This window comes from Plantactinospora sp. WMMB334 (assembly GCF_049179095.1).
Classification (GTDB): Bacteria; Actinomycetota; Actinomycetes; order Mycobacteriales; family Micromonosporaceae; genus Plantactinospora.
Map to the genome: position 1 here is coordinate 4,252,882 of NZ_JBMHME010000002.1, position 57,671 is coordinate 4,310,552.

43 protein-coding genes (2 of these 43 only partly in view) are annotated in these 57,671 nt (G+C 72.5%); 19 read left to right on the top strand and 24 right to left on the bottom strand.

Annotated features, from left to right (window positions below; genetic code table 11):
* Positions 1-236, bottom strand: partial view of a peptidase M23 gene (locus ACN27G_RS18245; RefSeq protein WP_421494003.1) — the 5' end (the start) only. 973 nt of this gene lie to the left of the window's left edge; only the first 236 of its 1,209 coding nucleotides appear in the window; the start codon lies at positions 234-236; the stop codon falls past the left edge of the window.
* A 278-nt stretch (positions 237-514) separates the two neighbouring features.
* Here ACN27G_RS18245 and add point away from each other — a divergent pair, with 278 nt between their 5' ends.
* The 5 genes from add to ACN27G_RS18270 are packed head-to-tail and all read left to right on the top strand — an operon-like array spanning position 515 to position 5,091.
* Positions 515-1,609, top strand: a complete 1,095-nt coding sequence (add, locus tag ACN27G_RS18250; protein ID WP_421494004.1) for an adenosine deaminase — start codon at positions 515-517, stop codon at positions 1,607-1,609.
* A gap of 3 nt (positions 1,610-1,612) precedes the next feature.
* Positions 1,613-2,533 (top strand): proteasome assembly chaperone family protein, encoded by a 921-nt coding sequence (locus tag ACN27G_RS18255; protein ID WP_421494005.1) that lies wholly within the window; start codon positions 1,613-1,615, stop codon positions 2,531-2,533.
* A 17-nt stretch (positions 2,534-2,550) separates the two neighbouring features.
* Positions 2,551-3,342, top strand: a complete 792-nt coding sequence (locus ACN27G_RS18260) for an exodeoxyribonuclease III (RefSeq protein WP_421497365.1) — start codon at positions 2,551-2,553, stop codon at positions 3,340-3,342.
* 9 nt (positions 3,343-3,351) lie between these two features.
* Positions 3,352-4,746 carry a PQQ-binding-like beta-propeller repeat protein gene (locus ACN27G_RS18265; RefSeq protein ID WP_421494006.1) on the top strand — a complete coding sequence of 465 codons (1,395 nt, stop codon included), beginning with the start codon at positions 3,352-3,354 and terminating at the stop codon, positions 4,744-4,746.
* A gap of 9 nt (positions 4,747-4,755) precedes the next feature.
* Positions 4,756-5,091: an antibiotic biosynthesis monooxygenase family protein gene (locus ACN27G_RS18270; protein WP_421494007.1), complete on the top strand. Its 336-nt coding sequence runs from the start codon at positions 4,756-4,758 to the stop codon at positions 5,089-5,091.
* Between the two features lie 54 nt (positions 5,092-5,145).
* Here ACN27G_RS18270 and ACN27G_RS18275 read toward each other — a convergent pair whose 3' ends face one another.
* Positions 5,146-5,796 (bottom strand): class F sortase, encoded by a 651-nt coding sequence (locus ACN27G_RS18275; RefSeq protein WP_421497366.1) that lies wholly within the window; start codon positions 5,794-5,796, stop codon positions 5,146-5,148.
* 75 nt (positions 5,797-5,871) lie between these two features.
* Positions 5,872-6,381 carry a hypothetical protein gene (locus tag ACN27G_RS18280; RefSeq protein ID WP_421494008.1) on the bottom strand — a complete coding sequence of 170 codons (510 nt, stop codon included), beginning with the start codon at positions 6,379-6,381 and terminating at the stop codon, positions 5,872-5,874.
* Between the two features lie 278 nt (positions 6,382-6,659).
* Here ACN27G_RS18280 and trmB point away from each other — a divergent pair, with 278 nt between their 5' ends.
* From trmB to ACN27G_RS18310, 6 genes are all read left to right on the top strand, one after another.
* A complete protein-coding gene (trmB, locus tag ACN27G_RS18285) occupies positions 6,660-7,376 on the top strand; it encodes a tRNA (guanosine(46)-N7)-methyltransferase TrmB (RefSeq protein WP_421497367.1) in 717 nt (238 codons plus the stop codon).
* A 73-nt stretch (positions 7,377-7,449) separates the two neighbouring features.
* The gene (locus ACN27G_RS18290) at positions 7,450-9,960 is read left to right on the top strand and encodes a DEAD/DEAH box helicase (RefSeq protein WP_421494009.1); all 2,511 of its coding nucleotides are present in this window, start codon (positions 7,450-7,452) and stop codon (positions 9,958-9,960) included.
* Between the two features lie 304 nt (positions 9,961-10,264).
* Entirely contained in the window at positions 10,265-11,680 is a 1,416-nt protein-coding gene (locus ACN27G_RS18295; protein ID WP_421494010.1) for a xylulokinase, read from the top strand.
* A gap of 271 nt (positions 11,681-11,951) precedes the next feature.
* A complete protein-coding gene (locus tag ACN27G_RS18300) occupies positions 11,952-12,602 on the top strand; it encodes a hypothetical protein (RefSeq protein WP_421494011.1) in 651 nt (216 codons plus the stop codon).
* Between the two features lie 61 nt (positions 12,603-12,663).
* Complete coding sequence (locus ACN27G_RS18305) at positions 12,664-13,371, top strand: hypothetical protein (RefSeq protein WP_421494012.1); 708 nt, start codon at positions 12,664-12,666, stop codon at positions 13,369-13,371.
* Positions 13,372-13,517: 146 nt separating this feature from the next.
* Positions 13,518-14,321 carry an alpha/beta fold hydrolase gene (locus ACN27G_RS18310; protein ID WP_421494013.1) on the top strand — a complete coding sequence of 268 codons (804 nt, stop codon included), beginning with the start codon at positions 13,518-13,520 and terminating at the stop codon, positions 14,319-14,321.
* Between the two features lie 90 nt (positions 14,322-14,411).
* Here the strand turns inward: ACN27G_RS18310 and ACN27G_RS18315 are convergent, their stop codons facing one another.
* Positions 14,412-16,733 (bottom strand): proprotein convertase P-domain-containing protein, encoded by a 2,322-nt coding sequence (locus ACN27G_RS18315; protein ID WP_421494014.1) that lies wholly within the window; start codon positions 16,731-16,733, stop codon positions 14,412-14,414.
* A 219-nt stretch (positions 16,734-16,952) separates the two neighbouring features.
* Positions 16,953-19,820, bottom strand: a complete 2,868-nt coding sequence (locus tag ACN27G_RS18320) for an MGH1-like glycoside hydrolase domain-containing protein (RefSeq protein ID WP_421494015.1) — start codon at positions 19,818-19,820, stop codon at positions 16,953-16,955.
* Positions 19,821-20,101: 281 nt separating this feature from the next.
* Between ACN27G_RS18320 and ACN27G_RS18325 the strand changes: the two genes are divergently transcribed.
* The 3 genes from ACN27G_RS18325 (at position 20,102) to ACN27G_RS18335 (ending at position 24,684) form a co-directional block, all read left to right on the top strand.
* Positions 20,102-22,036, top strand: a complete 1,935-nt coding sequence (locus ACN27G_RS18325) for an amylo-alpha-1,6-glucosidase (RefSeq protein ID WP_421494016.1) — start codon at positions 20,102-20,104, stop codon at positions 22,034-22,036.
* Positions 22,037-22,183: 147 nt separating this feature from the next.
* On the top strand, positions 22,184-23,500 hold the full coding sequence (locus ACN27G_RS18330; protein ID WP_421494017.1) for a glycosyltransferase family 4 protein: 1,317 nt from the start codon (positions 22,184-22,186) through the stop codon (positions 23,498-23,500).
* A gap of 374 nt (positions 23,501-23,874) precedes the next feature.
* Entirely contained in the window at positions 23,875-24,684 is an 810-nt protein-coding gene (locus ACN27G_RS18335; RefSeq protein ID WP_421494018.1) for a metal-dependent hydrolase, read from the top strand.
* Positions 24,685-24,766: 82 nt separating this feature from the next.
* On the opposite strand, the gene ACN27G_RS18340 is transcribed toward ACN27G_RS18335, so the two are convergent.
* Together ACN27G_RS18340 and ACN27G_RS18345 are read right to left on the bottom strand one after the other, a co-directional pair.
* Positions 24,767-25,363 carry a nucleotidyltransferase family protein gene (locus ACN27G_RS18340; RefSeq protein ID WP_421494019.1) on the bottom strand — a complete coding sequence of 199 codons (597 nt, stop codon included), beginning with the start codon at positions 25,361-25,363 and terminating at the stop codon, positions 24,767-24,769.
* Between the two features lie 119 nt (positions 25,364-25,482).
* Positions 25,483-27,246, bottom strand: a complete 1,764-nt coding sequence (locus tag ACN27G_RS18345; protein WP_421497368.1) for a bifunctional 3'-5' exonuclease/DNA polymerase — start codon at positions 27,244-27,246, stop codon at positions 25,483-25,485.
* Positions 27,247-27,433: 187 nt separating this feature from the next.
* On the opposite strand from ACN27G_RS18345, the gene ACN27G_RS18350 reads away from it, so the two are divergent.
* Positions 27,434-28,360 carry an alpha/beta fold hydrolase gene (locus ACN27G_RS18350; protein ID WP_421494020.1) on the top strand — a complete coding sequence of 309 codons (927 nt, stop codon included), beginning with the start codon at positions 27,434-27,436 and terminating at the stop codon, positions 28,358-28,360.
* Positions 28,361-28,381: 21 nt separating this feature from the next.
* On the opposite strand, the gene fxsT is transcribed toward ACN27G_RS18350, so the two are convergent.
* The 7 genes from fxsT to ACN27G_RS18385 all read right to left on the bottom strand — a co-directional run bounded on the left by fxsT (position 28,382) and on the right by ACN27G_RS18385 (position 38,463).
* Positions 28,382-32,272: an FxSxx-COOH system tetratricopeptide repeat protein gene (fxsT, locus tag ACN27G_RS18355; RefSeq protein WP_421494021.1), complete on the bottom strand. Its 3,891-nt coding sequence runs from the start codon at positions 32,270-32,272 to the stop codon at positions 28,382-28,384.
* Complete coding sequence (locus tag ACN27G_RS18360) at positions 32,269-33,567, bottom strand: TIR-like protein FxsC (RefSeq protein WP_421494022.1); 1,299 nt, start codon at positions 33,565-33,567, stop codon at positions 32,269-32,271. Before ACN27G_RS18360 ends, fxsT begins: the two co-directional genes overlap by 4 nt.
* On the bottom strand, positions 33,564-34,220 hold the full coding sequence (locus ACN27G_RS18365) for a TIR-like protein FxsC (RefSeq protein ID WP_421494023.1): 657 nt from the start codon (positions 34,218-34,220) through the stop codon (positions 33,564-33,566). The genes ACN27G_RS18360 and ACN27G_RS18365 overlap by 4 nt, the downstream gene beginning before the upstream one ends.
* An 85-nt stretch (positions 34,221-34,305) precedes the next feature.
* On the bottom strand, positions 34,306-35,145 hold the full coding sequence (locus ACN27G_RS18370; protein ID WP_421494024.1) for an aminoglycoside N(3)-acetyltransferase: 840 nt from the start codon (positions 35,143-35,145) through the stop codon (positions 34,306-34,308).
* Positions 35,142-37,580, bottom strand: a complete 2,439-nt coding sequence (locus ACN27G_RS18375) for an FxsB family cyclophane-forming radical SAM/SPASM peptide maturase (protein ID WP_421494025.1) — start codon at positions 37,578-37,580, stop codon at positions 35,142-35,144. The genes ACN27G_RS18370 and ACN27G_RS18375 overlap by 4 nt, the downstream gene beginning before the upstream one ends.
* A gap of 4 nt (positions 37,581-37,584) precedes the next feature.
* Positions 37,585-37,761, bottom strand: a complete 177-nt coding sequence (locus tag ACN27G_RS18380) for a hypothetical protein (RefSeq protein WP_421494026.1) — start codon at positions 37,759-37,761, stop codon at positions 37,585-37,587.
* A gap of 96 nt (positions 37,762-37,857) precedes the next feature.
* The gene (locus tag ACN27G_RS18385) at positions 37,858-38,463 is read right to left on the bottom strand and encodes a GNAT family N-acetyltransferase (protein ID WP_421494027.1); all 606 of its coding nucleotides are present in this window, start codon (positions 38,461-38,463) and stop codon (positions 37,858-37,860) included.
* Positions 38,464-38,671: 208 nt separating this feature from the next.
* On the opposite strand from ACN27G_RS18385, the gene ACN27G_RS18390 reads away from it, so the two are divergent.
* Positions 38,672-39,913, top strand: a complete 1,242-nt coding sequence (locus tag ACN27G_RS18390) for an RCC1 domain-containing protein (RefSeq protein WP_421494028.1) — start codon at positions 38,672-38,674, stop codon at positions 39,911-39,913.
* A gap of 130 nt (positions 39,914-40,043) precedes the next feature.
* Here the strand turns inward: ACN27G_RS18390 and ACN27G_RS18395 are convergent, their stop codons facing one another.
* The 4 genes from ACN27G_RS18395 to ACN27G_RS18410 all read right to left on the bottom strand — a co-directional run bounded on the left by ACN27G_RS18395 (position 40,044) and on the right by ACN27G_RS18410 (position 44,522).
* Entirely contained in the window at positions 40,044-40,964 is a 921-nt protein-coding gene (locus ACN27G_RS18395; protein WP_421494029.1) for a carbohydrate ABC transporter permease, read from the bottom strand.
* A gap of 12 nt (positions 40,965-40,976) precedes the next feature.
* A complete protein-coding gene (locus tag ACN27G_RS18400) occupies positions 40,977-41,885 on the bottom strand; it encodes a carbohydrate ABC transporter permease (protein ID WP_421494030.1) in 909 nt (302 codons plus the stop codon).
* An 18-nt stretch (positions 41,886-41,903) separates the two neighbouring features.
* Entirely contained in the window at positions 41,904-43,403 is a 1,500-nt protein-coding gene (ngcE, locus tag ACN27G_RS18405) for an N-acetylglucosamine/diacetylchitobiose ABC transporter substrate-binding protein (protein WP_421494031.1), read from the bottom strand.
* Positions 43,404-43,559: 156 nt separating this feature from the next.
* The gene (locus tag ACN27G_RS18410; protein WP_421494032.1) at positions 43,560-44,522 is read right to left on the bottom strand and encodes a MurR/RpiR family transcriptional regulator; all 963 of its coding nucleotides are present in this window, start codon (positions 44,520-44,522) and stop codon (positions 43,560-43,562) included.
* Between the two features lie 205 nt (positions 44,523-44,727).
* Here ACN27G_RS18410 and ACN27G_RS18415 point away from each other — a divergent pair, with 205 nt between their 5' ends.
* Together ACN27G_RS18415 and ACN27G_RS18420 are read left to right on the top strand one after the other, a co-directional pair.
* Positions 44,728-45,720 (top strand): N-acetylglucosamine kinase, encoded by a 993-nt coding sequence (locus ACN27G_RS18415; RefSeq protein ID WP_421494033.1) that lies wholly within the window; start codon positions 44,728-44,730, stop codon positions 45,718-45,720.
* Positions 45,721-46,129: 409 nt separating this feature from the next.
* Positions 46,130-48,007, top strand: coding sequence for a glycine-rich protein (locus ACN27G_RS18420; protein ID WP_421494034.1), 1,878 nt, complete (start codon positions 46,130-46,132; stop codon positions 48,005-48,007).
* Positions 48,008-48,125: 118 nt separating this feature from the next.
* On the opposite strand, the gene ACN27G_RS18425 is transcribed toward ACN27G_RS18420, so the two are convergent.
* From ACN27G_RS18425 to ngcE (ACN27G_RS18445), 5 genes are all read right to left on the bottom strand, one after another.
* Positions 48,126-50,852 carry a LuxR C-terminal-related transcriptional regulator gene (locus ACN27G_RS18425; RefSeq protein ID WP_421494035.1) on the bottom strand — a complete coding sequence of 909 codons (2,727 nt, stop codon included), beginning with the start codon at positions 50,850-50,852 and terminating at the stop codon, positions 48,126-48,128.
* A gap of 287 nt (positions 50,853-51,139) precedes the next feature.
* Positions 51,140-51,529, bottom strand: a complete 390-nt coding sequence (locus tag ACN27G_RS18430) for a hypothetical protein (protein WP_421494036.1) — start codon at positions 51,527-51,529, stop codon at positions 51,140-51,142.
* A gap of 263 nt (positions 51,530-51,792) precedes the next feature.
* Positions 51,793-52,707, bottom strand: a complete 915-nt coding sequence (locus ACN27G_RS18435; RefSeq protein ID WP_421494037.1) for a carbohydrate ABC transporter permease — start codon at positions 52,705-52,707, stop codon at positions 51,793-51,795.
* On the bottom strand, positions 52,704-53,612 hold the full coding sequence (locus ACN27G_RS18440) for a carbohydrate ABC transporter permease (RefSeq protein ID WP_421494038.1): 909 nt from the start codon (positions 53,610-53,612) through the stop codon (positions 52,704-52,706). Before ACN27G_RS18440 ends, ACN27G_RS18435 begins: the two co-directional genes overlap by 4 nt.
* A 120-nt stretch (positions 53,613-53,732) precedes the next feature.
* Positions 53,733-55,142: an N-acetylglucosamine/diacetylchitobiose ABC transporter substrate-binding protein gene (ngcE, locus tag ACN27G_RS18445; RefSeq protein WP_421494039.1), complete on the bottom strand. Its 1,410-nt coding sequence runs from the start codon at positions 55,140-55,142 to the stop codon at positions 53,733-53,735.
* A 210-nt stretch (positions 55,143-55,352) separates the two neighbouring features.
* Between ngcE (ACN27G_RS18445) and ACN27G_RS18450 the strand changes: the two genes are divergently transcribed.
* Entirely contained in the window at positions 55,353-56,705 is a 1,353-nt protein-coding gene (locus ACN27G_RS18450; protein WP_421494040.1) for an acyltransferase family protein, read from the top strand.
* Positions 56,706-56,751: 46 nt separating this feature from the next.
* On the opposite strand, the gene ACN27G_RS18455 is transcribed toward ACN27G_RS18450, so the two are convergent.
* A protein-coding gene (locus tag ACN27G_RS18455; RefSeq protein ID WP_421494041.1) for an aspartate aminotransferase family protein crosses the window boundary here: on the bottom strand, positions 56,752-57,671 show its 3' portion. 367 nt of this gene lie beyond the right edge of the window; 920 of the gene's 1,287 nt are visible here — the last part of the coding sequence; its start codon lies off the right edge, out of view; the stop codon is at positions 56,752-56,754.

Consider the following 57,671-nt stretch of genomic DNA (forward strand, 5'->3'; position numbering starts at 1 on the left):
CGGGCGGCCACGGCAGGGACGAGCGGCACCGCCCAGCCGAACAGGACGGCCCGGATCAGGGCGAGCCGGCGGGCGCGTACCAGCCCGCGCCGCCGGGCCGCCGGGTCCGGTCCGGCCGGCGGCCCCGGCCACGGCCCGGAACGGTCGGATGCCGAGTCGGCGGAGGAGGCATCATCCGATCGGACAGTGCCCGGCACGGCGGGGTACGCGGTCGCAGAACGGTCGTCGTCAGGCATCCGACGAGGCTAGGCAGGCGATACGCCAACTACGCGGAGTCACCGGGTGCGCTGCGCCACATCTTTCGGCCAGGCAACCGGTCGACGACGCACAGGCGCGGACGACAACGGTCAACCCCGGCAAGCCTGGCATCCAGGGGAGACCGGACTATCGTCGCGAGGCAGGCAGATACCTTCGAATCAGTCTTCACTCCGCGCGCTGGCGGCGCACCTCCCCCGATCGGCCCAGCCGGTCCGGCCGCCCGGACACGGTCCCGCTCCCCGGATCGGCCCGTGCCGTGAGACCGTGGACTATGGCACCGGTCACCGATCCGCTTCCGCGCCGCGGCCTCCGCCGGCTACCCAAGGCCAATCTGCACCTGCACCTCACCGGTTCCATGCGCCCGCAGACCCTGGCCGAGCTCGCCGATCGGGACGGCCTGCCGCTGCCCGAGCCGCTGCCCGCCGGCACCCTCTCCGGCTGGTCGGCGTTCCAGGAGCGCTACGAACTGGCCCGGGCCGCGCTGCGTACCGCCGACGACCTGAGCCGGGTGGTCGCGGAGGCCACCGCCGACAACGTCGCCGACGGCGCCGGCTGGCTGGAGATCCAGGTCGACCCGACGACGTACGCCGACCGGCTGGGCGGGCTGGAGCCGGTGGTCGAGGCGGTGCTCGCCGGAGCCACCGGTGGCCGTACCGGAGTGGTCCTGGCGGCAAGCTGGGCCGGACCGCCGGACCGGGCGGAACGGATCGCCCGGCTCGCCGCCCGGTACGCGGGCGCGGGCGTGGTCGGCTTCGGCCTCTCCAACGACGAGCGCCGGGGCCGGATCGCCGACTTCGTCCCGGCGATGCGCACGGCGACCGGGGCGGGCCTGCTGGCCGTGCCGCACAGCGGCTTCTACGAGGCCGCCTGGCACGTGCGGGACTGCGTCACCCGGCTCGGCGCGCACCGGATCGGGCACGGGCTCACCGCCGTGGCCGACCCGGCCGTCCTCGACCTGCTCGCCGAGCGGGCGGTGGCGATGGAGGTGTGTCCCAGTTCATACCCGCCGTTCGGCGTCACCACCGGCCTGGCGGCCACCCCGCTGCGGGCCCTGCTGACCGCCGGGGTGCCGGTGGCGCTCGGTACGGACGACCCGCTGCTGTTCGGCACGGGCCTGCTCGACCAGTACGTGCTGGCCCGGGACGTGCTCGGCTGCACCGACGCCGAACTGGCCGCGCTGGCCCGCTCCTCAGTCGGGGCCTCCGCCGCCCCGCCGGAGGTGAAGACGGCGATGCTGGCGGGCGTCGCCGGATGGCTCGGTGGAATGCACCAAGATAGCGGCAGCGTTTGCTACATCGGGGCGCCGTCCGTCGCGGCCGCGTCCCGGCGTATCCCGTTGAGGAGGTCCTGACCGGTGCTCGACCCGAACGAGCTCTACCAGCTCACCGACGATCTGCCCGAGCTGGGTCAGCCGGTGCTGATCCAGGCGCTTTCCGGTTTCGTCGACGCCGGAAACGCGACCCGGCTCGCCCGGGAACACCTCGTGTCGACCCTCGAGTCCCGGACGATCGCCACCTTTGACGTCGACCAGTTGCTCGACTACCGGTCCCGGCGACCCACGATGATCTTCGTCGAGGACCACTGGGAGCACTACGAGCAGCCGAAGCTCGAGCTGCACCTGCTCCGCGACGACGAGGGCACCGCGTTCCTGATGCTCTCCGGCCCGGAGCCGGACTTCCAGTGGGAACGGTTCATCGCCGCACTGACCAGCCTGATCCGCCGGCTCGGCGTACGGCTGACGATCGGGCTGAACGCCATCCCGATGGCGGTGCCGCACACCCGCCCGATCGGGGTGACCGCGCACGCCACCCGGCGCGACCTGATCACCGGCTACGAGTCCTGGCTGCAGCGCATCCAGGTCCCCGGCAGTGCCGGCAACCTGCTCGAGTTCCGCCTCGGCGAGCAGGGCCGGGACGCGGTGGGCTTCGCGGTGCACGTGCCGCACTACGTGGCCCAGACCGAATATCCCGGCGCGGCCGAGCTCCTGCTGACCTCGGTCTCCCGGGCCACCGGCCTGCTGCTGCCGACCGAGCCGCTGCGCAGCGCCGCCGAGGCCGTACGCGAGGACATCGACCGGCAGGTCGCCCAGACCGACGAGGCGACCTCGCTGGTGCACGCGCTGGAGGAGCAGTACGACGCCTTCACCCGGGGCCGGGGCGGGCCGAACCTGCTCGCCGACCAGACCGGACCGCTGCCCACCGCCGACGAACTCGGCGCGGAACTCGAGCGTTTCCTCGCCGAACAGGGTCGGCCCGGGGAAAACCCGGGTACGTGATCGGGCGGGCTGACCAGATGCGCCTGGCGACCTGGAACGTCAACTCGGTGAAGGCCCGCCTGCCCCGGCTGCTGGACTGGCTCGCCGCCACCGGGCCGGACGTCGTCTGCCTACAGGAGACGAAGTGCCCGGACGGCATGTTCCCGGCGGCGGAGGTCGGCGAGCTGGGCTACGAGGTGGCCAGCCACAGCGACGGCCGGTGGAACGGGGTGGCGATCCTCTCCCGGGTCGGTCTGGCCGACGTGGCGGTCGGGTTCGCCGACGAACCCGGGTTCCCGGAGCCGGAGGCGCGGGCGATCTCGGCGACCTGTGCCGGGCTGCGGATCTGGTCGATCTACGTACCGAACGGGCGCGTCCCCGACTCGCCGCACTACGAGTACAAGCTCGCCTGGCTGGCGGTGCTCCGGGACGCCCTCGCCGCCGAGTTGCGGGCCGGGCCCGACCCTCCGCTGGTGGTCTGCGGCGACTACAACGTCGCGCCGACCGACGCCGACGTCTGGGACCCGGCGCTCTTCGTCGGCTCCACCCACGTGACGCCGCCGGAGCGCCAGGCCCTGGCCGAGCTGCGCGCCCTCGGCCTGACCGACGTGGTGCCGACGCCGATGAAGGGGCCACACCCCTTCACGTACTGGGACTACCGGGCCGGGATGTTCCACCAGAACAAGGGCATGCGGATCGACCTGGTGTACGCGACGACACCGTTCGCCGAGAGCGTCACCTCGGCGTACGTGGACCGGGAGGCACGCAAGGGCAAGGGCCCCTCCGACCACGCCCCGATCGTGGTGCAGACCGGGCCCGAGGCCGGCTGAGCCGACGACATGGTGATCGACCTCGGCACCGAGCGGTACGAGCCGCCCGTCGACACCGCCGGGCCACCCCGCGCGGTGGTCGTACGCCAGTGGCGGATCGCGGCCGTGGCGCTCGCCGGAATCCTGGTGCTCAACACCGGCGGCGCAGCCCCGGCACCGGCGCCCCCGCTGCGGCAGGTCTACGCCGCGCCGATCGGCCCGGTCGACACCTTCACCATGGCCGGCGGCCTGCTCGTCACCGCCTCGGTGCTGGCCGGTGCCGACCGACCGGGACGCCGGATCACCTGCTACGACCTCACCGACGGGCACCGGCTCTGGTCCGGCGACTTCATTGTCGACCGGGACGGCGACGGGCCGATCTTCTCCGACGGGGTGCTGCTGATCTCCGAACGGCTGGCCGACGGCGCGCCGACCCGGACGACGGCGCTGGACCCGCGGACCGGGCGGCGGCGCTGGTCGGCGCCGTACCGGCCGCTGCCACTCCCGGACGGGCCGATCGCGCTGGTCTTCGACAACGTCTTCCGGCCGGAGGCACGGATCCGGCCGGGCCGGCGGACGGTCGGCGGCAAGGTCTACGTCGCGTCGGACGGGCACGCCTACACGGAGCCGCCGACCGGGATGACCGTCCGGGGGCTCGACCTCGACACCGGTCGGCTGCGGTGGGACCTGCCCCGGCTCGCCGGCGCCCGCGTGCTCGAGGCGGCCGGCGGGCATCCGACGATCCTGCTGACTCCTTCCGAGGACGGTGGCGTCGAGGCGCGCGACGTGCTCTCCGGCGCGGTCACGCACCGGCTCGACTGGACCGGCGGCGAGCTGGTCCAGGCGCAACGGATCGGGGACATCGTGGTGGCGACGGCGCACTCCGGGGCCGACCTGGTCGTGACGGCGTACTCGGCGGACCTGCGGCGGCGGCGGTGGAGCCGCTCCCTGCCCGGCCCGGATCAGTCCGTCGAACGCTGCGGTCCGCTGCTCTGCCAGTGGGCGGCCTTCCGGACCAGCGCGCTCGACCCGGCCACCGGCGAGGCCCGGTGGGAGCGTCCGGGGCCGCGGAACCTGCTCTCGATCGGTCTGTGGCTGGTCGAGCTCGACAACGGCCCGCTTCGGCGGGTCCTCGACGCCCGGACCGGCCGACCCGTCACCGACCTCGGAGGCTGGTGGCTGGCCGGCGAGCCCGGCTGGTCCGGTGCGGGCACGCTTCCCGCGGACCCGCCACCACTGGTGCTCCAGCCGAACCTCGTCAAGCAGCACACCTGGTTCGGCGTCTTCGATCCGGCCGGGCCGTCGGTCCGCCTGCTCGAGGTGCTGCCGCACAGCCTGCACGGGTGCGTGGCGGCCGACCGGTTCATGGCGTGCCGGTCCGGCGACGGGCAGCTCCGGGTCTGGCGCCACGAACCCTTCGCCTAGGCTGGGACCATGGCAGTGGTGAAGATCAACGCGATCGAGGTCCCGGCGGGTTCCGGGGCGGAACTGGAGCGCCGGTTCGCCGCCCGGCAGGGCGCCGTCGAGAACTCCCCCGGCTTCCTCGGCTTCGAACTGCTCCGCCCGGTGGCCGGCGAGAACCGCTACTTCGTCTACACCAGGTGGGAGAGCGAGGAGGCGTACCAGGCGTGGGCCACCGGACCCGCCCGGGAGGCACACGCGCGCGGCCCCGCCGCCGGGTCGGGCGGCGAGCAGCCCCGACCGGTCGCCAGCGGCGCCACGCTGCTGGAGTTCGAGGTCGTCCAGCAGGCCGCCCCCACCGCCCCGTAACCCATCCGCCCGCCCGGCCGGCGGCCGCAGCAGGGTGGCGCTGTCCGGGCCCGGTCAGGACTTCCGGGATTCGACCAGGGACGCGAAGGCGACGATGTTGTCGGAGTAGCCGGTGCCGCCGCCGACCCACCGCCCGCCGCAGGTGATCAGGCGGAGCCAGGGGCGGCGGAAGTCCCCGTACACCCGCTCGGCGGGAAGCTTGTCCTTGTCGAAGTGCTCGACCGAGTTGACCTCGAAGACCGCCACCGACCGGTCCTGCCGGGTCACCTCGATCCGGTCCCCCGCCCGCAGCTTCACCAGATCGTGGAAGACCGACGGGCCGGTCCGGGTGTCGGCGTGCCCGACGATGATCGCCGGACCGAACTGGCCGGGGCTGGGCCCGTCCTCGTACCAGCCGACCTCGTGGTGCCTCTCCAGCTCGGGTACGGCGATCGACCCGTCGTCGGCGAGCCCGACCCGGTGCACCGGGGCGCGTACCCCGATCGACGGGACCGCCAGCTTCGTCGGCCGGCTCGGCGCCAGCACCGGAAACTCCCGGGACGGCTCCTTGCTGCCGCCGCCCAGCCAGCGCCACGGCCCGCCCGCCGACTGGCCGAGCCCGGCACCGGTGGCGAAGACGCCGACCAGCACCAGGACGACCGCCAGCGGTCCGGCCACACTCCGACGGGGGCGGCCGGCACTCGACCGGGCCGCCGGATGCCGCAGGTGCGGCGCCGGCTGCCGACTGCCGATCCAGGGCCGCCGGCCGGTGGGAGTACGGGCCACCGGATGCCTCCCGGGTCAGGTCCGACGCGGCGCGGCCGGTCGGTTCCGGCGGCGGAGCGCGACCAGTCCCAGCACGGCGCCGAGCGCGGTGCTGACCACCCCGCCGGCCACCAGTAGCCCGCCCGGGTCGTCCCCGGCACTGCCCCCGAAGCCGGTCGCCGGGCCCCGGTGCGGCCGGGTGGCGCCGACCACCATCAGCCGGGTGGAGCCGCTCGCACCGTCGGGACAGCTCAGTCGGACCCGGTAGGTGTCCGCCCGGGTGCTCTCCGGCACCTGGGCGACCGCGGTGAGGAAGCCCGCCTGCGGCTGCACCGTCACGCTGCCGAACGCCTCCGACTCGACGGTGGCCGGCTGGGTGTTGGTGCGGCAACTGGCCTTGATGCCGACCATGTAGCCGGCCTCGACGGTGCTCGGATTGACCTGCACGAAGATGTCGGCGGCCTGCGCCGGGCCGGCGGGGAGCAGGATCGTGGCCAGGGCGAGCGGAACACCGCAGAGAACCGCGGTGCGTCGACGCGTGGCCACTGCTCCCCCTTCCGGCGCCTCGGGCAGGGCCGGGCACGTGGGGCCCGGGGCCTGCCGTACGCAGAAATCCTCTCATCTGTCGAGGCCGAGCACACGCGGTCGGGCGTACCCGGATAGCTTCTCGCCCGGTCGAGCCAGTCGCGTAGGCTGATATTTCTGTGACCCTCACCAGCCAGAACCAGACCGCCGCGCCCCCGCCGCCGCCCGGACCCGCCGGGGCGGTCCAGCCGGCGCCCGCCGGGGCCCCCCGCCCGGCGCCGTCTGGACGGCCGGCCCAGATCCGCACCTTCCATCCACGCCGGGGCCGGCTCGGCGCGCGGCACCTGGCGGCGCTGGACCGGCTCTGGCCCCGCTACGGGCTGTCCCTCCCGCCCGACCTTCCCGGCGGCGGGCGGCTCGACCTGGCCGAGCTGTTCGGGCGCGAGGCGCCGGTGGTGCTGGAGATCGGTTCCGGGATGGGTGACGCCACCGTGGCGATGGCCGCCGCCGACCCGGGTCGGGACTATCTGGCGGTCGAGGTGCACACGCCCGGCATCGCCAACCTGCTGGCGCTCACCGAGCGGCACGGCCTGACCAACGTCCGGATCGTCCGGGGCGACGCACTCGACCTCGTCCGTCACCTGCTGCCGCCGGATCGTCTCGACGCCGTGCACGCCTTCTTTCCCGACCCGTGGCCGAAGCCCCGCCATCACAAGCGGCGGCTGATCCAGCCGGCCCACGTCGCGCTGCTCCGCTCCCGCCTGGTCGCCGGTGGCACCCTGCACTGCGCCACGGACTGGCCCGAGTACGCCGAGCGCATGCTCGACACCCTCACCGCCGACCCGGAGCTGCTGAACGCCTTCCCCGGCTACGCCCCCCGCCCGGCGCACCGGCCGGTGACGAAGTTCGAGCGACGAGGGACCGCCGCCGGCCGCCCGATCGCCGACCTCATCTTTGTAAGGAAGGGCCCCCGCTTATCGTTTTCTGTTGTAGAAGGGCCCCCGCCTAACACCTGAAACCTGACCCCGCGCGCCGCTAAGCGAAGCCGATTGGCGTTGTCGGGGCTGGGCGGGGCACGATGGAGCGGCTATGACGCTCACCGACCAGCTGCCGGGCAGCGCCGATCCGGACACCCTCTTCGACGCGTTCGCCGGTTGGGCGCAGGAGCGTGGTCTCAGCCTCTATCCGCACCAGGAGGAGGCGCTGATCGAGATCGTCTCCGGGGCCAACCTGATCCTGAGCACGCCGACCGGCTCCGGCAAGAGCCTGGTCGCCACCGGTGCCCACTTCGCCGCGCTCGCCGAGAACCGGGTCAGCTTCTACACCGCGCCGATCAAGGCCCTCGTGTCGGAGAAGTTCTTCGCGCTCTGTGAGATCTTCGGCGCCGAGAACGTCGGGATGCTGACCGGCGACGCGAGCGTCAACGAGGACGCGCCGATCATCTGCTGCACGGCGGAGATCCTGGCCAACATCGCGCTGCGCGAGGGCGAGCGGGCCGACGTCGGCATGGTGATCATGGACGAGTTCCACTTCTACGCCGAGCCGGACCGGGGCTGGGCCTGGCAGGTGCCGCTGATCGAGCTGCCACAGGCGCAGTTCGTGCTGATGTCCGCCACGCTGGGCGACGTCACCCGGTTCCAGGCGGACCTGACCCGGCGTACCGGGCGGTCGACCGGGCTGGTCCGCAACGCCGAGCGGCCGGTGCCGCTGATGTTCTCGTACGCGATGACCCCGCTGCACGAGACCCTGGAGGAGCTGCTCTCCACCCGGCAGGCGCCGATCTACGTGGTGCACTTCACCCAGGCCGCCGCGCTGGAACGCGCCCAGGCGCTGATGAGCGTCAACGTCGCCACCCGGGCCGAGAAGGACATGATCGCCGAGGCGATCGGCAACTTCCGGTTCACCGCCGGCTTCGGGCGTACGCTCTCCCGGCTGGTGCGGCACGGCATCGGGGTGCACCACGCGGGAATGCTGCCGAAGTACCGGCGACTGGTGGAGACCCTCGCGCAGGCCGGACTCCTCAAGGTCATCTGTGGCACCGACACCCTCGGGGTCGGGATCAACGTGCCGATCCGCACCGTGCTCTTCACCGGCCTGTCGAAGTACGACGGGGTGAAGACCCGGCTGCTCAAGGCGCGGGAGTTCCACCAGATCGCCGGCCGGGCCGGCCGGGCCGGCTTCGACACCATCGGCACGGTGGTGGTGCAGGCGCCCGAGCACGTGATCGAGAACGAGAAGGCCCTGGCGAAGGCGGGCGACGACCCGAAGAAGCGCCGCAAGGTGGTCCGGAAGAAGCCGCCGGAGGGTTCGATCGGCTGGGGGCGGCCCACCTTCGAGCGGCTGGTCGAGGCCGAGCCGGAGCCGCTGACCTCGAGCTTCCAGGTCAGCCACGCGATGCTGCTCAACGTGATCAGCCGGCCCGGCGACGCGTTCGCCGCGATGCGGCACCTGCTGACCGACAACCACGAGGAGCCGGCCGCGCAGCGCCGGCACATCCGCCGGGCAATCGCGATCTACCGCGCGCTGCTCGCCGGTGGCGTCGTCGAGCAGCTCGCCGAGCCGGACGAGACCGGCCGACGGGTACGGCTCACCGTCGACCTCCAGCTCGACTTCGCGCTCAACCAGCCGCTGTCGCCGTTCGCGCTGGCCGCGATCGAGCTGCTGGACACCGCGTCGCCGACGTATGCCCTCGACGTGCTCTCGGTGATCGAGTCCACCCTGGACAATCCGCGCCAGATCCTCTCGGCGCAGCAGTTCAAGGCGCGCGGCGAGGCGGTCGCCGCGATGAAGGCCGACGGGATCGAGTACGAGGCCCGCCTCGAACTGCTCGACGAGGTGACCCACCCGAAGCCGCTCGCCGAGTTGCTGGACGCCGCCTACGAGATGTACCGGCGCGGGCACCCCTGGGTCGCCGACTACGAGCTGCGGCCGAAGTCCGTGGTCCGGGACGTGTACGAGCGGGCGATGACCTTCGTCGAGTACGTCGGCTTCTACGGGCTCTCCCGGTCGGAAGGGCTGGTGCTGCGCTACCTCGCGGACGCGTACAAGGCGCTGCGGCAGAGCGTGCCCGAGGACGCCAAGACCGAGGAGCTGATCGACCTCATCGAGTGGCTCGGCGAGCTGGTCCGGCAGGTCGACTCCAGCCTCATCGACGAGTGGGAGCGGCTGCGCAACCCCGCCGAGGAGGCGACGGTGGTCGTCGACGAGAAGCCGCCGGCGGTCACCGGCAACGTGCGGGCGTTCCGGGTGCTGGTCCGCAACGCGCTGTTCCGCCGGGTCGAGCTGGCGGCGCTGCGCCGCTTCGACGAGCTGGGCACCCTCGACGCCGAGGAGGGCTGGGACGCCGACGCCTGGGCGGATGCGCTGGAGCCGTACTTCGAGGCGTACGACGAGATCGGCACCGGGCCGGCGGCCCGCGGCCCCGCGCTGCTGATGATCGAGCAGGGCCGCGACCGCTGGACGGTCCGGCAGATCTTCGACGACCCGGACGGCGACCACGACTGGGGGATCAGCGCCGAGGTCGACCTCGCCGCCTCGGACGCGGCCGGCTCGGCGGTACTCCGGGTCACCGAGGTCGGGCAGCTCGCGCCCACCGCTTAGCCGCACCCCGCGCCGGTCGGCGGCGCGTGGGTGCTGTCGGACCTCGGCGCCGGCGGGCCCCGGCCTGCCGGGCGGTTCGTCACGGGGTTCGCCGGCCGCTTCGTCACGGCCTTGACAATGCCTTGCCACGGTCAAATAATTCAGCCATTGAACAAATTGCCGCCGCGGTCGGGGTTCCACCCCGACACGGTCGGCACCGAGGGGCTTCGGAGGCGTCCGGCTCAACTGGCTCGCCGTCGACCACGTGGTCCGCCCTGTCCAACCGCGCCGCCTGCCCCGTAGACCCCACAGCCTGGGAGGACCGGTGCCACTCGTCGCCGGGGTCGACTCGTCGACCCAGTCGTGCAAGGTCGTCATCCGCGACGCCGAGACCGGGAAGCTGGTGCGCGAGGGTCGGGCGCCGCATCCCGTCGGCACCGCCGTGCCGCCGTCGGCGTGGGAGGCCGCGCTCTCCGACGCGGTCGCGCAGGCTGGTGGGCTGGACGACGTGGCCGCCGCCTCGATCGCCGGGCAGCAGCAGGGCATGGTGTGCCTGGACGCCGACGGTGTGGTGGTCCGGGACGCCGTGCTGTGGAACGACACCCGCTCGGCCGGCGCCGCCACCGACCTGATCTCGGATCTCGGCGGCGGCGAGGCCGGGCGGCGGGCCTGGGCGGAGGCGGTCGGACTGGTACCGGTGGCCAGCTTCACCGTCACCAAGCTGCGCTGGCTTGCCTCGGCGGAGCCGGAGAACGCCGCCCGTACCGCTGCGGTGTGTCTGCCGCACGACTGGTTGACCTGGCGACTGGCCGGCGCGCCGGGGCTGGACGCGCTGCGCACCGACCGCAGCGACGCCAGCGGGACCGGTTACTGGTCGGCGGCAACCGGTGAATACCGTCTGGACCTGATCCGGTTGGCATTCGGTCGGGACGACGTGCTGCTGCCGCAGGTGCTCGGGCCGACCGGTCGGGCCGGGCACCTGCACACCGGCGCGCCGCTGGGCCCCGGTGCCGGCGACAGCGCCGGGGCGGCGCTTGGCGTCGGCGCCGAGCCGGGCGACGTGATCGTGTCGATCGGCACCTCCGGCACGGTCTTCACCGTGGCCGACGTGCCGGCCGCCGATCCGAGTGGGATCGTGGCCGGGTTCGCCGACACCACCGGCCGCTTCCTGCCGCTGGTGTGCACGCTCAACGCCGCCCGGGTGCTGGACGCGGCCGCGACCATGCTGCGGGTGGACCACGCGGAACTGTCCGCGCTGGCGCTGTCCGCCCCGGCGGGTGCCGACGGACTGGTCCTGGTGCCCTACCTGGAGGGCGAGCGCACGCCGAACCGCCCGCATGCCACCGGAGCCGTACACGGCCTGACCCTGCGGGCCTCGACCCCCGCGCACCTGGCCCGCGCGGCGGTGGAGGGCATGCTCTGCGCCCTCGCCGACGCACTGGACGCGTTGGTCGCGCAGGGCGCGACGGCCGACCGGGTCATCCTGGTCGGCGGCGGCACGCGCTCGGCGGCGGTACGCCGGATCGCCCCCACGGTCTTCGGCCGCCCCGTGCTCGTCCCCTCGCCGGGGGAGTACGTCGCCGACGGCGCCGCCCGGCAGGCGGCCTGGGTGTTGTCGGGCGGGCATCGGCCGCCGTCGTGGCCGGTCGGCCAGGTCGAGACGTACGAGGCCGACGCCGTCCCGGCGATCCGTGAACGGTACGCCATGGCCCGCACGAACGTCGTCGACCGCGCCGGCTGACGGCCTCCTCGCCACGATCCGTCCAGGGCAGCTCCGACTCCACCGGACCATCTGCAGACCCGGGCTGCCGATCTCCACAGGATCCCGGCGGACGACACCCGATGTCGCGTCCGGTTGAACGTTGCAGATGGTCAAGTGCCGACCAGCGACTCGTAGGGGTAGGTCCTGACCATCGGCACGCGGGACGGAAAGACCGCTTCGGGCTGGGCGGAGCGGCGGAAATCGATTAGAATGTGTGTACTAAAACGGCTCTTGAACTGGGAGGACAGCCGTGCCAGAGCCCACCGCGCCCGCTCCCACCCCACTGCCCTACGCCACGCTGCTCGCCTTCGCCCGCTACGTCGACCGCACCGGCCCGGCCAAGGCAAATTTCGTCGGCGGCCTCCGCAAGCAGCGTGCCAGCCGCTCTGGCTTCAACCCGCACGGCCAACTCGTCAAGGCACTCAAGGCCGACATCGCCTTCCGGACCGGCGGCCGCCACCTGGCGGAGATCGCCGGTCTGGTCAAGCCCCGCTGGCGCCCGCTCTACGAGGCGCTGGTCCCGGGCACGGTGAGCTACCTGCACTCGCTCGGTGACCTCTCGGCGGTCGATCTCGCCCAGACCCGGGACGCCGTCGGGATGCTCGGCGACCTGCCGGTGAAGATCAATCCGCATCTCGGTCTGCGTTACGACGACGGCCGGCGGGAGGCCGTCCGGCTGCACTTCGACGAGCAGCCGCCCAGCCCCGAGGCGCTGCTGGCGACCCTGCACCTGATGGGCCGGCAGATGGAGCAGGTGCTGCCGGGCGCCGAGCCGGTGCTGGTCGACGTGCGTCGGGGCGTGCCGCACCACCGCGATCCCGCCGCCCGGCCCGACCAGGTGGAGCGCTGGCTGGCCGGCGAGGCGGCCGCCTTCACCGCCATCTGGTCGACGGCCGCCTGATCCACGACCGCCCGACCCGGCGCCGGCCGACGCCACGGCGGCACTCGCCCACAGCCGGCAGGTGCCGGTGTTCCGGGCCTCCGGCCTCTCCGCCGACTCCGGTCTGCTGGTCCGGAACCAGTGCCGGGAAATCGCCGAACGACCCGGCCTGGACGGTCTGCTCGGCACGCTCGTCCGGACGGCCGATGACCGGCGATCCGGGCGTGTCGGCAACCGGCTGCACCCGAAGCGTGACGGCAACCGGCAGCACCCCGAGCCCGCCGGCAACCGGCAACCGGAGCGCGACGGCGACCCGCCGGGCGGGGACCGGGACGGCGGCGAGTGGCGGCTGAGCCGGGACGGCGGCGAGTGGCGGCTCGACGCGGAGAGCGAAACGGTCCGGCTACCCGACGTCCGAGGGGTACGGTATCTGCGTACTCTCCTCGCCGCACCTGGCCAGGAGATCCCGGCGTTGGATTTCGTCGCGGGCGGTGCCGGGCTGCGGGTGCCGGCGGGTGCCCCGATGCTGGACGAGACCGCCCGGCCGGCGTACCGGCAGCGGTTGGCCGCCCTCGACGCGGCGGACCGGGCGGGCGACGTCGAGCGGGCGGCGGCCACCGAGGCGGAGCGGGTCGCCCTGGTGGCCGAGTTGCGCCGGGCCACCGGGCTGGGTGGCCGGCCGCGCACGCAGTCCGGCGAGTCCGAGCGTGCCCGGGTCAACGCCACCCGGGCGCTCTGGGGCACCGTCGGGCGGGTGGAGTCGGCGGCCCCGCTGGCCGGCGCCACCTGAGGGCATCCCTGCGCACCGGTCGGCTCTTCCGCTACCAGCCGGCGCCGGGCGGCCCGAACCGGTGGCGGCTGTGACCGCCCCCGCATACAGGCTGTGCACCCCGAAGTTACGCCCTTCCGGGTGGAACTCGACGACGGGAGACGACGATGCACGACGCCGTACGACAGCACCTCGGCGGCCTGGTCGCGGAGAGCTACGGCACGGCCGACGACCGGCCACCGCTGGTGTTGGTGCACGGCCTGACCTACGACCGGCGCCAGTGGGAGCCGCTGCTGCGGGAGCTGGCGATCATCGACCCGGGCCGTCAGGTGTTGGCGCTCGACCTGCCCGGGCACGGTGAGTCGGCCCGGCAGGACTCCTACTACGTGCACGACGTCGTCGGGCTTCTGCACGAGGCCGTCGTCGAGGCCGGCCTCGACACACCGGTGATGGTCGGCCATTCGCTCGGCGGCATGCTGGCAACGGCCTATGCCGGGATCCATCCGGCCCGTGCCGTCGTCAACCTCGACCAGCCGCTGCTGGTGGGAGACTTCGCCCAGGTGCTCCGACAGGTCGAGCCGGTGCTGCGCAGCAGCGAGCACGGACAGGTCTGGGCGAGCATGCTCGCCCGGATGGAGATCCACCAGTTGCCACCGGCCGCGCGGGAGTTGGTCCGGACCGCCACCACGCCCCGGCAGGACCTGCTGCTCGGCTACTGGGACGAGGTCCTGCGCGTTCCGCTGGAGGAGCTGGGCGAACAGCGGGCGCGAGAGCTGGCGAAGATCCGCTCCGAGGGGATCTCGTACCGCTACGTCACCCAGCGGGAGCCGGACCCGGCGTACCGGCGGTGGCTGGAGTCGGTGCTGCCCGAGATCACGATCACGGTCCTGCCCGGCACCGGGCACTTTCCGCACCTGGTCCAGCCCGCCGAGGTGGCGGGGATCCTGGCCACCGCGGGGCGGGAGCGCTGAGCGGGCGGCGGGTGCCCGGTACGCACCTCCCGGTGCGAGCGGAACACCGGGAGGGGCGGCCGGCCGGGGGCGCCCCGGCCGGCCGCACCGTCAGAGCAACAGCGACCAGATGTCGAGCCGGCCGACGTCCGCGCCGGCCGCGTCCTGCACCCGCAGCCGCCAGGTGCCGTTGCGCAGTTCCCGGGAGAGGTTCACCCGGTAGACCTCGTCGATCACGTCGCCGCTGCCGCCGAGCCGGTCCCGGAGCAGGTAGGAGCTACCGTCCGGAGCGATCAGCCGGAGCACCAGGTCGCCGACGTAGGTGTGCGCGATGACCACCTCGACCTCGCTGGTCGCCGACGCGGCACCCGAGCAGCCGGCCAGGGTGATCGGGCTCTGCACCGCGCCGAGATCGGGAATGGCCAGGTCCGTCCCGTTGCTGCCGAAGCAGACGTGGCCGGGAGCCAGGTTCAACGTCCAGGAATCGAGGTGGCCGACGTCCCCGGCCGCCGCGTCCTGCACCCGCAGCCGCCACCGGCCGTTCGCCGCCTCGCCCGACAGGTTCACCCGGAACGTCCGGTCGATGTCGTCCCCGGCGCCGCCGGTCCGGTTGTGCAGCAGGTACGAGCTGCCGTCCGGCGCCACCAGCCGGACCACCAGGTCGCCCCGGAAGGGATGCACGATCCGTACCCGGACCAGGCTCGTCGCCGACGCCCGGCCGGCGCAACCGGAGATCGTCACCGCACTCTCCACCGTCGAGGAGTCCGGGATGGCGAGGTCGCTGCCGTTCGTCGCCACGCAGCCCGGCGGGTTCGCCACGGTCAGCGTGTACCGGGCGGTGCGGGTGGCGTACCGGCTGGTGCCGACGACCGTCACCGGGTAGCTGCCCGGCGGGGTGGCCGCGGTGGTCCGGACCGTCAGTGTCGACGGCCGGCCCGCCGGCACGGAGGCCGGGCTGAACACGGCGGCGGCGCCGGCCGGCAGGCCGGTGGCGGTCAGCGCGACGGTCTGTGCGGTACCGGCGGTGACCCGGGTCCGTACCGTCGCCGTCACCGAGCCGCCCGGCACCACCGAGCCGGCGGCCGGCGAGACCGCGACCGCGAAGTCGTGCGCCGGCGGCGCCGCCGGAGCCACGTAAAGCAGCACGTTCGGCGAGCCCGGCCCCGGGTTGGTGACCACTCCGGTGGTGCCGGTGCCGACCAGGTGGTCGCGGACCTGCTGCGGCGAGTACGACGGGTTCTGCGCCAGCACGAGCGCCGCGGCTCCGGCCACGTGCGGGGAGGCCATCGAGGTGCCGTCCGACGGACCGCTCGACGTGTCGCCGCCGATCGTGGCGGAGACGATCGCGACCCCGGGTGCGAAGATGTCGACGCAGGCGCCGTAGTTGGAGAAGCTGGCCCGGGCGTCGCTGCGGCCGGCACCGCCCGCCAGCCCACCGGTGGCCGCCACGGTGATCGCGGCGGGCACGCTCGCCGGTGAACTGGCGCAGGCGTCGGTGCTCGAGTTGCCGGCCGCGACGGCGTAGCCGACCCCGTCGGCGATCGAGTTCGCCACCGCCGTGTTGGCGGCGCTGTTCGCCGGGCCGCCGAGGCTCATGTTCGCCACCGCCCGCTCGCCCGGGTCGTGGTCGCCGGTGACCCAGTCGACTCCGGCGATCACCTGGGCGTAGGTGCCGCTGCCGGTGCAGTCCAGCACCCGTACGGCCACCAGCGTCACGCCCTTGGCGACGCCGTACTCGGCACCGCCGACCGTGCCGGCGACGTGCGTGCCGTGGCCCTGGCAGTCGGTGGCGGGCCCGCCGTCGATCGCGTCGAAACCGGAGACCGCCCGGCCGCCGAAGGTGCGGTGGGTGAGGCGGATGCCGGTGTCGATGACGTAGACCCGGACTCCGCTGCCGGCGCTCGGGTAGGTGTAGCTGTCGTCCAGTGCCAGCGGGCGCTGGTCGATCCGGTCCAGGCCCCAGGAGGGGGTCGGGGTCTGGGTGTCGACGAGCCGGACCCGGTGGTTCTGTTCGACGTACGCCACCGACGGGTCGGCCGCGAGCCGCCGGGCCGCCGCGGCGGTGCCGGTGAACTCGAAGCCGCGCAGCGCGTGCCGGTAGCTGCGGGCCACGGTGCCGCCGGCCCGGCCGGCGAGCAGCCCCGCCCGGCCGGCCACCGAGGCCGCCGCCACCGAGGCGTCCTTGAAGACCACCAGGTAGCTCCGGTCGACCGCGGTGGCCCCGCCCTCGTGCCGAATGGCACCTCCGGCAGGCACCGCCAACCCGGCAGGCACCGCCGACACGGCAGGCACCGCCGACACGGCAGGCACCGCCGACACAGCGGGCGCCGGCGTGGCGGTCAGCACGACCGCCAGAGCGAGCAGGGCTGCCGCAGACACGAGTACGAGTGGTCTGTGCGTCCGGGCGTGCCGGGACGTACCGGGAATCCTCATCCCCATCCTTCTCCCCTCCGGCCGGTCCCCGGGCCGCGCGCGACGGTGCCGCGACGTCGACCCGGGGACCGGCACACGGGAGACTACGAGCAGTAACTAGCTGCATGCGCAAGGTAACCGACAGCGGCACAGTCGGCATCCGGTCCATATCCCGCCTGAAGTGCAAGGAAGGGCCCCCGCTACAACAGAAAACGATATGCGGGGGCCCTTCCTTACACCTCAGCGGCGGAGGGTGAGGATGAGGTCGACGACCAGGGCGGTCCAGCCGGTCTGGTGCCAGGCGCCGAGCCCGGCGCCGTTGTCGCCGTGGAAGTACTCGGGGAACGCGATCAGGTCCTTCCAGTCGGGATGGGTCTGGAAGAGCTCGGCGACACCGTAGATCGGGCGGCGGCCCCAGGCGTCCGGCACGAAGAGCGCGATGAGCCGGGCGGAGAGGTCGTCGGCGATCTCGGTGAGCGTGTGCTTGCTGCCGGAGCGGGTCGGATATTCCACCAGCAGGTCGTCGCCGAAGAACGCGGCGTGGTCCCGGAGCGCCGAGATCAGCATGAAGTTGGTCGGCATCCAGATCGGGCCGCGCCAGTTGGAGTTGCCACCGAAGAGCCCGGACGCCGACTCCGCCGGCTCGTAGCCGACGGTGAACTCCTGCCCGCCCAACTCCACCGTGAACGGCCGCTCCAGATGCCGCCGGGAGAGCGTACGCAGCCCGTACGGGGAGAGGAACTCGTCCTCGTCGAGCATCTGGGCGAGCAGCCGGACGAACTGGTCCGGTCCGACCATCGAGAGCAGCCGCTGCTGCCGCCCGTCCCCGCCGAGCCGGCGGGCGCCGATCACCCCGGAGTACTCCGGCTTGTTGGCGAGGAACCAGCGCAGCCGCGCGGTCAGCTCGGGCAGCCGGTTGAGCGTGACCGTGGTCAGCCGGGTGATCGCGGCCAGCGGCAGCAGCCCCACCACCGAACGCACCTTGAGCGGCCGGCTCGTCCCGTCCGGCAGCCGGAGCACGTCGTAGAAGAAGCAGTCCTCGTCGTCCCAGAGCCCCTGGTCGTAGGCTGCCGCGGCGATGTAGGCGAAGTGCTCGAAGAACTTCGTCGCGATGTCGGAGTAGGTCGGGTCGTGCACCGCCAGGATCAGCGCCATGTCGAGCAGGTTGAGCGCGTACATGGCCATCCAGCCGGTGCCGTCGGACTGCTCCAGCACGCCGGCCACCGGCAGCGCGGCGGAACGGTCGAAGGGGCCGACGTTGTCCAGCCCGAGGAAGCCGCCCTCGAAGACGTTGTTGCCGCCGGTGTCCTTCCGGTTGACCCACCAGGTGAAGTTGAGCAGCAGCTTGTGCATCATCCGGGCCAGGAAGTCGAAGTCCCGGCCGCCGTCGATCTCGAAGACCTTCAGCGCCGCCCAGGCGTGCACGGGCGGGTTCACGTCGCCGAAGGCCCACTCGTACGCCGGGATCTGCCCGTTCGGGTGCAGGTACCACTCCCGGAGCAGCAACAGCAGCTGCGCCTTGGCGAACCCGGGATCCACCCGGGCGATGGTCACGCAGTGGAAGGCGAGGTCCCAGGCGGCGTACCAGGGATATTCCCAGGGGTCCGGCATCGAGATGACGTCGAAGCTGTTCATGTGCCGCCAGGAACTGTTGCGGCCGTACCGGTGGCCGTCCGGCGGCGGTGTGGAGGCCGGGTCGCCGGTCAGCCACTGCTCCACGTCGAAGTGGTAGAACTGCTTGCCCCACATCAGCCCGGCGATCGCCTGCCGGGCCACCTCCGCCTCGTGCCGGGTGGCGCCGGCCGGGATCAGCTCGGCGAAGAACTCGTCCGCCTCCGCGGAGCGGGTCGCCAGCACGGTGTCGAAGTCCGCCCCGAGGTCGAGCCGGGGTGCCGGGTCGCCCGCCGGCGGCGGCGAGGTCAGGGTGAGCCGCAGCCTGATCCGCGCCTCGCCCCGGGCCGGTACGTCCAGCACGTAGTGCAGCGCACCCTTGGTCCCCTCACCCGCCGGGTTGACCGTGTCGGCGCCGTCGACCACGTGGTCGTTGATCCCGTCCTTCGGGTACGCGCTGCGCCCCGGCAGCCCCCAGAGCCGCTCGGTGTTGGTCTCGTTGTCGCAGACCAGGGCGGTCGGCTCGCCCTCGCCCTCCAGCACGATCTGGCCGAGCACCCAGTGCTCCCCCACCAGCCGGCCGGGGGTGCCGACCAGCTTCGGCACCTGGTCGCGGCCGGGCAGCCCCCAGGACCAGGTGTTGCGGAACCAGAGCGTGGGCAGCACGTGCAGCCGCGCCGCCTCGTCGCCCCGGTTGGCGACGGTGATCGAGATGCACATGTCGGTCGGGGACGCCTTGGCGTAGTCCACGACGACAGCCCAGTACCGGTCGTCGTCGAAGATGCCGGTGTCGACGAGCTCGTACTCGACCTCGTCCCGGCCCCGGCCGCCGTTGACCGCGACCAGCTCGTCGTAGGGGAAGGCGGCCTGCGGGTAGTGGTAGCGCCAGCGCATCCAGGAGTGCGTCGGGGTGGAGTCCAGGTACCACCAGTAGTCCTTGGCGTCCTCGCCGTGGTTGCCACCGTCGCCACCGAGGCCGAACATCCGCTCCTTGAGGATCGGGTCGGCGCCGTTCCAGAGCGCCAGCCCGAAGCAGAAGGTCTGCCGATCGTCGCAGACCCCGGCCATCCCGTCCTCGTTCCACCGGTAGGTCCGGGAGCGGGCGTGGTCGTGCGGGAAGTAGTCCCAGGCGGTGCCGTGCTCGCTGTAGTCCTCCCGCACCGTCCCCCAGGCCCGCTCGGCGACGTAGGGGCCCCAGCCCCGCCACGACTCCTCCCCGGCGTCGGCCTGGGCCAGCCGGCGCCGCTCGGGATCGGGCCCGCCGTGCGCGGCCGCCCCGCTCCCGCCCGCGCCGCCGCCCCCCGGTGGACGGTCCGGGCGGCCCTGCGCCGGATCGTCGGGCACCGCGCGCGGCGCGTCGTCGGGCACCGCACGCGCCGGCTCGTCCGGGGCCGCCTGCGCCGCAGCGCGCCGTCGCCCGGTCGACCAGGTACGCACCGTCTCCCGCCAGCTACGCTGCGCGTCCCGCCCGTCGCCCATCCGACCTCCGCCCGTCATCCGTCCGATCCCCTGCGGTCATCCTTCCGATCATTGTGATCGGTCCCGGCCCGACCGGCCAAGGAAGGGGGGCCGACCGGCACGGCGGAGGAAGGGGGGCCGCCGACACGGCGGAGGAAGGGGGGCCGGCCGGCACGGCGGAGGAAGGGGGCCGCCGACACGGCGGAGGAAGGCACCGGCCAGCGCGCGGGCGGGAGGGGCCGCCGGCACGGCCGAGCGGGGTAGTGACGCTCGCCATCACCCGTGTGCGCTCCGTCACCGGAGAGGGCATCATGGGCGCCATGCTGCCGATCGAGTTCGGGCCGCGGGTCTGCGGCCACCTGGAGGCCGGCGTCGACCGGGAATGGCTGGTCCCGGACGGCCTCGGCGGGTACGCGATGGGCACGGTGAGCGGGCTGCGTACCCGGCGCTACCACGGGTTGCTGATGGTCGCCGGTGAGACTCCGGCGGCCCGCCGGCTCGGGCTGGTCAGCCTGGACCCGGAGCTGATCCTTCCCTCCGGCGCGGCGGTCCGGCTCGGTGCGCACGAGTGGCGCTCCGGCGACGTCGACCCGCGCGGCTACGAGCTGCTGGAGCGCTTCGAGCTGGTCGACGGGCTGCCCCGGTGGCGGTGGCGGATCGGCGACCTGGTGCTGGAGCGGGAGCTGGCCATGGCGTACGGCCGGTCCTGTCTGGCGGTCCGGCACCGGCTGGTGGCCGGCGGCCCGGCCCGGCTCGGCCTCGCCGCCGTGGTGACCTGGCGGGACGGGCACGGCGAGCGGCGGGCCGACGGCCCGGCGCCGAAGATCGAGCCGGTGGCCGGCGGCGCGGTCGTCGAGGAGGCGTTCCGGCTCGCCGGGCCGGAGTGGGTGGCCGAGGGCCAGTGGTGGCACGGGGTGCACCACCGGGAGGAGGCGGCCCGGGGACTCGCCCCGGAGGAGGACCTCTGGTATGCCGGCCGCTTCACCGGCGCGCTGGACCGCCCCGGCGACAGCGTCTCGGTCCTGGCCTGGGCCGGCGACCTGGCCGAGGAGCCACCACCGGCCGACGAGGTGATCGAGGCGGCCCGGCGGCGCAACCGCCGGGTGGTGGCGGCCGGGAAGCCGGCCGACGCGGCGGCGGCGACGCTGACCCTGGCCGCCGACGCGTTCGTGGTCCGCACCGGCACCGGGCCGGACGTGGTGGCCGGCTATCCGTGGTTCGGCGCCTGGTCCCGGGACACGATGATCGCGTACGAGGGGTTGTTCCTCGCCACCGGTCGGCCCGACGAGGGGCGGGAGCTGCTCCGGGCGTACGCGGCAACGCTCTCGGAGGGGATGCTGGCGAACACCGCCGACACCGGGCGGGTGGAGTTCAACACGGTCGACGGCACGCTCTGGTTCGTGCACGCGGTGGCCCGGCACGTGGCGGTCACCGGCGACACCGACCTCGGCGCCGAACTGCTGCCGGCGCTGCGGACGGTGGTCGAGCACCACCTGCGGGGCACCCGGTACGGCATCGTCGCCGACCCGGCCGACGGGCTGCTCACCCAGGGCGCCCGCGGCGAGGCGCTGACCTGGATGGACGCCCGGGTCGACGGCGAGCCGGTGACCCAGCGGGCCGGCAAGCCGGTCGAGGTGAACGCGCTCTGGATCAACGGGCTGGCCGCGGTCACCGAACTGGCCCGGCTGCTCGGGCAGGAGCCCGGCCCGGCACCGGCCGCGCACCAGCGGGCCCGGGCGGCGTTCCGGCGCCGCTTCCCGGCGCCGGCCGGCTGGCTCCACGACGTGGTCGACGCCCCGCCGCCGGCCTATCCGCGCGGAGCCGGCGACGGCCACGACGACGACCTGCTCCGGCCGAACCAGCTGCTCGCCTGGTCGCTGCCGTACCCGCCGCTGGACCCGGATCCGACGGTGCTGCGCCGGATCGGCGAGGCCCTGCTGACCCCGCTCGGCCCGCGCAGCCTCGCCCCGGAGAGCCCCGGCTACGTCGAGCGGCACCGGGGCGGCCCGGCGGACCGCGACTCCGGCTACCACCAGGGCACCGTCTGGCCCTGGCTGATCGGCCCGTACGCGGACGCCTGCCGCCGCGCCGGCCTCCCCGTCGACGACCTCTTCGCCGGACTGGTCGCGCACCTGTCCGAGTACGGACTCGGCTCGGTCAGCGAGACCGCGGACGGCCTGCCGCCGCACGGCGCCACCGGGGCGCCGTTCCAGGCCTGGTCGGTGGCGGAACTTCTACGCGTACGCCGAAGCTGACCGAGCGCCGTTACATCCCCGCAACGGCCGCGTCTTCACCAATTTTCCCGCCGCCGGCAGTATTGGCGCCAACCCAATGACGCGTAGGCACCCGTAACAGGTGTCAATACGCGTGTGCGTGGGAATCAACTCAAAGGGGGCTGGGCCATGTCACCGACTGCCGACGTCATCACCTTCCCGGTAGCCCGCCCGCTGAAGATACTCATCCTCTCCTGGGAGTACCCGCCGGTGCTCGTCGGCGGGCTCGGCCGGCACGTGCACGCCCTGGCCACCGCGCTGGCCGCCGCCGGGCACCAGGTCACCGTGGTCACCCGGCACGGCGAGGGCGCCCCGGTGGAGGCGTACGCCGACGGGGTGCACGTGGTGCGCGCCCCCGAGGACCCGGTCGGGTTCCCGCTGGCCACCCCGAGCCTGCTCGCCTGGACCATGGCGTTCAACCACACTCTGACCCGGACCGCCCTGCGGGCCGCCAGGACGGGCGACTACGACGTGATCCACGCCCACGACTGGCTCGTCGCGCACACCGCGATCACCCTCGCCGACCACCTGGACATCCCGCTGGTCACGACGATCCACGCCACCGAGGCGGGCCGGCACCAGGGCTGGCTGCCGGACGAGATGAACCGGACCATCCACTCGGTCGAGCACTGGCTCAGCGCCGAGTCACACCGGGTCATCACCTGCTCCGGCTACATGCGGGACCAGGTGAAGGGGCTCTTCGGGCTCCCGGACGGGCACGTCGAGGTGGTGCCGAACGGTGTCGACGACCGGGCCTGGTCGGCCCAGCCCCGGGCCGTCGCCGCCGCGCGGAAGCGGTACGCCGGCGCCGGCCCGCTGGTCGGGTTCGCCGGCCGGCTCGTCTACGAGAAGGGCGTGCAGCACCTGGTGCACGCGGTGCCGAGGCTGCGGGAGCGGCACCCGGAACTCCGGGTGGTGATCGCCGGCGACGGTCCGTACCGGCAGGAGTTGCAGGAGCAGGCGCAGCGGCTCGGGCTGGCGGAGAGCGTACGCTTCGCCGGGTTCATGACCGAGCGGCAGTTGCCGGCGGTGCTCGCCGCCACCGACGCGACGGTGGTGCCGAGCCTCTACGAGCCGTTCGGGATGGTCGCCCTGGAGGCGGCCGCCGCCGGGGCGCCGCTGGCGGTCGCCGCCACCGGCGGGCTCGCCGAGATCGTGGAGCCCGGGGTCACCGGGGTCACCTTCCCGCACAGCGACCCGGACGCGCTGGCCGGTGCCGTCGACTCGCTCCTCGGCGACGAGGTCTTCGCCCGCCGGGTCGCCCGCCGGGCCCGCACCATGGTCACCGAGCGGTACGGCTGGGCGAGCATCGCCGCCCGCACGGCCGCGGTCTACGCCAGCGCGGCGAACGCCGGCCCCGCCCCGCGCGTCCGGGCCGGCAGCGGGGCGGCGCGGATCGTCGTACCCGAGGGGAACCTGCTGGCCCTCGACGGCGCCGCCTGCTGACCCGGCACCGAACCGGCACTGCCGACCCCGCCGGGTCCGGTTCGACCGACCCCGCCGGGTCCGGGTTCGACCGGCAGCTTATACCGACAGCGCGGGCCGGATTCGACCGGCGCCGCCGGGCCGTGGGGCCGGCGGCGCCGTGGGGCCGGCGGCGCCGTGGGGCCGGCGGCGCCGTGGGGCCGGCGGCGCCGTGGGGCCGGCGGCGCCGGTGCGCCGTGGGGCCGGCGGCGCCGGTGGGCCGGCTCCCGGCGCGGCCGGTCCGGTCCGCGACACGCCGGCAACCCACAGTGGATCACTTGGTGATTGCCTCGGGATCGGCGGTTTGGCACAGTGTCGCCAGCCGTACGGGATGTTCCTGGGGAGGATGCAGAACGATGATGGGGCCATCCCATGCGCTGTCCGGTGCCGCGGTCTGGCTGGCCGGGTCCTGGGGTCTGGACTACTTCGCCGGCTACGAGCAGTCACCGCTGGCGATCGCGGTCGGCACGGCGGTCTGCGCGGGTGGGGCGCTCTTCCCCGACCTCGACATGTCCGGCAAGGTCACCCGCAACCAGGGCGGCGCGACCGTGGCCCGCACCTTCGGCGTGGTGTCGCTCTTCTTCGCCGAGGTGATGGAGAAGATCTCCCTCGGCGTCTACCACGCCACCAAGCTGAGCAAGGATCCACATCGGAACAACGGCCACCGTACGCTCACCCACACCCTGCCGTTCACCGTGCTGGTCGGTTGGGGCACCACCGCCCTCTGCACCGCGTACGGCAAGTGGGCCGTGATCGGCATCCTCTTCTTCATGATCGGTCTGGCGCTGCGTGGCCTCTTCGACGAGTGGGCGAAGCGGGCGGGCTGGGTCATCGTGACCCTGGTGTCGGCGGCGGCGGCCTATTTCACCTTCCTGCACCTCCCCGGCGACCGGGGCTACCCGATGCTCGGGGTGGCGGTCGGCGTCGGCTGTTTCGTGCACATCATGGGTGACATCATCACCAGCAACGGCGTACCGATCCTCTGGCCGGTGCCGATCAAGCGTCGCATGTGGATGATGATCGGCATCCCGAACAAGATCGCGGTCAAGGTCGGCGGCAAGGTGGAGACGGTGGTGCTGCGCAGCGTCTTCACGGTGATCGCCATCCTCTCCGCGCTCGGCCTGCTCGCCCCGTCGGTGCTGCGCCGCTTCGACATCGAGGTGTGACCCGCCCGACCGGCGGCGCCCGGGCGTCAACAGGGGGCCCTTCTACTACAGAAAACGATAAGCGGGGGCCCTTCCTTACGCCTCAGACGGCGACCCGCTGGGCGGGGACCGGGACGGTCAGGTTCCAGGCGGCGAGCAGCTCCGGAGTGTTCGCCCGGCTGCCGTCGGCCACGGTGTCGCAGGCGATGTCGACGATCTCGTCCTTGTGCGCCATCAGGTAGGGTCGGGCGCCGACGTCGGCGTTGGCCAGCGCGGCGATGCCCGGCCAGTGCCGGCGGCCGAAGAGCATGGGATAGCCGCGCAACCCGTCGTAGGTGGCGCAGACCAGGGCCTCCGGATAGGGCAGCGCCGCCACCCGGCGTACCGCCGCCTCGGTCAGGCCCGGCATGTCCACCGGGACCACCACCACCGCCTCGACCCCGGCCGGCACGGCGTCCAGGCCGAGCCGGATGGACGACCCGATCCCGGTCCCCCAGGAACGGTTGACCACCACCGTCGCCCCGGAGAGGTCGGCGGTCGACCGGACCTGCTCGGCCGCGGCCCCGAGGACCACGACCAGCGACCCACAGCCCGCCGCACGCATCGTGTCGAGCACCTGGTTCACCAGGGGTCTCCCGCCCTGGTGCAGCAACGCCTCCGGGCCGCCGATCCGGCGTCCCCCACCCGCGGCGATGATCATTCCTGCGATCCGGTTCAGCTGCCTCACCTTCCGCCGGGCACGCGTTTCCGCCGCGTGCACAACGGACCCAACGAGCGGGCGCGGGCGAGGTATCGGCACTAAACGGACTAATTCGGGAGCTAAGCCGCGTCGGCGTAACAGGTCACCACGGAGATGTCGAGGGGGAACCGGACCGGCGTCGCGCCGAAGAGCAGCCGCCCGGCCTGCACCGCCGCCTCCTGCACCAGGGCGGTCACCCGGTCGGCCTGCTCCGCCGGGCAGTGCACGAGCACCTCGTCGTGCTGGAAGAAGACCAGCTCGGCGCGGCCAACCGGCCCGGAACCCGCCCCGGCGGCGGAATCGTCGCCGAGGCGGGCCAGCCCGTTGCGCAGCCCGGCGAGCAGGGTCAGCGCCCACTCCGCCGCGGTGGCCTGGATGACGAAGTTGCGGGTGAACCGGCCCCGGGCCCTGGCGGCGGCCCGGGCACGCGGCCCGAACGGGTCGACGCCGCCGGCCTCGACCACCGTCCCCTCCCCCTCCTCGGACTCCCGGAGCGCGACCGAGGCCGGCGGGCAGGTACGCCCCAGCCAGGAGCGCACCAGCCCACCGCCCTCACCGGTCCGCGCGGCCGCCTCGACGTATTCGAAAGCGGTCGGGTAACTGCGGCGCAGCACCGCCAGGGCGGGGATCGCGGAGCCACCCGTCTGGCCGTACATCGCGCCGAGCAGGGCCAGCTTGGCCCGCGCCCGGTCACCGCCGAAGCTCTCCCGGGCGAGTGCGGCGTAGAGGTCACCGGCGCCACCGGCGGCGGCGAGCCGGGCATCCCCGGAGACCGCCGCCAGCACCCGGGGCTCCAACTGGCCGGCGTCGGCGACCACGAACCGCCAGCCCGGATCGGCCAGCACCGCCCGCCGGACCACCTTGGGAATCTGCAACGCGCCGCCGCCCCGGGTCGCCCAGCGCCCGGAGACGACGCCGCCCGGGACGTACTCGGGACGGAACCGGCCGCCCCGCACCCACGCGTCCCGCCAGGCCCAGCCGTGCGCCGTCCAGATCCGGTAGAGCTCCTTGTATTGCAGCACCAGCGGAACCGCCGGATGGTCGATGCCGCGCAGCACCCAGGCGCGGGTGCTCGGCAGGTCGTGGCCGGCCCGGGCAAAGGCGCGGAGCAGCTCGGCCGGGGACTCGGCGTGCAGGTGGCGGACCCCGAAGGCGGCCGCGATCCGCGCGGAGAGTTCCGCCAGCCGCCGTGGCGGCCCGCCCACCGGAGAGGGCTCGCCGAGCAGGTCGACCAGGAGCGCGTCGTGCACGTCGGCCCGCCAGGGCAGCCCCGCCGCGGTCATCTCGGCGGCGCTGAGCGCACCGGCGGACTCGGCCGCGACCAGCAGCCGGAACCGTCCCGGATCCGCGGTCGACGCGGCCCGGCGCTGCTGGTCGGCGTAGACCCGGACCAGGGGCTCGAGGCCGAGCGGCGGCCGTCCCGGCACGACGTCGAAGAGCGCGGTCTGGCCGTCGCCGGGCGGCGCGGCGGCCCGGGGTGGCGGATCGGCCGGCACGGGCGCGCCGGTCAGCCGGGCCCACGCGGCGCCCAGCCCGCGCGGCTCGCCCCAGCGCCCGTCCTGGCCGAGCAGCAGCGCCTCGGTCAGCTCGACATCGTGGCAGCGCTCCACCCGGCAACCCCGGCGCAGCAGGCCGGGATAGATCGCGGCGGTGCAGGCCCAGACCCAGCGTGGCCGGTCGGCCCGCTCCCGGGCCGCGACCGCCGTGGCAAGGTCGGGAACCTGCTCGGCGGGGCCGGCGGGCCGGCCGTCCGGCCGCAGCGGCACGAGCTGGCCTCCGTCGCCCTCCTCGTCGCGAGCCACCGCCACCTGCACGCCGACGATTCTGCCCGCCCCGACCGACATCCCCGGCGGCCGAGCGAGAACTTCCACCGGCCCGCCGGCCGCTGCTGGTGAGCCAAGTCATAAAGCGATACGCTGAATCCTCCAGAAATCAGCCCCATCGTGATTGGGCGGGGGAGCCTCAGCCGAGGCGGTGCGTGCTGGTGCTCCTCGACGTCGCCCTCCAGGAGGCTCGACAGGAGGGCGCAGGGTGGCACAGGAGCGGCCGACCGAGTGGGACGTCCAGCTGGGCGGCCGGACGCTCGTGGTCGAGACCTCCGGCGACGCGAACGGGTTCCCCGTCTTCCTGATGCACGGCATGCCCGGCAGCCGCAGCGGCCCGAAGCCCCGGGGCATGATCCTCCACCTGCTCGGCATCCGGTTGATCTGTTACGACCGGCCGGGCTACGGCAGGTCCACCCGCCATCCGGGCCGCCGGGTCGTCGACGCGGTCCTCGACGTGCAGGCGATCGCCGATCATCTCGAGCTGGACGAGTTCGCCGTCGTGGGCCGCTCCGGCGGAGGACCGCACGCCCTCGCCTGCGCCGCCAGCGACCTGTTCACCGGCCGGCTCACCCGGGCCGCGGTGCTGGTCTCCCCGGCTCCCTCCGACGCCGCCGGCCTGGACTGGTACGACGGCATGGCCCCCTCCAACATCCAGGCATACCAGGAGGCGACCTCCGACCGGCGCCGGCTGATCGAGTCGCTGACCATCCGGGCCGACCGCACCCGGCGGGATCCCTCGAGTGTGGTCAGCTTCATCGACGGCGAGTTGAGCGCCGCCGACCGCAACGTGGTCGAGGACGTCGCGCTGCGCCGGCTGCTGACCGAGAGTTACGCCGAGGCGGTGCGGTTCGGCGCCGACGGCTGGATCGACGACGCGTTGGCGCTCAGCCGCGACTGGGGCTTCGACCTCTCCTCGATCAAGGTGCCGGTCCGGCTCTGGCACGGCGCCGAGGACCACTTCTCACCCGTCGCGCACACCCGGTGGCTCCAGTCGCAGATCCGGCATGCCGAGGTCGACGTGCAACCCGGGGTGGGGCACTTCGCCGCCGTGCAGATCCTGCCGGACATCCTCGCCTGGCTCGCCCTCCCCCGGCCGGAGCTGGTCGACCTCCATCCGACCGCTCCGGCCTGACCCGGCCGGCCCCGTCGCGGATCAGAACGGGTGCGGCTCCAGCACCCGGTCGAGCAGCGTCCGCCCGTCCAGCAGGCGTACGTCCGGGTGGCTGTTGCCCAGCCGCCCGGTCAGCTCCGCCAGGGCCGCGTCGAACTCCTCGGCACCGGAGTCCGGCTCGCGCAGGTTCCGCACCAGAGCCAGGTTGGCGGCGGCGCGCAGCGTGTCCGGGTGCCCCGGCACGAGCGCCGTACGCATGCGCTTGTGCAGCTCCTCCATCAGCTCGACCGCGCCGCCGAGATCACCGGTCTCGGCCCTGCCTACCGCCAGGTTCATCTGGGCGGCGAGCAGGAACGGGTGCTCCGGATGCAGCATCCCGGCGAGTCCGGTCGCGGCCGCCTGTGCCGAGCCGCGGGCGGACGCCCGGTCACCCCGTGCCCGTGCCGCCACCGCGAGGTTGTTCTCGCAGACCAGTATGTGCGGATGCGGGCCGTCGAAGAGCTGCTGGTAGCCCGCCTGCACCGCGCGCAGCTCCGCCTCGGCCTCGGCGACCTGCCGCAACGTGAGCCGGTTCGTCGCCCGGCTCAGCCGGGCCGCCAGCGTGTCGGGACTCTCGTCGCCCAGCGTCATCCGCAACACGTCGTAGGCGGCGTCGAGCAGCCGGCCCGCCTCGGTCGCCTGGCCCACGGTCCGCAGCGCCACCGCCAGGTTCACCTGGGCGTTCAGCGTGGCCACCGCGTTCGGGCCGGAGAGAGCCTGGTAGCCGGCCAGCGCCTCCTGGGACTCGGTCAGCGACCGCTGGTAGTCACCGGACTCCCGCAGGTCCCGGGCGAGGCTGACGGCGGAGGCGAGCGTCCAGTGGTTGTTGCGGCCGAGCATCACCCGACGTCGCTGGAACACCTGGTCGTCGAGGCGCTGCGCCTCCCGGGTGTTGCCGGCCAGCCGCATCGAGGCGGCCAGGTTGTTCAGCGCCGCGAGCGTACGCGGGAAGTCGTCACCGAAGTCCCGCGACCACATCCGGTAGGTCTGCTGGTCCCGGGTCAGCGCCTCGCCGTACCGGCCGAGACCCCGCAGGTCGGCGGCGAGGCTGCCGGCGGTCATCAGCGCGTCGGCGTGCGTCTCGCCGAGCAGTTCCCGCTGCTCGGCCAGGGTCGCCTCGTCCGTGGTGTACGCCCGTCCGAAGTGGCCCTGTGAGCGCAGCACGTTGGCGTAGTTGAAGCGCAGCCGCAGCAGCGGCGGGCGCAACACGTCCCGCTCGGCCGGATCCGTGCTGGCACCGAGCCGGCCGTCCCACGCCTCGAGGATCCGCTCGGCCAACTCGCGGGCCTGCTCGAGCACGCCGCGCAGCCAGATGTAGCGGACCCGTTCGACAAGCAGGTCCAGTACGGCCGGGTCGTGGGAGTCGAGCGCCGCCCGCATGGCCTCCTCGGACTCCTCCAGGTGCGGCCAGAGCAGTTGGAAGCGGTCCCAGTTCTCGGCCACGTCCACGTCGCTGTCCGGCCGGGCCGCCGCCAGGGCGCTCACCACCTGCTGCCGGATCGCCTGCCGCTCCTCGCCGGTCATCCGCCGCTGGACGGCGTCGCGCAGCAGGCGGTGCAGTTCGATCTGCTGGGCACGGGTGTCGAGCCGCAGCAGGGCCAGCCGGTTGGTCCGCTGGATCAGCTTCGCCGCACCGGAGCGGGTCGGCACCGACGGGTCGGCCCCGCGCAGCAGCTCACCCATGCCCTTGCTGTTGAGCAGTTCGATGGAGACCTTCACCGAGAGCACCGAACAGATCTCCAGCAGCCGGTAGGCGCCCGGCGAGTCCTGCCTGAGCCGGTCCAGGGACGGTCCCCAGGTGTCCAGCCCGGGCCCCTGCTCGGCAAGCTGCACGAGGTACTCGTCCACGCTGATCCCGCTGTCGGCCAGGTAGGCGCCGGCCGGGGCCAGCGCGATCGGCAGGTCACCGAGCGCCTCGGCGACCCGGTCGGCGTCCCCGGAGGAGATGCCGGGCGCCCGGCGCTGGAGCTGCTCGATGCTCTCGGCCCGGCTGAACGGGCTGATCTCGATCGTCTCCGCGCCCTCCTCCCAGGTCTTCTCCCGGGCGGTGATGATGATGTGGCCCCGACCGCCCTGCGGCAGGAACTCCTCGATCTCGTGGTAGTCGGCGACGTTGTCGAAGACCAGCAGCCAGCGCGGGTAGCGGTCGCCCCGGACCAGCGTGTCGAGCACCTGGCGGATGGCGGCCGGGACGTTCGCCTGGTCCGGCAGGCCCATCCGCTCGCCGAGCTCGACCAACTGGGTGTCGATGAAGATCCGTGGGTCGGCCTCGACCCAGAACACCAGGTCGTATGCCGTCCGGAACCGGTGGGCGTACTCCAGGGCGATCTGGCTCTTGCCGACGCCGCCCATCCCGTGCAGCGCGACAAGTGAATATCCCCGACTGACGCCGGAGGTGAGCAGGTTCCGCAGCCTGCGCAGGTTCTCGTCCCGCCCGGTGAACTGCACGTTGGCGACCGGGGTCTTCTGCAACTCGGGTCCGCTGCCCGGATAGCGGGCCCCGGGTGCCGCACCGGCGTCGTCGGGGGCGGGCGCCACCCGGCCGACCAGCCGGAGCAGGGCCGCCACCGCGTCGCTCGCCCGGGTCACCCCGGTCAGGAAGACCGACGTCTCCGGCAGGAACTCGGGCAGCGGCCTGACGTCGTCGACGTAGACCGCGAGCGGGGTGCCCGAACCGGGGGTCTCGGCCGGTGGCAGGGAGTCCAGCGGGCTCTCCGCGTAGCCGGTCGAGACGATGGTCAGGGTCCGGATCGGCACGGCCTCCCGGCCCACGCCCGCCTCCGCCGGCCAGACGTCGACGACCCGGATCCCGGCCGGCCCGAGGATCCGCTCGATCCACTCCGCCCAGACCTTGTCCTTCGGGGAGTACCGCAGCAGGATCTCGCCCTGCGGCAGGAACCGCTTGCGCTCGAACTGGGAACGCAACTGGTCCCGCAGCACCTCCTCCATCCGGGGCAGCGAGCGGACCTGGCCTTCGGTGATCGCCGAGGTCAGCCGCTCGTACGCGGAGAGCATCACCCGGTCGGTGCCGAAGGTCGCCAACGTCTCCTCGTACGCGTAGTACGCCACGTACGGCACCTCGACCTCGGCCCAGTAGTCCCGCCGGTCCCCCTCGCCCAGCCCCGCCGGCAGGCCCGCGAAGCGGTGCATGGCGAGCGCCCGGCCGGCGTTGGCCTTGTCCTGTTCGGCCGGGTCGACCCGCATCGGCGCCGGCAGCACCCGGATCCGCCGGTTGCCGTACCGCCTGGTGACGTCACGGGCCACCCGCGCCGCGCCCTCGATGCCCTGGTCGCTCAGGGTGAAGCAGTCGACAAGCACGTCCGGCAGGTGGATGGTGCAGATGCTCGCCACGTCGCTCAGCCCGGTCCGGCTGTCGATGAGCGTGTAGTCGTAGTTGCGCCGCATGTCCTCGCGGAGCGCGTCGATGAAGGCCGCCCCGCCGAGCACGTCGTAGAAGACGTCCCAGTCCAGCCCGCTGATCCCGGCGACGTAGTCCTGGTTCTGCCGGCCGGCGGAGAGGAAGTCCAGGCTGCCCCCGCCGGGGAAGCTGTAGGTCAGCGAGAAGGCGAAGTGCCGTACCCGGGCGAACTCCGCCTCCCAGCCGGCGGGCAGGGAGCCGACCGTCGGCACGCCGTCGGCGTCCTTGGCCGAAGCCTGGGTCTCGAAGCCGCGGATCATGTCGATGACCCCGCCGGTGCCGGCCAGCACGCTGATGTCGATGAAGGGGTGGAAGAACCGGTGCAGGCCGGGCGACTCCAGGTCCCAGTCCGCGACCAGCACCTTCCTGCCGTTCGCGGCGAGGATCCAGGCCACGTTGGCCAGTGCCATGGTCCGACCGGTGCCGCCCTTGAACGAGTAGAACGTGACCACCTGGCCGTTGCGTTCGTCAGTCATCGTTCCTCTTCTGTGCCTGCGCGATCGGTGCCCGCGGGATCGGTGCCCGCGGGATCGGTGCCCGCGGGATCGGTGCCCGCGGGGAGATTGCCCGACGGTTCGGGCCGGCCGAGCTGCGGCCGCCGGGCCCGGGGCCGGCCCGGCGGAAGGACGGGGGCGTTCTTGAGGTACTGCCGGCGCGCCTCGGTCACCAGTTCGGGCATGATCTGCACGAACTCCGACAACTGGCGGATCCGCTTCGCCGGGGGGCGGTTCGCCACGCCGAGCATCCGGGCGACCCGGTCGGCGTACCGGGCGCCCACGGCCGCGGTGTGCGGGTCGCTGTCGTCCAGCACCACCAGCGGGATCACCCAGCGGGGCAGGCGTTTGAGGACGAGCGCCAGGTCGTGCTCACCGGCGCTGTCGCTGACCACCCACGGGTCGATGAGCAGGACCGAGGGGCAGCGGACCATCGCGTCACCGGCGTCCGCGAAGCTGGTGATGTAGGTGGCCAGACCCAGCCGCTCGGCCGTGCTCGCGACGTAGTTCGCGGCGGGCAGCGCCTGCGCCCGGCCGAAGGGACGCCACTGCTCGCTCCGCTCGGTGTAGACCTCGGGGTCCCGGTCGGCCGGCGCCTCGGCCAGGGTCGGCGCGGCGACGACGACCACGAACTGCGCCTCGGCCAGCGAGGTGTGCCGCGCCTCGGCGACCCTGGGCACCACGGAGGGCGGCAGCGGGTGGCGCTGCGCGATCTGCGTCACCTCCGTCGCGAGCCGGCGCAGGACCTCGTCGTACGCGGGGCGGTAGCTGGCGAGCATGCAGAGCGCCCGGAGGCCGTTCTCGGCGTAGCCGGGGACGTCTCCGGCGAGTTCGAACGCCTCGCGGGTCTCGGCGCTCTGCGCCCAGGACGGCAGCGGGATCCAGAGCACCGGGACGATGTGCCGGTACTTCTCGGCAACCGGGGCCGCCCTCAACCGGCGCCGGAACGACTCCAGCTCGCCGAGCGGCCAGGAGTTGCTGAGGTAGCCGGGCGAGTAGAGCGGTACGAAGACCTGGGTGTTGCCGAGCGCCTCGGTCAGCGCCTCCGCCCAGTCCGCGCCGGAGTGCAGTTGCGCGTCGAAGAAACCGACCTGCCGGTCGTCCGGAGCGGAGATCCGGCGGCGGATCTCCGCCGAGAGGTCGTCGAAGAAGACCTTGACCCACTTGTCGGGATCGAGCCGGGGATCCTCCAGCATCGGCGCGGAGTGGGCGTAGCTGAGGAAGAAGTAGGTGCTGCTCCCGATCGCCGGTGGTGCCGCCGCGCCGATCCCGGTCATCCACCCCTCCTGGAGAACGTCCGGTCGAGCCCGCCGGGTTCGGTCAGGACCCGCGGCTCCACCCAGTGCGACCGGGACAGTTCGACGATGCGCTGGGCGAGCTTCCAGATCACCACATCACTGGCGGGATCCTTCATCGACAGCAGGCCGTAGAGGCCCTCCTGGTGATAGGTCGGGACCAGGTCCCCGTCCAGGGTGCCGTCCGGGGAGAACCGCTGGACGTAGCCGGGCGGCTCGCAGGAGTCCGCCGGGGTCCAGCTCACCGGCAGGATGCAGGTCTCGTTGCTGGGCCGGCCGTCGCGCCGTACGACCGCGCGGCTGGCGAAGAGGTTCCACTCCATCGCGCACCACTCACTGTCCAGATAGGCCGGTGAGAGCAACGCGACGAAGACCTGGCAGGTCCCGGCGGCCTCCAGCAGGTCCGGGGTCCACCGCTCGCCGCCGCGCATGTTGCGGTCGATGAAGCCGGGGTCCGCGCCGGGCTGGCGGCTCACCAGGGCGTTCACGTGGATCGACAGCTCGGAGAAGAGCCGCAGAGCGTTGATGTTGGCTTCGCGCCGCCCGCCGGGGGTGCGCTGGGGCGGTTTGATGACGGCGTAACTGACGAAGAAGAGTGGAGCGAGTGGATCGTCCACCACCCTGTCGTCGTCCAACTGCCGCTCTCCCACCGTCGACCACGCGTCACCCCACAGCCGTCGCCCAAGGTAAGCACACGGGCACCAGTCGGTCCATCCCGCTTTACGGTCGGCGGTGTTCGGCCATCCAGGTTGTCGCGAAATCGACCGTAGCGCGGAGATCGAGAAGGCGCGCCGGCCCGGCGCCGACCGGACCCCGGCCGATCGGCAGGCGGGCCTCGACCGCCGCACCGATCTCGGCGAAGTCGCTCATGTCGAGCGCCGGGGCGCGGAAGTCGCGCCGCTCCCGCCGGCCGCCGGCCAGCACGTAACAGCGGTACGCCCGCTGCGGCGGCGGACCCGCCGGCCGGCGGGCGTCGATCCGGTACTCCGCCAGGTGCAGGGCGGTGCACCGGTCGTATCCGACGCCGAGCAGCAGTACGGCGGCACCGGCGGCGTAGAGGCGGCCGAGCGGTGAGCGTTCGCCGAGCTGGCAGTCGAGGTCGTGCAGCTCGGTGAACTCGCCGGCGCGCCGGCCGAGGGCGGCGAAGGACGTGATCGGGTGCCCGCTGCGGGCCGCCCCGGGCCGCCTGCGCAGGTACTCGGCGAAGACCCCCATCCCCTCCGACGGCGTCGTCGCCGGGTCGAATCCGGGAAGCGCGGCCTCGTACGCGGCCCGCCCGGCCGCGCCCAGCCGCTCGGTGGCGGCCCGGAAGGCGGGACTGGTGGTGGAGTTGCCGGTCGTCTGGGCCGGCACCACGACCGTCGCCTCGGGGCCGGCCACCCGCTGCAACGCGGCGAGCAGGGTGGCCGGCCCACCCGGGATCGGCCCGATCCGCCGCATCGAGGAGTGCACCAGCAGGTCCTGCCCGGCCCGTACGCCGACGGCGGCCAGGTCGGCGGCGAGCCGCTCGGTCTGCCGCGGATCGGCCCGACCGGTACGGGTGGCCGGCTCGGCGCTCATCGCCCCTGCGCCCGGGGCCAGGAGTGCAGGGTCTCACCCATCCGCCGGACGAACCGCGTCCCGTGCCCGGTGAGGGCTCCGGTCGCGGCGAGCGCGTCGATCGCTCCCGCCGTCCAGTCGCGGTACCGGCGGTAGTGCCCGGCGGCCTCCGGGCCGGGCCGGGCCCGCCAGATGTCGGCGACGGCCAGATGGGCGTAGGTGCCCTGGAGCGCTCCCTCCAGCGGTCGCGGCGCGTCCCGCCACGGCACGTGCAAGCGCTCCGGGTACGCCGGGTCGAACAGGGGGGTCAGGTCCAGCAGGGCGCCGAGCTTCACGTGCTGGAACTCGTGCACCAGCAGCACGGCGAGGGCGTCGGGATCGGCCTCGACGGTGCCGACCGCGCCGAAGGCGTCCCGGGAGGTGGCGCTCCGCAGCCGGCCGGTGGGGGCGGCCCGCAGCGGTGTGACGGCACGCAGGCCGGCACGCAGCCCCGGCACCTGTCCGGGAGCGTCCCGTCGGATCCGCTGCCACGCGGCGGCCAGCGACCGTTGCCAGGACGCCAGCGCCGCCGCGTCGAGCCGGGGCGCCGCCGGCCACTCGTAGCAGTCCCGGTAGGGATCGAGATCCTCGACCAGGATCCGCGAACCGTCCAGCTCGGCCCGGCGTACCGACCGCCAGCCGGCCGGCGGCCCCTGCCCGGCCGGCGGCCCCTGCTCCCCGGCCGGCGACGGGTGTGCGGCCGGCGGCGCCATGACGGCCGTCGACGGCACGGCGACCGTCGAGCGTCCGGCGCGGGCGGTGAAACCGCCAGCGGCGACGGCGAGCAGCGCGTGAGGCTCGCCCGGCTGGTCGAGTTCGACCGCGCCGAGGCCCGGCAGATGGACCAGGCCGGCCCGGACCGGCACCGCGAGCTCGGCCTCGACGCCGGCCCGGACCGCGGCGCTCGCCGCCAGCCCGGCCAGCTGCGCCGGGTCGGCGGTCTCGCCGGCGGGCGGGGCGAGGCAGAGCCGCGCCCAGCGCCGCAGGTAGGGATGGGCGAAGGTGGCCGAGAGCGCGTCGGCCGCCTCCTCGTCCAGCCGGGCGAGCAGCTCCCAGGCCGCCACCGCGGTCGGGGTGCCGGCGACCCGGTCGGCCAGCTCGACCACCAGTCCCCGGACGTATCCGAGCTGGGCGTCGGCGAGCCGCCGCAGGCTGGCCGCCGAGCCGTGGCCGGTGCCGAGGTCGTCGAGCAGGTCACCGGCGGGCACCCCGTCGAGCATCAGGTCCGGGTCGTGGCCGGCGGGGGTGGCCGGCTGCCGGGCCCGTGCCGCCCCGGGTGGCGGCGTCTCCCGGTTGATCGAGACGATCAGCTCCTTGAGATCGGCACAGTAGACGGAGGGGTTGTCGAACCCGCCGGTGTCGGAGTAGCGGTGCGCCCGCAGCCCGCCGCCGCACTGCGCGACGACCGGGCACCGCCGGCAGGTCGGGCAGAGCCGGGCCATGCCCCGCTGGCTGCGGGCGAACTCCGGATGGGAGACCACCGCGTCCGCCGGGTGCCGGAAGACGTCCAACCCGATCCCGGCGGCGCCGTCGTAGGCGGTCTTCATCGAGTCGGCCAGCTCCCAGGCCCCGTCCGTCTCGACCACCGCGAGGTCCGCCGGGTCGAGCCCGACCGACTCGGCACCGCTGCGCCCGCCCGCCCCGGTCGCCAGCAGCGAGTCGAAGAGCCGGATCCCGACCGGCCTGCCGTCCCGGACCCAACGGCGGTAGATCCGGAGCAGCCAGTCGGCGTACGGGGTCGGCGCGCCGCCGGGCCGCGGCGGCGGCGCGTTCCAGGTGGCGTGCGGAAGCAGGAGGTCGATCCGGGGCGGCGCCTCGGCCAGCAGCGCCTCGTAGACCCGGATCGGGTCGTTGCGCACATCGATCGTGCAGAGAATGCCCGCGTAGCTGGGCCGGTATTCCGGGCTGCGGAGCAGGGCCAGTGCCCGGCGTACCGCCGGGTGGCTGCTCGCGCCCCCGGCAAAGCGCCGGTGCCGGTCGTTGGCGGCGGCGTCGCCGTCGAGCGAGATGCCGACCCGGACGCGGTGTGCCACGAGGATCTCGCAGAGCCGCGCGTTCAGCAGCACCCCGTTGGACTGCATCCGCAGGTCGAGCTCGGCCACCGGCTCGATGACGGCGCGCAGCCGGGTCAGCACCGCCGCCAGCCTGACCGGCCCGAGCAGCAGCGGCTCACCGCCGTGCAGCACCAGATGGACCCGGCCCAGTCCGTGCCGGTGGGCGTGCTCGGCGATCCGGGTGGCGGCGGCGGCCACGGTCTCCGGCGCGATCTCCCGGGGCCGGACCCGCCAGCTCTGGTCCGCGTGCTCGTATACGTAGCAGTGGTCGCAGGCCAGGTCACACCGGCTGTGTACCTTGAGAACGTACTGGTTGAGCGCGCGCGGTCGCGGCTCGGAACGGCCCCCCGCGGTGGAGGTCACGCGATCAGATCGACGAGTTGAACGCTGCCACGTCGACCGCCTCGGCGCGGTCGCGGTCCTCGACGATCCGCCGGACCACGGGCCGGACCTGGTCGGCGGAGAGCTGGCGCAGCGGGGTGCGCCGGATCGCGGTCAGGTCGGTGGACGTCTGCTGGGCCTCGACGGGTGCGGCATGGGCCACGGTGGTTTCCCCCTCAATGCCGGTGACGCGGGCGGTGTGGCCATCCGGATGGCGACCACACTCCATTCAGTAGCATAGGGGGCACCCGCGGTCATGTCACCGGCCGCAGCCGTCATGCGGTCGCTCGTCGCGCAGCCGGGCATGCAGGTGTACGTCGTGCCAGCCGTCCGCGTGCCACCAGGCGCCACGCAGCGTGCCCTCGACCGGGAACCCGAGCTTGCCGGCCACCCGGCAGGAGGCGCGGTTCGCCGTCGAGTGCCGCAGGTCCAGCCGGTGCAGTCCGAGGCGGTCGAAGGCCCAGTCCTGGAGTGCCCGTACCGCCCGGACGGCGAGACCCTGGCCACGAGCGGCCGGGAGCACCCAGTACGACAGCTCGGCCGACGCCTGCTCCAGCCGGATCTCGCGCAGTCCCACCTGGCCGAGCGGCCGGTCCGACCGCTCCTCGACCACGGCCCAGCTCGCGTCGGTCCCGGCCACCCAGCGCTCCGGCCACTGCGCCGTCCAGTCGCCCGCCTCGGCGTCGCTGTCCATCCGGCGCAGATGCCACCGCTGGATCCGCGGGCACCCGAACGCTTCCCGCACCGTAGTGGCGTCGGTCGCCCGCCAGGGCCGCAGCTCCAGCCCGCCGCCGGCATCGAGCCGGGGTTGCCGGATGGTTCGCAGTGAGTCGGCCGGCAGGACCGGCGGCACCAGCAGAGGCATCCGTCCATGATGGCCGACCGCGTCCAGCAGCGAGAAGTCGCGATTTCCATTGCCATTAATCAATGTCTAAGATCGATGCCAGGAATTGACGGGCCGCTCGCGGTCCACCAGGCAATGCCGCCTCCACCGTTTCGGCATCGACGTCTTTTGGGAGAAACAGCACATGTACGAAGATCAGGACGGTCGGCCGCGGACTCGACGGCGGCGCATGACGAGGGGCATCGCCGCCGTGGCGGCGGTGTTCACCGCGATCGCCGCGCTCGCCATCGGCGTCACGGCCACCGCTGCCACCGCTGCCACCGCAGCCGTCGCAGCCGTCGCGAACGTCGCGGGAGTCGCGAACGTCGCGGGCGTCGGCGCGGCCGAGCGTGCCGTGGCGGACTCCTCGGTCGCCGCCGCGACGGTTTCCCGGGTCACCGCAGGCTACGCGCACACCTGCGCGATCCCCACCGACGCGACGCTCTGGTGCTGGGGCAGCAACTCCAGCGGCCAGCTCGGCGACGGCACCACCACCAACCGCAACACCCCGGTGCGGATCGGCGACGCCACCACCTGGGCCGCCCTCGACGCCGGCAGCAGCTACACCTGCGCGGTCCGGACGGACGGCACGCTCTGGTGCTGGGGCCGCAACTCCAGCGGCCAGCTCGGCGACGGCACCACCACCGTCCGGCACGCCCCGGTCCGGGTCGGCGACGCCACCACCTGGGCCGGTGTCAGCGCCGGCAACGGCCACACCTGTGCCGTCCGCACCGACGGTAGCCTCTGGTGCTGGGGCACCAACCGCAACGGGCAGCTCGGGGTCGGTTCCTCGATCTTCGGCGCGACCAGCCCGGTCCGGGTCGACACGGCGACGACCTGGGCGAGCGTCACCACCGGCTTCGCACACACCTGCGCCACCCGGACCGACGGCACCCTCTGGTGCTGGGGCGACAGTTCGAGCGGCCAGCTCGGTCTCGGCATCCTGAGCTACCGGACCACTCCGGCGCAGGTCGGCACCGCCACCACCTGGTCCGGCGTGGCGGCCGGTTACGCCTCCACCTGCGGCGTCCGCACCGAGGGCTCCCTGTGGTGCTGGGGCGAGAACGGGTACGGGCAGCTCGGTGTCACCGGCGCCCACCGGACCGCACCGGTCCAGGTCGCCGGCACCACCTGGGCCAGGGTCGACGCGGCCGAGGACTCGGCCTGCGCGGCCCGTACCGACGGCAGTCTCTGGTGCTGGGGCAACAACACGGCAGGTCAGCTCGGCGACGGCACCACCACCCACCGGTACGCCCCGACCCGGGTCGGCACCGCCACCACCTGGACCGGCGGCTTCGCCGTGAGCTATCACAGTTGCGGAGTACGCACCGACGGCGCCCTCTGGTGCTGGGGCAACAACACGGCGGGGCAGCTCGGCGACGGCACCACCGCCGGCCGGTCGACCCCGGCCCAGGTGACCCTGCCGGGCTGACCCTCCCACACCGGCTCGGCACAGATCCGGGCCCCGGTCTCCTCGTGAGAGACCGGGGCCCGGCCCGGTAGGGCGGCCGGCCGGTGGCCGGTTCCCGAAGATGCCGCAGCGGTCCCGGTGGACCGTCGGGCTACTTGAGCGCTCCGGCGGTGAGACCGGACTGGATCTGCCGCTGGAAGATCGCGTAGACCAGGATCATCGGTAGGATCGCCATGGTCAGCGCGGCGAAGAGGCCGGACCAGTCCGCCTCGTAGCCGGCGTTGACCGAGATGTCGGCGATGCCCTGGGTGAGCACCCACTTGTCCTCGGCGTTGGAGAGCAGCACCAGTGGGAGCTGGTACTGCGACCACTGCCCGATGATGTTGAAGATCCCGACGCTGATCAGGCCCGGCTTGGCCATCGGCAGCATCACCTGGAAGAAGAGCCGGGTGTGCGAGCAACCGTCGATCATGCCCGCCTCCGCCACCGAGGTCGGCAGCGTCTTGAAGAACGCCGCCAGGAAGAAGACCGTGAACGGCAGCGAGTAGGCGATGTAGACCAGGACCAGCCCGGTGTGCGAGTTGAGCAGGCCGAGGTTGTTGACCACGAAGAAGAGCGGCACCAGGGCGAGGAAGACCGGGAAGGCGAGACCGGAGACGAAAAGATAGTAGATCAGCCGGTTGCCGACGAACTTGTATCGGGCCAGCACGTACGCGGCCATCGAGCCGAGCAGCATGGTGCCGAAGACGCCGCAGGTCACCACGATCACGCTGTTGACGAAGAACTTCCCGACCCGCGCCTGGGTCCAGGCCCGGCCCCAGTTCTCCCAGCGCAGCTCCGCCGGGAGCGTCCACGGGCTGCTGAAGATCTCGGTGGTGTTCTTGAACGAGGCGAGGAAGGTCCAGAGGATCGGGACGATGACGATCACCGCCCAGACCACCAGGGCCACGTGTCCCAGGCTGGAGAGCAGCCGTACCTCCCTGGTCCGGCGGTCGCGGCCCCTGCCGGCCCCGGGGGCCAGCTTGCGTTGCACCGGCCCGGCGGGCACCGGGCGCTCGGTCTGTGTCGTCATCTGGGTCCCATCTCAGTACTCGACGCTCTCCCGCCGGGACACCCGCAGCGCGAGCGCCGCGAACGTGATGGTCAGGAAGAACAGCGCCACTCCCATCGCCGAGGCGTAGCCGGCCCGGCCGTACACGAAGGCGTTGCGGTAGATCTCCATCGCCAGCACCGTGGTGGCGCCGTCCGGGCCGCCACTGTCGACGGAGAGCACCGCGACGATGGCGAAGGCGTCGAAGGCCGCGATTCCGAGATAGACCCAGGCCACCTGGAGGGTGTCCCAGAGCAGCGGCAGGGTGACCCGGAAGAAGAGCGTGACCTTGGTGGCGCCGTCGAGTTCGGCCGCCTCGTAGATCTCGGTCGGGATCGACGCCATGCCGGCCGAGAAGAGCACCACGTAGAAGCCGACCGCCTGCCAGACCAGCACCCCGATGATCGACCAGAGGGCCAGGTTCGGGTTGATCAGGAAGAAGACCGGGTCGAGCCCGATCTTGGTCAGCACGCCATTGATCAGGCCGGACTCGTCCGGCCGGTAGACCATCTGGAACAGCACGGCGATGATCGCCACCGCCAGGACCTGCGGGAAGAAGAAGACCACCCGGTAGAAGGCCGAGCCCCGGACACCGACCCGCTGCCCGCCCCGGCTACCGCCACCGACGTTGAGCAGGAACGCGAAGAAGAGCGCGATCGCGATGGTGATCAGCGGCAGGGCAAGCAGCAATATCCCGTGGTGCTGGACGGCCTTCCAGAAGGCGTCGTCGGAAAAGAGCCGCCGGAAGTTGTCGAAGCCGATCCACTCCGGCGTGCCGATCCCCCGCCAGTTCGTCATCGCGAGCTGGAACGCCTGGGCGTACGGCGCGATCACGAAGACCGAGTAGAGGGTGACCGGCAACACCAGGAAGCCGATCACGAACGGGTACTTGCCCTGCCGCATCGATCAGTCTCCTCCGCCTCAGCGCGTGAACTTGGCGACGCTGCTGTCGCTCTTGATCGCGTCCGCGCGCTTCTGGATGCGGTCGGCCCACTGCTCGGCCGAGGCGCGGCCGAACATCAGCTCGTTGGTCGCCGTCCGGGCCTCAGTGTCCAGCTCCTTGTACCAGTTGTCGAACATCATGTTGAAGACGTTCTCCCCGGCCGCCTTGAGCGCGGCCTGCGAGCTGGCCACCCCGGGCGGGAACTGGTAGCCCTCGCTGCCGGCCGGCACCACGGTGGCCGCACCGACGGTCTCGGTGAAGCCCCGGGCACCCGCCTTGGAGAGCATCTGCCGCATGTACTCCATGCCGCCGCGCGGGTTCTTGCTCTTGGCCGAGACGAAGTAGCCCTCACCGGCCGCCGCCCGCAGCGCCCCCGCCGGGAGCTTGTCCCCGGCGGTCAGGCTCGGCACCGGCATGAGCTGGTACTCGAAGCCGGCCGGCGTGTCCTTCTTCTGCTCGTTCTCCAGCCAGTCACCGCTGGGGTAGAAGGCGAGCTTGTACTGGTTCTGCCGCAGTTGCACGTCGGTGTGCTTGAGGCCCTCGAAGCTCTTGTCGCCGTACTTGGCGCCGATCTCGGCCCACGCCTTGGCCGAGGCGATCACCGGCTCGGCCTTCCAGGCGTCCGGCTCCAGGTTGTCGATGTTCTTCAGCACGTCCGGCCCGCCGACCTTGGCCGCCTGGGTCAGGATCACGTTCCACATGTAGTAGGCCGCGTTCGCCCCGGCGTAGCCGAACGGGGTGATGCCCTTGGCCTTGATCTGGTCGCAGAGCGCGGTGAACTGCTCCCAGGTGGTGGGCACGGTCCAGCCGTTGTCCTTGAAGAGCTTGCCCGAATACCAGATGCCGTAGACGGTCGAGACGTAGTAGAGCACGAAGGGCTTGCGCCCGCCGTCGGGCGTGTTGAACATGCCCTGCTCGATCACGCCGGGGATGACGGTGTCCCGGACCTTGGTGTTCGGGTCGTCGACCGACGGCGCGTCCCAGAGCTCGGTCAGGTCCTGGAGCTGGTTGTCGTTGACCAGGGCGCCGAAGTCGAGGAACTTCTCGCCGGAGTTGTTGACGAACTCCGGCGGGTCGCCGGCGGTGAAGCGCGGCTGGAGCACCGTGGAGACCGCCTGGGTCGCCTGGTGCTTGATCTCCGCGTTCGGGAACGCCGTCTTGTAGAGCTTCTCGTGCACGTCGGTGGCGTACTTCTCGCCGTAGCCACCGTTGAAGATGATCACCTCCAGCGCGGCGTCCTCCTTGACGCCGAGCGGGTTGGTGGCGCTCTTCTCGCCGGATTCCTGCTCGGTCTCGTCGTCGCCACCACCGGTCGCGCAGGCGTTGAGCAGCCCGGCGGCCGGGGTGACGAGCAGGCCGGCGGCGGCGGCCCGGCGCAGCACCGTACGGCGGCTGGCGCCCACCACGGCCGGCAGGTCCGGCCCGGTGGTGGCCGACGGATCAACGCGGTCCGACGTGTGGTCGGGGGTTGCGGACATCTTCATCTCCTCAGTTGAGAATCGGGTCGGGCCAGCCGGACGACGCCGGATGACCGAGACCTGCCAGCGGTGCGGTTACACGTCCCCGGCGGGGACGATCGGGCCGGAGGCGGACAGGGATGCCTCCACCCCGAGGTGTCGGTGTCGGAATGCGTGTCACGGCCGCGCCTCCCTGTTCGCCTTGTGCCCGCCCACCGCCCGGGCCGTCCGCTGGAACGCGGCGTGGGCCCGGTCGTGGGTCCGCTGGGCGACGGCGATGTAGAGCAGGTCGAGCACGACGAGCTGGGGATGCCGGGCGGAGAGCGCGTCCGGCCGGAAGCTGGTCGCCTGGCTGGCGGTGAGCAGCACGATGTCGGCCAGCTCGGCCAGCGGCGACCGGGGGAATCCGGTCAGCGCCACCGTGGTCGCGCCGTGGCTGCCCGCCTCGGCCAGGGTCTCGATCGTCTCGCGGGTCTGGCCACCGTGCGAGATGCCCAGCGCCACGTCGCCGGGGCGGAGCAGCGCGGCGCTGGCCAACCCCTCGTGTACGTCGTTCCAGGCCCACGCCGCCACCCCGATGCGGTGCAGGCTGAACTGCATCTCCTCGCCGACCAGCGCACTGCCGCTGGCGCCGAAGATGTTCACCCGGGCCGCTCCGGCGATCGCCTCGGCGGCCCGCCCGACCTCGGTCAGGTCGAGCAGGTCGGCGGTGTCGTGCATCGCCCGGGTGTCCGCCGCGATGATCTGGCCGAGGACCCGCTCCAGCGGATCGGTCGGCTGGATCTCCCGGCCGATGTCGACCGTCCAGCCGGCGCTGTGTGCCCGGCCGGTCTCGGCGGCGATGCCGAGCCGGAGGTCGGCGTAGCCCTCGAACCCGAGCGCCCGGCAGAACCGGGTGACCGTGGCCGGGGACGTACCGCTGCGCTCCGCCAGCTCGACTATGGTGGCCCGGGCGGCGGCGGCCGGGTCGCTGAGCACCTGCTCGGCCACCCGTTGCAGCGCGCCGGTGAACTCCGGGAGCCGGGACCGGACCCGGACCAGCACGCTGTCCGCCGGTGAGAGCCCGGCGGCGGCCCGGCGGTCGGGCTCGGCGTCGACCACCGCGGTCCCCGCGATGGTCTCCGCCTCCTGCTCGACCATGAGCCGTCCCACCTTTCGGAAAAGAGAGTTAACTGTTAGTGGTAAAAGTTCTTACTAACAGGCCCTGCTTGTCAAGACGATGGGTGAAGTTTTCAAACTGTTACCTGGACGGGACTGGTGGCGGCCCGGCGGCGCTTGCCCCGGACAGCCGGTCCGACCAGCATGGACGTCGATCTGCTCCGGGTACGGAAGGTGGTTGCCGGTCATGTCGGACGGCATGGTGGTGGGACTCGACGTCGGCGGCACCTCGACCCGGGCCACGGTGGTCTCACTCTCCGGAGAGCGGCTCGGCACCGGACGGGCCGGCGGCGGCAACCCGACCAGCCACGGCGCCGAGCAGGCCGCCGCACAGCTCCGGGCGGCGCTGACCGACGCCCTCGCCGGGCTCGACCCGGCACTCGTCCGGGCCGGCGTCATCGGGCTGGCCGGAGCGGGTCGACTGCTCGCCGATCCCGCCGGCCGGGCCGCCTTCGACCGGACCTGGCAGGAGGTGGGGCTGCGCTGCGAGTACGACATCGTCGGCGACGCCCTCGTCGCGTACGCCTCCGGCACCGCCGAACCGGACGGCACGATACTCATCGCCGGCACCGGTGCCATCGCCGCCGAGGTACGCGACATGGCGCTGGACCGGGTCGCCGACGGACACGGCTGGCTGCTCGGCGACGCCGGCAGCGGTTTCTGGCTCGGCCGGGAGGCCGTCCGGCACGCACTGGCCGACCTCGACCGGCACCAGCCACCCGGGCCGCTCTCCACCCTCGTGCTCACCGAGTTGCTCGGCTCGGCGGAGGTCGCCGCCCGCCCCCGGGACACCGTGGACGTCCTGGTGCAGACCGTGACCCGGCGGCCCGCCGTCGAACTTGCCGCGCTCGCCCCACTCGTGCTCAGGGCCGGCATCGACGGCGACCCGGCCGCCACCGCGATCTTCGGCGAGGCCGCCCGGCTGCTCTCCGCCAACGTGGACCGGATCCGGCCGGCGGTCGCGCGCACGCCGATCGTGCTCGGCGGCGGGCTGTTCTTCGTCGACACGCCGCTGGCGCAGACCGTACGGTCGGCCCTGGCGGCGCGCTGGCCGGAGGCACCCCTGCGGTACGCCGACGACGGTGCGCTCGGCGCCGCCTGGCTCGCCGCCCGGAGCCTGCCCGAACTGACCGACCCGGCCGACCTGCACCGCCGGCTGTTCGACCCGGTCGACGGCTGATCGCGCTACCGGTCTGTCGAAGCGCGGGTGGCGGCGGATCGGTGCGTGCACGTGAACGGGCCCCGCGCGACCGCCGGCCGCCGGACTTCAGGGCGCGAGCAGCCGTTCGAGACGATCGACCGCCCGCAGTGCCCCGCCCCGGGTCGCCCCGCCCAACTGTCGGGAGGGTGACGCCGTTGTGCGGATCGTACTGGTAGCGGTGCCCGACGCCGGTCTCCCACACGGACTAGGCATTATGCCCAGGGTGTCATCGGCCCGGTCGCCGTAGAACTGTCAATGACATGGACAGACGCAGATCTTGAAGGGAAGCATCATGTATCGAACGTCCACGACCGGGCGTGGTTGGGCGGCCCCACGACGGATGGCAGCCACCGGGCTCGGGATCGTTCTCGGCGCTACGGTGCTGGCAGTGGTCGCCGCTCCCGCTTCGGCGGACGGGTGCACCACGGCCACCGACTTCACCACCGCGGGCGAGTTCTGCTTCCGGGTGCCGGCCGGTGTACAGCGGGTGCGGTTCGACGTCTCCGGCGCGCAGGGCGGCCGGGGTGGCACGAAGGGCGCGCCTGGAGGGCTCGGTGGGCAGGTCATCGACGAGGTCGCGGTGACGCCTGGGCAGACATTCACGATCACCGTCGGCGGCTTCGGCGCGACCGGTGCGGACGCGGAGGGTGGCGGCAGCCACTGGGCCGACGGCGGGTTCAACGGCGGTGGCCGGGGCGGTGGCAGCAACGGCACCACTCCCGCCAGCGGTGGTGGCGGTGGCGGCGCGTCCGACATCCGTTCCGCCGACGGCAACAAGATCATCGTGGCTGGCGGCGGCGGTGGCGGCGGCGGCTGGGGCGGCGCCGCGACATCGGGGCCGGGCACCAACCACGGCGGTGGTGGCGGCGACAACGTCGCTGGCGGTAGCGGTGAGAAGGGTATCAAAGGCGGAACCGGTGGCGGCCCCGACAGCGGCGGGATCGGCGGTGGCCGGCCCCTGCCCGCAGGACCCGGACAGGGCAACGACGGCGAGTGCATCCTGGCCATGGTCTGCGCCTTCGAGGACGCGACCTTTGTCACCGGTGGCGGCGGTGGCGGCGGTGGCGGGGGCTGGTACGGGGGCGGGGGCGGCTGGGCCGGTGGCAGTTGGTGGGGAGTCGAGGACGGCGGTGGTGGTGGCGGTGGTAGCAGCTACGGCTCGGCGACGGCCGTCTACCGGCGCGGGGTCAACTCGGGCAACGGCCGGGTCCGGATCTCCTACTTCAGCGACCTGACCCTGAGCTCGTCGGCGAACCCGAGCGTCTACCAGCAGACGGCGTCGTTCACTGCCCGGGTGGTGCAGACACCTGCCGCTGGTGGCGTGTCGTTCACCATGGACGGTTACCCGATCTGCACGAACCTCGGCCTGGTCAATGGTGCCGCGACCTGCAGCGCTCCGGCGAACACCCACTGGACCATAGGTGCGCACGAGGTCCGGGTGACCCACACCGGCAGCAACGCTCCGACCGCTCCGGCCGTGCTGAGCCAGGTCGTGCGGGCGCAGACCGGGCTCGACCTGAAGATCGCCGAGTTGGGCAACCGGACCGACGACGTGCCCACCGCGAGGGCCCAGGACATCACCCTGGTGGCCAGGGCCCGCACGATGGGCGCGCCGATCCAGCAGCCGCTCGGTAGGGTCACGTTCTACGCCGGCACGACGAAGCTGGCATCCGTCCTGCCGGCGTCGACGGGTGACGGGGAGTCTCGGGCGGCCTACCGGTTCAACTTCAGCGACGTGCCGGTCCCGAACGACGGGCTCGCCCAGCTTCGGGCCGAGTACGAGGGCACCACGACGACGGCGCCCGTGAGCGCGACACTGAGCCATCGCGTGATCGGCGCGGCGGTCATCCTCGGTGACAACGAGAACAATCGTGACTGCATCCCCTACGGGTGCGCCGCGTCGCTCACGTATGTCGGAAGCGGCTGGGCCTACTGGCCCGACCGTCCCTACGGGGACTACGGCGACGACGTCCATGCCACCACCCAGGCAGGCGACTACGTCACCCACAGCTCGAGGGGCGGCCACCGGGTCAGCCTCTACGGCGAGCGGGACCCGTACCAGGGCATGATCGGGATCTACTGGGGCGGACAGTTGCTGGCCACCGTGGACACCAGCGGCCCGGTCTCGAACCTCCCCCGGCAGCTCATCTGGAGCGGCGTGCTGCCCTCGACCGGGTCGGCCGTCCCCAAGCTGTTCAAGGTGGTGAACCTCTCGCAGGACAAGTGGTTCACCGTCGACCAACTGGTACTCGACTTCGACGCCTGAGCCCACACGCAGGTGCCCCGGACACCCCCAGGTGGCCGGGGCACTTCCGCGTGGCAAGACCGGCAGACTCCTCGGTGGACGGCACTGGTCGCTCGCCCGTACCCGGCCCTCGTACCGGTCAGTTGACCACGTCGAAGGCCGCGGGTGCCCGGCGGGCGAGTTCGGCGAGCTGATGTCGGTTGGCGACACCGGCCTTGGCGTAGAGGTTCGACAGGTGATAGCCGACCGTCTTGCTGGTGATGAACAGCTCCGCGGCGATCTGGGCGTAGCTCATCCCGTTGCTCACCAGGGCGAGCACATCACGCTCCCGGTCGGTCAGCCCGATTCGCCGCGGCGCGGGCCCTGCCGGCTCCCCGCCGCGCCGCATACCTGGTGAGCCGTCCGTGGCCGTCGGAATCCGGTCGAGATAGGCGGTCGCGCCGAGCCGTTCGTAGGCCGTGCGGGCGTCCTGAGCCGAGCGGCGGGACAGCGTCCCGTCGCCGACCGCCAGGGCCAGCCGGGCATGGTCGGCGAACATGTGGGCACGGTAGAGGGGCAGGTTGGCCGCCCGGTCCGCGATCGCCGCGCCGAGCAACGCCAGCGCGGCGGGGTGGTCGCCGTTGGCCTCAGCGGCCAGACCGCGCAGCCACGCGGCGCAACTGGCCGCCCACGGGGGTGTGGGACGAGCGTGAGCCACCTGGTCGGCGTAGGCGAGGGTCAGGTCGGGGCGATCCGCCCAGAGCGTGGCGAGACCGGCGCTGACCCGCAGGCGTACCGAGACGGGTGACGGTGTGAGGCCGAGCCGCGCCTGCACCCGGTGCAGCAGACGCTGGCCGATATCGCGCATCATGGCCTGATCACCGGCCGCGTGCGCCCTGGTCACCCACAGGTGCAGGGAGTTGTCCCACCCCGTCCAGCGGTCACGCGCTTCCATGGCCGGCAGCAGCTTGTCGATGATTGAGTCGGCCTCGGCGAACCTGCCTTCGCTGACGAGCAGGTAGGGCAGATAGAGGCTCATCCCGCGCATCTCGTGGGCGAGATGCAGACAGATCCGCGCCGCGGTCCAGTCGCCGAGCAGCCATTGGACATACCCGAGGCCGTCGGGTATCCGCGCGTCCGGAAGCGAGACGATGCCCTCCCGCGACCTGCGCATCACCTCGGCCAGATCATCACGCGCGACGTCGTAGAACCCGACCGCGACGGCGAGGATCGCCCGGGGCAGGAGCTCCAGGGTGGCGTCGACCGGTACCGACCGGGCAGCACCGAGTGCCGGATCGATCGTTGCCCACTGCTCGCCGCAGGTCAGCAGTTCCCGGTCGGTGAACGTCCGTATGTGTCGCGCGTGGAACACGACGCACGGGTCGACCACCTGATGGCGCTCGGCGGCCCGCAGCACCTCGTCGACCTCACGCGGAGGGTCGCCTCGCTGATACATCGCGGCGGCCAGCAGCACCCCGGCGCGGTATGCGATGATCGCATCGACGGTACCTGCCGGCAATGCCAGCACCGCGCCGAACCGGTCGATCGCGTCGCCAAACCTGCCGTCGCCGAGGTCGAGCAGCCCTCGCAGCACCGTCTCGGCCGGCTCGTCCGAGGCCGGCCGCGCGGACAACTCCGCGCGTACGGCCGACAGGTCGGAGACCGTGGCAGTGTCGAACAGGGACTCCAACCATCGTCGCCGTCGCAGGTCGGGCGTGGCGGTCACGGTCGCCGCAGCGCGGAGGTACCGGGCCGACGCCCGCCAGGAACGCCGCGCCCGCAGCTGTTGCGCATAGGTGTCCAACGCCGCCGCGAGGTTGTCGTCATGGCCGGTCACAGCCGCAAGCCGGTGGTCGAGCACCTGGCTCTCGTCAAGCAACACCGAACCGGCCCGGCCATGCAGCCGCTTGCGTTCGACGAGGGACAGCTGCTGGTAGACGGCGGAGCGTATGAGCGAATGCGCGGGCCGCAGCGAGTCGCCGGTCTGCTCCACCCGGAGTTGCACCAGCCCCGCGTCTGACAGCTGCTGCGCGGCTCCGACCGGCTCCGCGAGCTCTGCCACGGCGGCGGCGTCGACCAACGGGTGCCACGCACCGCCGAGCACCACAACCGCGCCCAACAGGGCCGCCGCGGCCGGTTCGAGACGAGCCACCCGGACCGCGACAGTACGGGCGAACTCCGCCGGAGCGGGCAGGACCATTCTCGTCGCCAACTCGGCAGGTTCGTACTCCGCGAGCAGAGCCAGCACAAAGAGCGGGTTACCGGACGTATGCTCCCACAACAACGTCGCCAGGCCAGTGGCGACCGCCGGGTCACGAGCGTTCACCAGCACCGCGACCTGTTCCTGGGTGAGCCCGGTCAACTCGATCCGAATCTCCTGCTGCCGGCCACCCAACCACCGTTGCCAAGCCGGATGCTGATCGCCGGAGAGCGGCCTGGTCCCGACCCCGACAAGCAACCGATCCCCCACCGACCGACGCAGCAGCCACAGTAGCGAGGCGACCGACTCCGCGTCCGCCCAGTGCAGATCGTCCAGTCGAAGCAGCACCGGCCTACGCCCGGCTTGGTCGAGCACCTTCCGCAACACCTGTGCCGCGGCAAACGGATCCGCGTCATCCTCGTACTCACCAGGAGGCGCCGCCGTCCATTGCGACAGCACACCGAACGGCAACTGGAAATCCTCGAGACCTTCAGCGGTCAGCACGATGAAATCGCCCGCCCGGCCCACCAACTCGTCCAGCAACGAGGTCTTGCCGACCCCCGCCGTGCCGCTCACACACACCACGGTCGGCGTGCCGGCCCGCGCCCGCCGCAGCCCCTCCTCAAGCAGGTCAAGCCAATCCGGGCGCCACAAACGCTCGCTAGCGGTCACCACATCACCGGGCATGGCAGCATTCTGCGCGGACCTGACCGCCCGTCGCCACCTGGTCGGCAACCCTCAAGACGTCACCCCAACGCCGACCGAGGCACCGGCCCAGAGCCACGTTCCATCCCCGCGAGCCGATCACCGTCGGTCAGGCGTCAACACCCGCACACCGCCAGCCGCGGACAAAGAGTTGAAGGAACCGGTGGTGTCCACGGGGTGATCCGCGATCGGGCCATGGGGGTGGTGGGCGGAGTGGATAGCCAGTGACGCGCCCCGCGCCACCACCAACCGTGGGTGTTACGGCTGCATCAGCTCGCCGGACGGATATCGAGGCGAGTGCACGTCCTGTTCAACAGCGCATCAGTCGCTGGGCCGAACGGCAGGGTCAGGCCAACGCAGTAAATCGTACCGTGGTAGTCCCCTGATGAGAGCCACTGGACGGGCGTCGCGGGATTGTTGCCCAGGTTGAAGCTACCGACGGTGCCGCCAAAGCACCGTGTCGGACGTGATGCGTAGGTCAGCCAGATCTGGCGCGGCAACTGATTGGCATTACACCTCCGCTCATCGATGAGCGGTTCGACGGTCTGCGCAGAGGCGACCGTCGCAGGGGCAGGAGAAGCCTGCGCAGGGGGACTGAATGCGATTGCGGCAACGAGCGCCGCCACCATGGCCAGTGTGACCGTTACCCGTTTCGGCATTGCGTTACTCCCTCGTTGGGCTCACGACATGCGACGACCGCCGCCAAGCACGGCGTTCGTCGCTGCCTTTCGGTTGCGCCCATTGAAGCGGCCAGAAGCTTCACGGAAGCTTCAGATCAGCTTCACGTGCCGATCAGGGCTGAGGCTGGCGAGGTCTTGATGACGCGACAGCCGCGACGAGCCCCGGTGGTGGTGCGGACGGCCGGACCGGACGGGCACGGGGAAGCCGGGCCGTCGGAAGTGACCCGGGTACGACCCCTCGACTACTTGAGCTGTCCGGCGGTCAGCCCGGACTGGATCTGGCGCTGGAAGAGCACGTAGACCACCAGCACCGGCAGCATCCCGAGGGTGAGCCCGGCGAAGAGCCCGCTGAAGTCGCCCTGGTAGCCCTGGCTGACCGCCAGCGCCGCGAGCCCCTGCGCGAGTACCCATTTCGACTCGTCCCCCTGCATCAGCACCTGGGGCAGGATGAACTGGTTCCACTGGCTGAGGAAGTTGAAGATGGCCACGCTGATCAGGCCCGGCCGGGCCATCGGCAGCATCACCCGGAAGAAGAGCCGGAAGTGGCCACAGCCGTCGATCAGCGCCGCCTCCGCGATCGAGGTCGGCAGTGTCCGGAAGAAGGCGGAGAGAAAGAAGACCGTGAACGGCAGCGAGTAGGCCGCATAGACCAGGATCAACCCGGCCCAACTGTTGAAGAGCCCGGCGTTGCGGACCACGAAGAAGAGCGGCACCAGGGCGAGGAAGACCGGAAACATCATCCCGCCCACGAAAAGATAGTAGAAGACCTGCCGGAACCGGAACTCGTAGCGGGCGAAGACGTACGCGGCGGCGGCGCCGAAGAGCATCGTCAGGGTCAGCGAGCCGGCCACCACCACGGCGCTGTTGAGGAAGTACTGCCCGATCCGGGCCTCGGTCCAGGCCCGCGCCCAGTTCTCGAAGCGCAGCGCGCCGGGCAGCCCCCACGGCTCGCTGAGGATCTCGCCGTCGCTCTTGAACGAGCTGATCACGACCCAGAGCAGCGGCAGGGTGGTCAGCAGCGCCCAGAGCAGCAGGAAACCGTGCGAGAAGACGTTGACCACGCCCCACTCGCGGCGGGGCGCCCGGTCGCCGCCGCGGGACGGGCCGTCGGTGCCGGCGGCGGGCGGGGCCGGCGCGGAGGTGTCGACGGTGGTCATGAGTACTCGATCCGCTCCCGGCGGGTGACGCGCAGCGCCAGCACCGCCACCGACAGGGTCAGGAAGAACATCACCACGCCGATCGCCGAGGCGTACCCGAACTTGGTCTCGCTGCCGAACGCCGTGTTGTACATCCGCAGGCCGATCACGTCGGAGGAGTGGTTGGGCCCGCCGTCGGTCATCTGCTGGATCAGGATGAAGCCGTCCAGCGCGGCGATGGCCAGGTAGATCCAGGCGACCTGCACGGTGTCCCAGAGCAGCGGGATGGTGATCCGGCGCAGCGTGGTGAACCGGGAGGCGCCGTCGAGCATCACCGCCTCGTAGATGTCCTTCGGGATCGCCTGCATCGCCGCACCGAAGAGCACCACGTAGAAGCCGACGTTTGCCCAGACCATCACCGCCAGCACCGCCCAGAACGCGATGCGCGGATCGCCGAGCCAGGTCGGGGCGGGCAGCCCGACCGCGCGCAGCGACGCGTTCAGCAGCCCGCTGTTGGGGTGGTAGACCTCCTTCCAGAGCAGCGCGATGATCACCACCGACAACACCTGGGGGAAGAAGTAGACGAGCCGGTACGCCGCCGTGCCGCGTACCCCGACCACCCCGGCGGTGCCGCGCCGGCCGCCCATGTTGAGCATGCTGGCGAAGAAGAGCCCGAGCCCGATGGTCAGCACCGGCAGCAGCGCCAGCAGGATCGCGTTGTTCTTGACAGCGTTCCAGAGGGCGCCGTCCCGCAGCAGCGTGGCGAAGTTCTCCAGCCCGACGTAGTCGGCGGTGGCCGAGTAGCCCAGCCAGTTGGTGGTGGAGATCTGGAACGCCTGGAGGTACGGCGAGAGCACGAAGATGCCGTACAGCAGCAGCGGCGGCACCAGGAAGGTGATGATCAGCGGATACTTGCCATGTTTCACGAGCCCGACATCCTGCCCACTCACTCCACGCGGGAGGACCTGCCCCCCGCGACGATCGCGCCGAAGGGGCCGGCCGCGCCGGCCGGCCCCCGCGACGGCCTCCGAACTGTCCGCGCCCGACTATCCGCGCTTGTACTTCTTGATGCTGCTGTCGGCGGCGATCTGGTCGGCGCCCTTCTGGCACTGGTCCAGGAACTCCGCCGGGGTGCTCCGGCCGCTGAAGAACTCGCCGCAGGCCGCGTCGACCAGCTCCCGCTCCAGCTTCCGGTAGAAGTTGTTGTAGACCCAGTTGAAGCCGTTGCCGCCCGAGGCGTCCAGCGCCTTGACCACCGTACTCAGCCCGAACGGCAGGTCGATGCCCTCGGTCGAGCCGGCCACCACGGTAAGGCTGGAGACCTTCCGGGTGAAGTCCTGGGCGCCCTTCATCGAGAGCATGGTGCGCAGGTATTCCAGCCCGCCGGCCCGGTTGTTGGCCTTGGCCGGCACGATGAACGGCTCCCCCGCCGTGCCGCGCATCGCCTCGAACGGCAGCTTGTCGCCGGGTCCGAGGCTTGGCGTCGGCGCGATGGACATGTTGAAGCCGGGCGGGGTGACCTTGGACTGCTCGCTCTCCAGCCAGGAGCCGCAGGAGATGAAGGCGGCCTTGCCCCGGCACCACTCGGTCTGCGACTGCACGTGGTCGAGGCCGGGGCTGCCGGAGAGGATGAAGCCGTCCTTGACGATCTGGTACCAGGCGTCCGCCGCCGCCTTCATCCCGTCGGACTTCCAGGCGTTCGGCTCCAGGTTGTCGATCGCCTTCGCCACGTCCGGGCCGCCGAACTTGATCGCCGTCGCGATGACCGGCCAGCTCATGTAGCGGGGGTGCTTTCCGGCGTACGTCCAGGGGGCGATGCCGGCGGCCTTGATCTGCCGGCAGAGCGCGATGTGGTCGTCCCAGGTCTTCGGGTACTGCCAGCCACGGTCGGCGAAGAGCTTCGTGGAATACCAGATCCCGTACGCGGTGTAGGCGTAGCTGAGCACCAGGAATTTGCCGTCGTACGAGCCGACGTCCACCACGCCCGGCAGCAGGGTGTCCCGGACCTTCTTGCCGGGGATGTCGAGGCTCGGCGCGTCCAGCAGCTCGCCGAGGTCGGCCAGGGCGCCCTGCGAGACCAGTCCGTTGAAGTCGATCTGGCCGCCGCCGGAGTTGTTGACCACGTCGGGCGGGGTGCCGTCGACGAACCGGGGCTGGAGGGTCTTGTTGATCTCCTGGGTCGCCGAGTGCTTGATCGTCGCCTGTGGATATTTTTCGGTGTACATCGCCTCGTGGGCTTTGGCATACTCTTCCCCGAAGCCACCATTGAAGATGACCACCTCGAGCGGCGCGTCCTCCTTGACGCCGAGCGGGTTCTGCTCACTCTTCGTGCCCTCGACGGCCTCGCCGCCGTTGTCGTCGTCGCCGCCGAGGGCGCAACCGGTCAGCAGCCCGGTGGCGGGGGCGGCCAGCAGGCCGGCCGCCGCGGTACGACGGAGGATCTCACGCCTGTTCATAGCTTCTCCTCGGATCCGGTCCAGGTGGACGCCGCAGCCGATGGCGCTCGTCTTCACGCAGGTCTCTACTCGATGGTGCTTGTCTTCAGTTCACTGAAAGTTACTGAAGGATTCTTACGGACAGACGTGCCGGCAGCAAGCCCTCACGGCCGAACCGTTACGGACCGGCAATCCGCCCCGGCCCGGCGGCGGAGTCGATAGCCTGGCCACATGCGCCGCCTGCGGGAAGTCGCCGGCCGCACGCCCGCCCAGCGGGAGCGCTACGTCGACCTGCTCCGCGCGGTGGCGATCACCATGGTGGTGCTCGGGCACTGGCTGATCGCCGTGCTCGACCACGACACCGCGGGGCGGCTGCGCGGCCACAACGCCCTGGAGACGATCACCTGGGCCCGCCCCGGCACCTGGCTCTTCCAGGTCATGCCGCTCTTCTTCCTGGTCGGCGGCTACGCCAACGCCGCCTCGCTCGGCAGCCACCGGGGCCGGGGCGGCGACGTCGGCGAGTGGCTGCGGGACCGCAGCGGCCGGCTGCTCCGGCCGACCACCGTGCTGCTGGTGCTGCTCGCCCTCGCCGCCCTGCTCGCCCGGCTGCGCGGGGCCGGCCCGACCCAGGTCCGCGAGGTCGTCTGGTACGCCACCGTCCCGCTCTGGTTCCTCTCCGCCTACCTCTTCGTGGTGCTGCTGACCCCGGTGACGTACGCCCTGCACCTGCGGTACGGCCTCGCCGTGCCGGTGCTGCTGCTCGGCCTCGTCACCGCCGGTGACCTGGCCCGACTGCTCGGCGAGAGCCGGTGGGGATACGGCAACTTCCTCTTCGGTTGGCTCGCCATGCACCAGGTCGGCTTCGCCTGGCGGACCGGCAGCCTGCCGATGCGACCCCGGCTCGGCGTGCCGCTGCTGCTGGCCGGCGCGACCGCGTTGCTGCTGCTCACCCTGGTCGGCCCGTACCCGACCAGCATGATCAACCAGCCGGACCAGCGGATCCAGAACATGTCGCCGCCGAGCCTGGCCCTGCTCGCCCTGGCCACCACGCAACTCGGGCTGATCATGCTGCTCCGCGCCCCGGCCGAGCGGTGGCTGCACCGCACCCGCCCCTGGATGCTGGTCGTCGCCGTCAACTCGGTGGTGCTGACCATCTTCCTCTGGCATCTCACCGCCGTGATCCTGCTGGCCGGCGCGCTGGACGCGCTCGGCGCGCTGCCCACCCCGGCGGTCGGCAGCGCCGCCTGGTGGCTCTGGCGGATCCCCTGGCTGCTCATGCTCGCCCTGGTGCTGGCGCTGCTGGTCGCCGCCTTCGCCCGCTTCGAGCTGCGCGGCACCCGCCGCCCCAGCACCCGCCCCCGCTGGATGCCGCCCGCCCTCTGCCGCGCACTCACCCGCCCACTGCCCCGGCTCCTCCTCATCGTGCTCGGCTTCGCCGCCGCCGTGGTCGGGCTCTTCAGCAACAACGTCGCCCCGAAGAGCGGCAGCTACCTGCTCGGCATCCCGGTCGGGGCGCTGGTCGCGTACCTCGCCGGGGCCGCCCTACTCCGCCTCCTCCGCTCCACCCCACTGGAGAAGGTGTGAGGCGGGGGCCCTTCTACAACAGAAAACGATATGCGGGGGCCCTTCCTTACAGCGCGGCGAGGGCGGTGGCGAGGATGGCCAGGCCCTCCCGGGCCTCCTCCTCGGTGAGGGTGAGTGGGGGGCCCATCCGGAGCACGTTGCCGTAGAGGCCGCCCTTGCCGACCAGCAGGCCGCCGCGCCGGCACTCCTCGAAGACCCGGGTGGTGGCGGTGGTGTCCGGTTCGGTGGTGCCGGGGCGGACGAGCTCGACGGCGAGCATCAGGCCCTTGCCGCGTACCTCGCCGATGGCCGGATGCCGGTCGGCCAGCTCGCGCAGCCCGGCCAGGAGTACGCCGCCGACCCGGGCCGCGTTGGCCTGGAGGTCGTGGTCGAGCAGGTAGTCGAGGACGGCGTTGCCGGCCGCCGTGGAGACCGGGTTGCCGCCGAAGGTGGAGAAGGAGATGGCCCGCACCGCGTCGAGCACCTCGGCCCGGCCCACCACCCCGGCCAGGGCGAAGCCGTTGCCGATGCCCTTGGCGAAGGTCAGCAGGTCCGGGGTGACCCCGTGCGCCTGGTAGCCCCAGAAGTGCTCCCCGGTCCGCCCCCACCCGGTCTGCACCTCGTCGGAGATGAGCAGGATGCCCGACTCGTCGAGCACCTTCTTGAACGCCCCGAGCAGCCCGTCCGGCGGGGCCACGAAGCCGCCCACCCCCTGGATCGGCTCGGCGATCAGGCAGGCCACGTCGCCGCTGGTCTGGGTCGCCAGCACCTCGCGCAGGTCGTCGACGGCCGCGTCGACGTACTCGTCCGGGCCCAGCCGGGCCAGCAGGCCGCGCAGCCGGTCGGCGGAGTGCAGCCAGCTCACCTGGAGCGGGTTGAGGCTGCTCGCCGACCAGCTCCGGTGCCCGGTGATCCCCATCGCCGCGTACGACCGGCCGTGGTAGCTGTTCCGCACCGCCAGCACCTGGTGCGACCGCCGGTAGTTGG

What these genes read in the sequence shown, in the direction of transcription:
- ngcE (WP_421494031.1), bottom strand. Translation starts at nt 43,403, where the DNA reads ATGTCCGCAACCCCCGACCACACGTCGGACCGCGTTGATCCGTCGGCC.
- fxsT (WP_421494021.1), bottom strand. Translation starts at nt 32,272, where the DNA reads ATGACTGACGAACGCAACGGCCAGGTGGTCACGTTCTACTCGTTCAAG.
- ACN27G_RS18310 (WP_421494013.1), top strand. Translation starts at nt 13,518, where the DNA reads ATGCACGACGCCGTACGACAGCACCTCGGCGGCCTGGTCGCGGAGAGC.
- ngcE (WP_421494039.1), bottom strand. Translation starts at nt 55,142, where the DNA reads ATGAACAGGCGTGAGATCCTCCGTCGTACCGCGGCGGCCGGCCTGCTG.
- ACN27G_RS18395 (WP_421494029.1), bottom strand. Translation starts at nt 40,964, where the DNA reads ATGACGACACAGACCGAGCGCCCGGTGCCCGCCGGGCCGGTGCAACGC.
- ACN27G_RS18315 (WP_421494014.1), bottom strand. Translation starts at nt 16,733, where the DNA reads ATGAGGATTCCCGGTACGTCCCGGCACGCCCGGACGCACAGACCACTC.
- ACN27G_RS18335 (WP_421494018.1), top strand. Translation starts at nt 23,875, where the DNA reads ATGATGGGGCCATCCCATGCGCTGTCCGGTGCCGCGGTCTGGCTGGCC.
- ACN27G_RS18260 (WP_421497365.1), top strand. Translation starts at nt 2,551, where the DNA reads ATGCGCCTGGCGACCTGGAACGTCAACTCGGTGAAGGCCCGCCTGCCC.
- ACN27G_RS18400 (WP_421494030.1), bottom strand. Translation starts at nt 41,885, where the DNA reads ATGCGGCAGGGCAAGTACCCGTTCGTGATCGGCTTCCTGGTGTTGCCG.
- ACN27G_RS18430 (WP_421494036.1), bottom strand. Translation starts at nt 51,529, where the DNA reads ATGCCGAAACGGGTAACGGTCACACTGGCCATGGTGGCGGCGCTCGTT.
- ACN27G_RS18425 (WP_421494035.1), bottom strand. Translation starts at nt 50,852, where the DNA reads ATGCCCGGTGATGTGGTGACCGCTAGCGAGCGTTTGTGGCGCCCGGAT.
- ACN27G_RS18390 (WP_421494028.1), top strand. Translation starts at nt 38,672, where the DNA reads ATGACGAGGGGCATCGCCGCCGTGGCGGCGGTGTTCACCGCGATCGCC.
- ACN27G_RS18435 (WP_421494037.1), bottom strand. Translation starts at nt 52,707, where the DNA reads ATGACCACCGTCGACACCTCCGCGCCGGCCCCGCCCGCCGCCGGCACC.
- ACN27G_RS18270 (WP_421494007.1), top strand. Translation starts at nt 4,756, where the DNA reads ATGGCAGTGGTGAAGATCAACGCGATCGAGGTCCCGGCGGGTTCCGGG.
- ACN27G_RS18415 (WP_421494033.1), top strand. Translation starts at nt 44,728, where the DNA reads ATGTCGGACGGCATGGTGGTGGGACTCGACGTCGGCGGCACCTCGACC.
- ACN27G_RS18320 (WP_421494015.1), bottom strand. Translation starts at nt 19,820, where the DNA reads ATGACGGGCGGAGGTCGGATGGGCGACGGGCGGGACGCGCAGCGTAGC.
- ACN27G_RS18345 (WP_421497368.1), bottom strand. Translation starts at nt 27,246, where the DNA reads ATGTCGGTCGGGGCGGGCAGAATCGTCGGCGTGCAGGTGGCGGTGGCT.
- ACN27G_RS18385 (WP_421494027.1), bottom strand. Translation starts at nt 38,463, where the DNA reads ATGCCTCTGCTGGTGCCGCCGGTCCTGCCGGCCGACTCACTGCGAACC.
- ACN27G_RS18410 (WP_421494032.1), bottom strand. Translation starts at nt 44,522, where the DNA reads ATGGTCGAGCAGGAGGCGGAGACCATCGCGGGGACCGCGGTGGTCGAC.
- ACN27G_RS18325 (WP_421494016.1), top strand. Translation starts at nt 20,102, where the DNA reads ATGCTGCCGATCGAGTTCGGGCCGCGGGTCTGCGGCCACCTGGAGGCC.
- ACN27G_RS18290 (WP_421494009.1), top strand. Translation starts at nt 7,450, where the DNA reads ATGACGCTCACCGACCAGCTGCCGGGCAGCGCCGATCCGGACACCCTC.
- ACN27G_RS18265 (WP_421494006.1), top strand. Translation starts at nt 3,352, where the DNA reads ATGGTGATCGACCTCGGCACCGAGCGGTACGAGCCGCCCGTCGACACC.
- ACN27G_RS18450 (WP_421494040.1), top strand. Translation starts at nt 55,353, where the DNA reads ATGCGCCGCCTGCGGGAAGTCGCCGGCCGCACGCCCGCCCAGCGGGAG.
- ACN27G_RS18340 (WP_421494019.1), bottom strand. Translation starts at nt 25,363, where the DNA reads ATGATCATCGCCGCGGGTGGGGGACGCCGGATCGGCGGCCCGGAGGCG.
- ACN27G_RS18360 (WP_421494022.1), bottom strand. Translation starts at nt 33,567, where the DNA reads ATGACCGGGATCGGCGCGGCGGCACCACCGGCGATCGGGAGCAGCACC.
- ACN27G_RS18330 (WP_421494017.1), top strand. Translation starts at nt 22,184, where the DNA reads ATGTCACCGACTGCCGACGTCATCACCTTCCCGGTAGCCCGCCCGCTG.
- ACN27G_RS18370 (WP_421494024.1), bottom strand. Translation starts at nt 35,145, where the DNA reads ATGAGCGCCGAGCCGGCCACCCGTACCGGTCGGGCCGATCCGCGGCAG.